The sequence below is a fragment of the Petralouisia sp. genome, from assembly GCF_056822245.1.
This window is the reverse complement of the sequence record NZ_JBQIOP010000010.1, coordinates 57500-102836: the sequence shown is the minus strand read 5'-3', so window position 1 is coordinate 102836 and position 45337 is coordinate 57500. Positions and strand designations below refer to the sequence as shown.

General features: G+C 44.7%; 50 protein-coding genes (1 of these 50 only partly in view). 1 reads left to right on the top strand and 49 read right to left on the bottom strand.

Annotated elements, in window-relative coordinates; genetic code table 11:
* Positions 1–160: 160 nt before the first annotated feature.
* The 49 genes from ACTO17_RS06110 to sigK form a co-directional block, all read right to left on the bottom strand.
* Positions 161–487 carry a hypothetical protein gene (locus ACTO17_RS06110; protein WP_482557271.1) on the bottom strand — a complete coding sequence of 109 codons (327 nt, stop codon included), beginning with the start codon at positions 485–487 and terminating at the stop codon, positions 161–163.
* 321 nt (positions 488–808) lie between these two features.
* Positions 809–985 (bottom strand): hypothetical protein, encoded by a 177-nt coding sequence (locus ACTO17_RS06105; protein ID WP_482557270.1) that lies wholly within the window; start codon positions 983–985, stop codon positions 809–811.
* Positions 986–1283: 298 nt separating this feature from the next.
* The gene (gene tsf / locus ACTO17_RS06100; RefSeq protein WP_482557269.1) at positions 1284–2216 is read right to left on the bottom strand and encodes a translation elongation factor Ts; all 933 of its coding nucleotides are present in this window, start codon (positions 2214–2216) and stop codon (positions 1284–1286) included.
* Between the two features lie 97 nt (positions 2217–2313).
* The gene (gene rpsB / locus ACTO17_RS06095) at positions 2314–3045 is read right to left on the bottom strand and encodes a 30S ribosomal protein S2 (RefSeq protein WP_172535571.1); all 732 of its coding nucleotides are present in this window, start codon (positions 3043–3045) and stop codon (positions 2314–2316) included.
* 137 nt (positions 3046–3182) lie between these two features.
* Complete coding sequence (locus tag ACTO17_RS06090; RefSeq protein ID WP_482557268.1) at positions 3183–3743, bottom strand: hypothetical protein; 561 nt, start codon at positions 3741–3743, stop codon at positions 3183–3185.
* A gap of 3 nt (positions 3744–3746) precedes the next feature.
* Positions 3747–4454, bottom strand: a complete 708-nt coding sequence (locus ACTO17_RS06085) for a DUF6115 domain-containing protein (protein WP_172535569.1) — start codon at positions 4452–4454, stop codon at positions 3747–3749.
* Between the two features lie 12 nt (positions 4455–4466).
* Positions 4467–4781 carry a hypothetical protein gene (locus ACTO17_RS06080; protein WP_172535568.1) on the bottom strand — a complete coding sequence of 105 codons (315 nt, stop codon included), beginning with the start codon at positions 4779–4781 and terminating at the stop codon, positions 4467–4469.
* A 14-nt stretch (positions 4782–4795) separates the two neighbouring features.
* Positions 4796–6397: a flagellar assembly protein A gene (locus tag ACTO17_RS06075; protein ID WP_172535567.1), complete on the bottom strand. Its 1602-nt coding sequence runs from the start codon at positions 6395–6397 to the stop codon at positions 4796–4798.
* 12 nt (positions 6398–6409) lie between these two features.
* The gene (locus ACTO17_RS06070) at positions 6410–7174 is read right to left on the bottom strand and encodes a FliA/WhiG family RNA polymerase sigma factor (protein WP_172535566.1); all 765 of its coding nucleotides are present in this window, start codon (positions 7172–7174) and stop codon (positions 6410–6412) included.
* A 29-nt stretch (positions 7175–7203) separates the two neighbouring features.
* Positions 7204–7524, bottom strand: a complete 321-nt coding sequence (locus ACTO17_RS06065) for a hypothetical protein (RefSeq protein ID WP_172535565.1) — start codon at positions 7522–7524, stop codon at positions 7204–7206.
* Positions 7525–7538: 14 nt separating this feature from the next.
* Positions 7539–8021 carry a chemotaxis protein CheD gene (locus tag ACTO17_RS06060; RefSeq protein ID WP_482557267.1) on the bottom strand — a complete coding sequence of 161 codons (483 nt, stop codon included), beginning with the start codon at positions 8019–8021 and terminating at the stop codon, positions 7539–7541.
* Positions 8022–8036: 15 nt separating this feature from the next.
* A complete protein-coding gene (locus ACTO17_RS06055) occupies positions 8037–8657 on the bottom strand; it encodes a chemotaxis protein CheC (protein WP_172535563.1) in 621 nt (206 codons plus the stop codon).
* 76 nt (positions 8658–8733) lie between these two features.
* On the bottom strand, positions 8734–9198 hold the full coding sequence (locus ACTO17_RS06050; protein ID WP_172535562.1) for a chemotaxis protein CheW: 465 nt from the start codon (positions 9196–9198) through the stop codon (positions 8734–8736).
* Between the two features lie 11 nt (positions 9199–9209).
* Positions 9210–11339 (bottom strand): chemotaxis protein CheA, encoded by a 2130-nt coding sequence (locus tag ACTO17_RS06045; protein ID WP_172535561.1) that lies wholly within the window; start codon positions 11337–11339, stop codon positions 9210–9212.
* 1 nt (position 11340) lies between these two features.
* Complete coding sequence (locus tag ACTO17_RS06040) at positions 11341–12420, bottom strand: protein-glutamate methylesterase/protein-glutamine glutaminase (protein ID WP_172535585.1); 1080 nt, start codon at positions 12418–12420, stop codon at positions 11341–11343.
* Between the two features lie 4 nt (positions 12421–12424).
* On the bottom strand, positions 12425–13165 hold the full coding sequence (locus tag ACTO17_RS06035) for a flagellar brake protein (protein ID WP_172535560.1): 741 nt from the start codon (positions 13163–13165) through the stop codon (positions 12425–12427).
* Between the two features lie 3 nt (positions 13166–13168).
* Complete coding sequence (locus tag ACTO17_RS06030; RefSeq protein ID WP_482557266.1) at positions 13169–14044, bottom strand: MinD/ParA family protein; 876 nt, start codon at positions 14042–14044, stop codon at positions 13169–13171.
* A gap of 2 nt (positions 14045–14046) precedes the next feature.
* Complete coding sequence (gene flhF / locus ACTO17_RS06025; RefSeq protein WP_482557265.1) at positions 14047–15318, bottom strand: flagellar biosynthesis GTPase FlhF; 1272 nt, start codon at positions 15316–15318, stop codon at positions 14047–14049.
* Positions 15315–17351: a flagellar biosynthesis protein FlhA gene (flhA, locus tag ACTO17_RS06020; protein ID WP_482557264.1), complete on the bottom strand. Its 2037-nt coding sequence runs from the start codon at positions 17349–17351 to the stop codon at positions 15315–15317. The genes flhF and flhA overlap by 4 nt, the downstream gene beginning before the upstream one ends.
* Before the next feature lie 34 nt (positions 17352–17385).
* The gene (gene flhB / locus ACTO17_RS06015) at positions 17386–18492 is read right to left on the bottom strand and encodes a flagellar biosynthesis protein FlhB (protein WP_172535556.1); all 1107 of its coding nucleotides are present in this window, start codon (positions 18490–18492) and stop codon (positions 17386–17388) included.
* A 26-nt stretch (positions 18493–18518) separates the two neighbouring features.
* A complete protein-coding gene (gene fliR, locus ACTO17_RS06010; RefSeq protein WP_172535555.1) occupies positions 18519–19301 on the bottom strand; it encodes a flagellar biosynthetic protein FliR in 783 nt (260 codons plus the stop codon).
* Positions 19302–19312: 11 nt separating this feature from the next.
* Positions 19313–19585, bottom strand: a complete 273-nt coding sequence (fliQ, locus tag ACTO17_RS06005; protein ID WP_172535554.1) for a flagellar biosynthesis protein FliQ — start codon at positions 19583–19585, stop codon at positions 19313–19315.
* Positions 19586–19637: 52 nt separating this feature from the next.
* Positions 19638–20522, bottom strand: a complete 885-nt coding sequence (gene fliP, locus ACTO17_RS06000) for a flagellar type III secretion system pore protein FliP (protein ID WP_482557263.1) — start codon at positions 20520–20522, stop codon at positions 19638–19640.
* A gap of 9 nt (positions 20523–20531) precedes the next feature.
* Positions 20532–20912 carry a flagellar biosynthetic protein FliO gene (locus ACTO17_RS05995; protein ID WP_482557262.1) on the bottom strand — a complete coding sequence of 127 codons (381 nt, stop codon included), beginning with the start codon at positions 20910–20912 and terminating at the stop codon, positions 20532–20534.
* A 1-nt stretch (position 20913) separates the two neighbouring features.
* On the bottom strand, positions 20914–21276 hold the full coding sequence (locus ACTO17_RS05990; RefSeq protein WP_172535552.1) for a response regulator: 363 nt from the start codon (positions 21274–21276) through the stop codon (positions 20914–20916).
* A 40-nt stretch (positions 21277–21316) separates the two neighbouring features.
* A complete protein-coding gene (gene fliY / locus ACTO17_RS05985; protein WP_482557272.1) occupies positions 21317–22504 on the bottom strand; it encodes a flagellar motor switch phosphatase FliY in 1188 nt (395 codons plus the stop codon).
* Between the two features lie 13 nt (positions 22505–22517).
* Positions 22518–23498, bottom strand: coding sequence for a flagellar motor switch protein FliM (gene fliM, locus ACTO17_RS05980; protein WP_172537548.1), 981 nt, complete (start codon positions 23496–23498; stop codon positions 22518–22520).
* 55 nt (positions 23499–23553) lie between these two features.
* Positions 23554–24075, bottom strand: a complete 522-nt coding sequence (locus ACTO17_RS05975; RefSeq protein ID WP_482557261.1) for a flagellar basal body-associated FliL family protein — start codon at positions 24073–24075, stop codon at positions 23554–23556.
* A 15-nt stretch (positions 24076–24090) separates the two neighbouring features.
* Positions 24091–24918: an OmpA/MotB family protein gene (locus ACTO17_RS05970; protein WP_172537546.1), complete on the bottom strand. Its 828-nt coding sequence runs from the start codon at positions 24916–24918 to the stop codon at positions 24091–24093.
* Positions 24918–25706, bottom strand: a complete 789-nt coding sequence (locus tag ACTO17_RS05965) for a motility protein A (protein WP_172537549.1) — start codon at positions 25704–25706, stop codon at positions 24918–24920. Before ACTO17_RS05965 ends, ACTO17_RS05970 begins: the two co-directional genes overlap by 1 nt.
* A 75-nt stretch (positions 25707–25781) precedes the next feature.
* On the bottom strand, positions 25782–25991 hold the full coding sequence (locus ACTO17_RS05960; protein ID WP_172537545.1) for a flagellar FlbD family protein: 210 nt from the start codon (positions 25989–25991) through the stop codon (positions 25782–25784).
* Between the two features lie 153 nt (positions 25992–26144).
* Positions 26145–27779, bottom strand: a complete 1635-nt coding sequence (locus ACTO17_RS05955; RefSeq protein ID WP_172537544.1) for a flagellar hook protein FlgE — start codon at positions 27777–27779, stop codon at positions 26145–26147.
* 81 nt (positions 27780–27860) lie between these two features.
* Entirely contained in the window at positions 27861–28259 is a 399-nt protein-coding gene (locus tag ACTO17_RS05950) for a TIGR02530 family flagellar biosynthesis protein (RefSeq protein ID WP_172537543.1), read from the bottom strand.
* 60 nt (positions 28260–28319) lie between these two features.
* On the bottom strand, positions 28320–29093 hold the full coding sequence (locus ACTO17_RS05945) for a flagellar hook capping FlgD N-terminal domain-containing protein (protein WP_482557260.1): 774 nt from the start codon (positions 29091–29093) through the stop codon (positions 28320–28322).
* A 14-nt stretch (positions 29094–29107) separates the two neighbouring features.
* The gene (locus ACTO17_RS05940; RefSeq protein ID WP_482557259.1) at positions 29108–30619 is read right to left on the bottom strand and encodes a flagellar hook-length control protein FliK; all 1512 of its coding nucleotides are present in this window, start codon (positions 30617–30619) and stop codon (positions 29108–29110) included.
* A gap of 71 nt (positions 30620–30690) precedes the next feature.
* Positions 30691–31551, bottom strand: coding sequence for a MotE family protein (locus ACTO17_RS05935; protein WP_482557258.1), 861 nt, complete (start codon positions 31549–31551; stop codon positions 30691–30693).
* 13 nt (positions 31552–31564) lie between these two features.
* Positions 31565–32014: a flagellar export protein FliJ gene (fliJ, locus tag ACTO17_RS05930; RefSeq protein WP_172537539.1), complete on the bottom strand. Its 450-nt coding sequence runs from the start codon at positions 32012–32014 to the stop codon at positions 31565–31567.
* A gap of 3 nt (positions 32015–32017) precedes the next feature.
* Complete coding sequence (fliI, locus tag ACTO17_RS05925; protein ID WP_172537538.1) at positions 32018–33322, bottom strand: flagellar protein export ATPase FliI; 1305 nt, start codon at positions 33320–33322, stop codon at positions 32018–32020.
* Positions 33323–33334: 12 nt separating this feature from the next.
* The gene (locus ACTO17_RS05920) at positions 33335–34159 is read right to left on the bottom strand and encodes a FliH/SctL family protein (protein WP_172537537.1); all 825 of its coding nucleotides are present in this window, start codon (positions 34157–34159) and stop codon (positions 33335–33337) included.
* Positions 34152–35162 carry a flagellar motor switch protein FliG gene (gene fliG, locus ACTO17_RS05915; protein ID WP_135988964.1) on the bottom strand — a complete coding sequence of 337 codons (1011 nt, stop codon included), beginning with the start codon at positions 35160–35162 and terminating at the stop codon, positions 34152–34154. The genes ACTO17_RS05920 and fliG overlap by 8 nt, the downstream gene beginning before the upstream one ends.
* Positions 35163–35166: 4 nt before the next feature.
* Positions 35167–36777 carry a flagellar basal-body MS-ring/collar protein FliF gene (gene fliF / locus ACTO17_RS05910; RefSeq protein ID WP_482557257.1) on the bottom strand — a complete coding sequence of 537 codons (1611 nt, stop codon included), beginning with the start codon at positions 36775–36777 and terminating at the stop codon, positions 35167–35169.
* Positions 36778–36832: 55 nt separating this feature from the next.
* Positions 36833–37144 (bottom strand): flagellar hook-basal body complex protein FliE, encoded by a 312-nt coding sequence (fliE, locus tag ACTO17_RS05905; protein ID WP_482557256.1) that lies wholly within the window; start codon positions 37142–37144, stop codon positions 36833–36835.
* Positions 37145–37237: 93 nt separating this feature from the next.
* Positions 37238–37678 (bottom strand): flagellar basal body rod protein FlgC, encoded by a 441-nt coding sequence (gene flgC, locus ACTO17_RS05900; protein WP_172537534.1) that lies wholly within the window; start codon positions 37676–37678, stop codon positions 37238–37240.
* A 33-nt stretch (positions 37679–37711) separates the two neighbouring features.
* A complete protein-coding gene (gene flgB, locus ACTO17_RS05895) occupies positions 37712–38110 on the bottom strand; it encodes a flagellar basal body rod protein FlgB (RefSeq protein WP_482557255.1) in 399 nt (132 codons plus the stop codon).
* A 447-nt stretch (positions 38111–38557) separates the two neighbouring features.
* Positions 38558–39346, bottom strand: coding sequence for a GTP-sensing pleiotropic transcriptional regulator CodY (codY, locus tag ACTO17_RS05890; protein ID WP_172537532.1), 789 nt, complete (start codon positions 39344–39346; stop codon positions 38558–38560).
* A gap of 141 nt (positions 39347–39487) precedes the next feature.
* The gene (gene topA / locus ACTO17_RS05885) at positions 39488–41569 is read right to left on the bottom strand and encodes a type I DNA topoisomerase (RefSeq protein WP_172537531.1); all 2082 of its coding nucleotides are present in this window, start codon (positions 41567–41569) and stop codon (positions 39488–39490) included.
* A 23-nt stretch (positions 41570–41592) separates the two neighbouring features.
* Positions 41593–42777, bottom strand: coding sequence for a DNA-processing protein DprA (gene dprA / locus ACTO17_RS05880; protein WP_482557254.1), 1185 nt, complete (start codon positions 42775–42777; stop codon positions 41593–41595).
* Entirely contained in the window at positions 42765–44306 is a 1542-nt protein-coding gene (locus tag ACTO17_RS05875; RefSeq protein ID WP_482557253.1) for a YifB family Mg chelatase-like AAA ATPase, read from the bottom strand. The genes dprA and ACTO17_RS05875 overlap by 13 nt, the downstream gene beginning before the upstream one ends.
* Positions 44307–44427: 121 nt before the next feature.
* Positions 44428–45048 (bottom strand): RNA polymerase sporulation sigma factor SigK, encoded by a 621-nt coding sequence (gene sigK / locus ACTO17_RS05870; protein WP_172537525.1) that lies wholly within the window; start codon positions 45046–45048, stop codon positions 44428–44430.
* A gap of 120 nt (positions 45049–45168) precedes the next feature.
* Between sigK and ACTO17_RS05865 the strand changes: the two genes are divergently transcribed.
* On the top strand, positions 45169–45337 hold the 5' portion of the coding sequence (locus tag ACTO17_RS05865) for a DUF4250 domain-containing protein (RefSeq protein ID WP_172537526.1). The gene runs 8 nt beyond the window's last position; 169 of the gene's 177 nt are visible here — the first part of the coding sequence; it begins with the start codon at positions 45169–45171; its stop codon lies off the right edge, out of view.

Below are 45337 nucleotides of genomic sequence, written 5' to 3'. Positions count from 1 at the left end.
ACGATGGACACCCTTGCTCTTGGCTATACACTTCCCACTATCAGGGCGTGTTACGGACTTTCACCGATTAGATTGCGCCCATACTGGGCGCACATAAAAAACGGCATGGATTTTGATTTCCATACCGCTTATGTAGTATTGATTCTGTTTTCATTTTTTCTTACTCGCCGGATTCCGCATCTGGTTGGTCTGCCTGTTTCATCTCCGCCTCCACTTCCTCGATTGCTTTTTCGATGACACTGATGAGAAATTCTTTCTGCTTGCATCCTTTCCATGCTACTGCGTTCTTGAGCCTTGTAAATAACTGCTCGCTTACCTGTACTGCGATTGTTCTTGCTTCCATACGATTCACTCCTTTTTCCATAAAATGTTCTTCGATGACCTGCTGGATAAACTGCTGTGTACTGATTTCCCTCTGCTCAATTTCAGCTCTTACCTTGAGGTGCAGTGCCACGGGAATCTTTCCGCATAGGTTTTTCATTTCCATTGTACCAGCCCCTTTCTTTGTTTTGTTACAACCACAATACCCGAAACATGTAGATATATCCATTCACAATAACCAACAAATATATTTTCCAAACGTATGCAATAGCAATAATGATAAATAGATTTATTTACGTTACTTTCCCACGTTCGCAGGGTAATGCCAAATTGAAATGTAAGTATTCCAGTTTGATTTGTACCTTCCACAACAAACGCTACCACACTCTGTGAGCCAGCTTATTGTAATAAAAAAAGACGGCACTTACTTTTCCACTAAAAATAAGTGCCGTCTGATATCTTTTTTGTCTCTCACCATAGTATTCCATTATCTTCTTTCAAGTATAAATTCACCAGAATCGTTACGTCTCTCCCCCTTCTGTTTTGTCATATACAAAAGACATACCTCATCTCCCTCATGCAGTCCTGTTGCCTCCAGTTCCTTATCTGGTATCTGGATTATCCCATCCTTTCTCAGTTTTGTCTCAATTTCTACTAAATGCATTATTGTCTCCTTTCACGCCTTAAGCGATTTTAATTATATTAGAAAAAGCAGACGCTCATCATCCTGACCAACTTCTGCTTTCCTCTGACCAACTTTTTCTACCATATAAAAATCATGCAAACTTCGCTTCCAAAGTTGGTCAAAAAATTTTGACCAACTCGCCTGACCAACTTTTGACCAACTCTGGTGCAAAAACTTACGATATTTTGCACCAGTTTATGATACCCCCTAAATCGCAAAAAACGCTGGAAACATGCGTGTTCCCAGCGTTTTATAGGGTTCTTTATAATCAGACGATTTATTTCATCTGAGCCGCAACCTCAGCCGCAAAATCTTCCTGTTTCTTCTCCAGACCTTCTCCAGTCTCAAAACGGACAAATCTCTTCACGGACACTTCCGCTCCAACTTCTTTGGAAACAGCTTCCAGGTACTTTCCTACTGTCTGCTTTCCATCCTCTGCTTTAACGTATACCTGATCTACCAGGCAAATTTCTTTCAGCTCTTTGTTAACACGGCCTTCGATCATGCCATTGATTACCTTCTCCGGTTTCTGCGATTCTTTCGGATCATTCATAATCTGAGCCCGAAGGATTTCTTTCTCATGGGCGATATATTCTTCGCTGATTTCGTCTCTGGAAACATATTTAGGAGAAAGAGCCGCAATCTGCATTGCCAGATTGGTTAATGCTTCTTTAACAGTGTCATTAACTGCAGAAGTCTCTGCTTCTACGATAACGCCGATTCTTCCGCCGCCGTGAATATAAGAAACCACGCATCCGTTTTCTGCGGTAACTTTCTCAAATCTGCGGATATTTAAGTTCTCGCCGATTACTGCAATTTTCTCTACCAGCGCGTCTTTTACAGTTTTACTGGAATCTTCATTCCAGGCTTCTGCCATAAAAGCATCCAGGTCTGCAGCATCTGAGTTTACTGCCTGAGCAGCCACTGCTTCCACAAATGTTTTAAATGTGTCGTTCTTTGCAACAAAGTCTGTCTCAGAATTTACTTCAACCACTGCTGCGGTCTTATCATCTTTTACTACAACGGTGCAAAGACCTTCTGCTGCGATTCTTCCTGCTTTCTTCTCTGCCTTTGCCTGTCCATTTTTCCTTAAAAATTCCACAGCGGCATCCATATCGCCGTTTGTCTCATTCAAAGCCTTCTTGCAGTCCATCATGCCTGCACCGGTCATCTCTCTTAACTCTTTTACCATTGCTGCTGTAATAGCCATCTTTATTCCCTCCATTTATCCATAATTGAGGACAGGCAATACTGTCTGTCCTCTCATTGAACGCAACTATTCTCTCAATCCTGAAAAATACTGCTGCTTATTCCTCTACAGCCTCGTCCGGTTCTTCTGCAGCTTCTTCTTCAATGGTTCCCTGATTTGCTTCCACAACGGCGTCTGCCATCTTAGAAACAATCAATTTAACGGCTCTGATGGCGTCATCATTACCTGGAATAACGTAATCCAGTTCTTCCGGATCACAGTTTGTATCACAAATACCAATTAATGGAATGCCTAATGTATGCGCTTCCTGTACACAGATTCTCTCTTTCTTGGGATCTACAATGAAAATTGCATCCGGAATTCTCTTCATGTCTTTAATTCCGCCCAGGTTCTTCTCTAATTTCTCCCATTCCTTCTTCAGCGCAATTACTTCTTTCTTGGGGAGAACATCAAAAGTTCCGTCCTCTGCCATTGTTTCAATTGCTTTCAGTCTTGCAATACGGCTCTGAATGGTCTTGAAGTTCGTCAGCATTCCGCCCAGCCATCTCTCATTCACATAGAACATGCCGCAGCGCTCTGCTTCTGCCTTAATAGCATCCTGCGCCTGCTTCTTGGTACCTACAAAAAGAATGGTACCGCCTTCAGCGGTAATATCAGCCACTGCCTTGTAGGCCTCATCTACTTTGCCTACTGATTTCTGCAGGTCGATGATATAAATGCCATTTCTCTCTGTGTAGATGTAAGGAGCCATCTTAGGGTTCCATCTTCTTGTCTGATGTCCGAAATGAACACCTGCTTCTAATAACTGTTTCATTGAAATAACGCCCATGTTTTTACCTCCATTGGTTAGATTCTTCCACATGCTTCCTCTTCCAAAGCCACCGACAGGGCACCGGCTCTGAAATCCACATATGTGATTTATATTATCTTTGCAATTATATCACAGGAAAATTTTACTTGCAAGTCCTATTGAGGTTTTTCCTGCAAAATTGCAATAATTTCATCTGGCGTAGAACCGGCAGGAATCAAATGAACCCCGATCCGCAGGGAATCGTCCACGCCTTTTTGAGTCATATAGGCATTAAACTCTTCTGCGTCCGGCACCAATCCCGCCTCAAAAAGCTTCCGGCTGACTACATCCGAAAACTCTCCTTCTTTGATTTCCACTTCGATGTCCCCCTGGCTGACGGCAGGCTCCTCAGGAGCTTCAGAACCGTTCTCTTCTGCGTCCGGATTTTCTCCTGCATTCGGATTGCCTGCTTCTGTCCCGTCACTTTTTGTATCTTCTGTTTTGTCACTGTCTGGCTGTTCTTCTCCGGCATCTTGATTTTCAGGCGTTGTTCCATCTTCCGGTTTTTCCTGGTCAGAAGTTTCTTCTTCCATCACCATGCCAAGGAGCCTGGCCCGTTCTATGATTTCTGCATCTGTCAGTGTTTCCTTTTTATTTCCGGACAAAGCAATTCCCATGATAATGGCAGTACATATAATACCAACTCCTAATCCCCGCAAATAATATTTCAGTTTCATAGATTATAATTCTTCCTCTCTGAATAACCCGATTACAAGTTTTACCTCACCTACACCAAGTCCTAATTCTTTTGCAATCTCCACGGCGTCTGTTCCGTTTCGGTACATATCCAGAATCTTCTGATTATGGTTAGATTTTTCTGCCGCCTGCTCCTCAGTAAAGAATTCGGCTTCCGGCATCTGGAGTTTTTCCGGCAGAACCGGTTCTGTTCTGCGGACCGGCTCTGCCGGTTCCTGGCTTCTGCTTAAAATCTCATCGGAATGATCCACCGTATTTTGAATTTGTTCCTGCAGCTCCTCTAAATGAATGGCAAGCTGTGCAAGGTTTCCTGCATACTTTGTAAGTTCAGAATGCTTATCGTTCAGCATACTGTAGAGAAACATAACTTCATTATGGGTCTTATGAATAGATTCCAACACCGTATCAGAATATTCTGTAATTGCCCGCATTTTCTCATTGGTTTCTTTATCTAATGCCCGTTCCACCACTTCCATGGATTTCTCAATAGAATGATCGATCACCTGATCCACCATGTTATCTACCTTTACCTGGGCGTCATTCAGGCTCCGTTCCAGAATACGCTGCATTTCCTCTGTACTCAGTTCGGCAACCTTGTCCAAATCCTGATTTGACAATTTTTCTGCAATGAAAAAACTCGCGACCATCATCACGACGCCAATAATCAATAAAACAATTTCTACTGCTGTCATACTTGTACCTACCTATATTTTCATATCAAAACCGCCTGAGGTTTTAACGCTTACCTTTCCATTATTTTTTTCCCCCGCCTTTTTCTTTTTGTTCCGCCGATCCTCGTATTCATTGCTTCCCTTCTCCCGGGCGTCAAATTTTTTCTTCGGATTATCAGCGTCATTGGCGTGGTTGACCTGTTTCATATGATGTACAGTATCTTTTGCAAACTGCGTCTGCACATTTTGCTGCTGCAGCATGGCTTTATTATCCTCATTCTGCTTTAAAGTGCTGACATCCTGGCTTCTTTGAACCACACCGCTGAATTCCACTGGCCTGATTGACATGCTTTACCCTCCTTTTACAACGTACGGACCACCACTTCGCCATGCTCCTTTAAGAACTTCGAAAATGTCCTTTCGCTCTTGATATTCATGCTCACCTCAGAAATATTTACGGTTACCCCCGGATAAATGCTGCCTTTTACTTTTATTTTGGCATTGTGGGACATTTGAATCTGTTCATGAAGTTCCTTCAGTTCTTTACGCTGGGTATTCAATAACTGCTGTTTTTCTTTAAAAGAGCGGGCCACGGACTGAACCTGCTGAATCCGATCGGCGCTTAAAGCCTCCTTTTTCTGCATTTTTTCATTAAAGTTTACCAGAATGGGCCGTAACTGTTCCAACTCTTTGCTGATTTGAATAATGCTTTTCTGCAGTTCTCCGTAATGCTCCTTCACCATAGGATCTACGCCCACTTCCAATTTGGTAAGAGTTCCCATGGTGGAACCGATGGTCTGCGCCTCAATCAAATTGCCTGCCCGAATCACCCCGCCGTTTACAAAGCCTTTTTTTCCGCTGACACGGATATCTGTGCCAGCCGACACCTGGCTGTGCAGAATAGAGTCTGTCTCAATATAGCCGCCTGAAATTACCGTGGCATTTTCAATAAATTTAGTGATAATATTGTCTTTCGCCTGGACTTTGCCCTTTCCCATGCCGTGAATGCCCCGTTTTACAATAATCTGGCCTCCGGCAGAAAGAAAAGCAGCTTCTACCACGCCTTCTATAACAATATCTCCTTTGGCAGTCACAGAAAATCCGCTCTTTATATTTCCTTTTACGGTCACATTGCCGTCATAGACAATATTTCCTGTCGAAGTGTCCACATCCGCCGGAACCTCAAACACATCCTCCACAAATACCTTGCCGTTTACCAGACTGGCATGGCCGGTGACGCCGGAATAAATCTCCGTCATATCTTCGGAAAGGGTAATATTATTTCCAAATTCCAGTTTCAGGGTTTTGGCCTGCCGTCCCTGAATTTCACCTCCGAAAACGTCTTTTCCGGGTTTTCCAATGACTTCTTTGTGAAGTTTTGCAAGCACCTGCCCTTTTTCCACCCGGCTGATCGTATTTAACTCGTAATAATTTACCGTGCCGTCTTCATTTTTTTTCGGTTTTAGATTATGGTTTGTATTAAAGAAATATTCAATTCTGGCATCTTTTCCATTAATTGGCGGAACGCCTTTTGCCATAATATAATTCGTACAGTAATGGCGATCCTGAAGAAATTTCTGAATTTCATCCTGCTTGAGCCCTACAGTAACCTTACGGAAGGACAGATCCGAAACAATATCTTCTGCTGTCATCAGTTTTCCTTTGTTGGAAGGTGGATAAAACCGGCAGAAAACCAACATTTTATCAATGGAAATGTTTACCTCCATCTGTTCGTTTTCATAAGTTCCGTTCCATGCGCCCACGTAAACTTCCTGAACCCCTCCTGCAGCAGTTAAGGCATAGTTTAACTCCTTTACGTCATACATGCCGTAACCCTTTGCGTCCAGATAAGCTACTACTTCTTTGTACTCTGGCGGTTTTCCTCCCTCTTTCGGCGGATATACCTGAAGGAATACTCCCGCATCTCTTATATCTAGTTTGAAATACCCATTTTTGCTCTCCATAGCATCAACCACCTAATCCGTTAATATATTCATGTAGGGTCCCATTGTTTTTTTCATCTTCATCAAAGCTTTTGTATGAAGCTGTGATATACGGGATTCCGACACCTCCAGTACGTTACTAATTTCTTTTAATGTTAAATCCTCATAATAATACAGAGTAATTACTTTTCGTTCCTTTTCTGTCAGAACCTGAAGGGATTCTCCCAATACCTTCTTTAATTCTTCTTCTGCAACAGCGTCCTCCGGCTGAATAAAGTGTGAATTGCCTCTGGCGTCCATGGTAGGCTCCATTCCCTGTTCCACATATTCATTCAGAGACACCACATTCGTAATCTTAAGCTGAGTCTGCCAGTTCAGCAGTTCATCGCTGCTTACCTCCAGTTCACTGGCAATTTCTTCATCCAATGCAGTCCTTCCGGTTCTTGTCTCTATCTTTTTAATTGCTTCGTCAATTTTTTTCTGTTTCTGGCGTACGGTTCTGGGAATCCAGTCCATCTTCCGTATCTGATCCAGAATGGAACCTCTGATTCTGAGACTGGCATATGTTTCAAACTTTACATCCTTGTTGATATCAAACTTATCAATGGCATCAATTAAACCAAAAATTCCATATCCCACCAGATCGTCGTATTCCACATTATATCCAAGATACATGCTCAGCCGGCCTGCCACAATTCTGACAAGCGGCGCATACTCTACAATAATTCGTTCTCTCAATTCTGCTGTAGGTTTCTTTAAGAAATCTGCCCACAATCGTTCTCTCTCTGCTGCGTTCATCCAAAGCCCCCAAGACTAGCAGGAACTGCCTACCGGCCGCCTGCATTATTTTTTTCTTCTTTTGCGGAGTCATTCTGGTCTTTTGGAAGTTCTGCCTGGCCTTCAGCTTCTTCGGCATTCTCTCCTCCTTCTTCCTCCTCCGCTGCCTCTTCCGTGGCTTCTTCTGGTTCTTCCTTGAAATTTTTATCTAACAACAGTTTCGCAACACATCCCAGGATATAAAATATAATTAAAACGATGACCCATGTTTTTACAAACTGCTTCGTTTCCATACGTGTGAGAAATCCTATAATACAAATTGCCAGTCCTGCAATCAATGTAATAATAATCGGCACCTGTTTTGTTTTCATATCCTGTCACCCTTTTAAATAGATTTAATGGTTTTGCCTACTGCTTTAATCCGAAATTCCCCCGTTGCCGTATACAGTTCCACGGTCCGTCCATAGTTCAGTCCGGTATCCTCCGCCAATAAGGGAATTCCAAGCTGCTTTAATTTTTTCCTGGAAGCCTGCGCGTTGCGTTCTCCTACATTTCCAATGGTGGAAAGCCCGCTGACTTCAAACATTTTCGCTCCTCCGGCAATCTTTGCAACAAGACGTCTTTTATTGGCGCCCGCTGCCAGTACCCTGCGAACTAATTCTTCAATTCCTGTATCTGCAAATTTGGCAATATTCGAATTATTCCTCATCTGTGTACTGTCCGGAAGCATGATGTGCGCCAAACCTCCGATTTTTACGACCGGATCATAAACGGCAATCCCGATACAGGACCCAAGTCCAAGAGTAGTAATCATATCATCGCCTTTGCAGATATTCAAATCTGCCATTCCAACCTTAATTGTAGCCATAACTCCTTGCTCCTCTTATAGTGCAATCCCCAATGAAGTTAAAATCTTATCATAGGAATCTACATCCGGCATTAATATAAAGAATCCCTGTATTTTGACATCATCTCCAAATTCTGTCTGTATCAAAAGCGCGTTATCCCCATATTGTCCAAACTGAATTGCCGGCACACTTAAAATAGCCGCTGCCATGTCAATGGCAAGATACGGCACCGATGCGGTAATCACCATATTTGTCATCGTTGACAATGCAGACAAGTAGGAACCGGAGATAATATTTCCAATCTCCCTGATTGCAGACAAATCCATATCATTAAATTCTTCTGCGTAGTCGTCCGGCCTGCCCATCAGATGATTTACCAGATAATGCGCGGAGTCCATTTTCAGCAAAAACATCATGCTTCCGCTGATATCGCTTTCCACCTCCAGAAAAATCCCGACAATCGTTTCTTCTTCTGCCGATATGGCAGTAGGCAGCTCCTGAAACGTTAGAAATTCTATCTTGGGCACCTCCATATTCACCTTCAGGTTCAGCATATTGGAAATTGCGGTGGTAGCGTTTCCGGCTCCGATGTTGCCAATCTCCTTAAGAACATCGAAATACATTTCATTAACCTGATCCAAACTAAACTTCGCCATGGCTCTTTTCTCCTTAAATTACGAACAAGCTGCTGCCCAAACTCCTATTTTGCTGCAGCAGCCTTTTACACTCTAACTACACAGTTTCCGTTTCATCAATGATACTGTTGGTGTCAAACAGGGAAATCAGCTCGTCACCGTGTTTGCCAACGCCGTTGATAAAGTTGCTTTTACTGTTCTTAGCATCATAAGCCACTTTATCAATTTCATCCGGGCCAAGGGTTACCACCTCTTTCACTTCATCCACAATAAGCCCGAGAACGCCATGCTCTTCCAGCTTCAGTATAATGATCCTGGTAACATCCGTAAAAACGTCCGGTTCCAGATCCATCTTGGTGCGAATGCTCATTACCGGTACAATTTCTCCGCGCAGATTGATGATTCCTTTAAAATAAGACTGTGCTTTCGGCACCCTGGTAATCTTCTGCATCCGGACAATATTATCAACATAACTGATGTCTATTCCGTATTGTTCACTGCCGATTTTTACTACGATGAACTGTTTCTTGCCATTTTCTACCACAGATATATTGTTAGCCATAGTAACACCCCCTAAAATAATGTATTAACATCCAGGATTAATGCCACTTCGCCGTCACCGAGAACGGTGGCTCCGCTGATAATCTTGGTACTGTTGTTAATGTATTTGCCCAGGGATTTGATAACAATTTCCTGCTGGCCGTTCAATTCATCTACAATAAGCCCGGCAAATTTATCGCCCTTGCGGACAATAATTACCGTGAGGCTTTCTTTTTCCTCTTCTTCTGGTTCGCAATCCAGAAGCTGATCCAAACGGATCAGCGGAATTACCATTCCGCGGATATGTATCACTTCTTTTGCCTGGACAAACTTGATTTCGTCTGCCATAATTTCTTCAATTGTCTCAATGGAGCCAAGGGAAATAGCATATTTTTCTCCCCGCACCTCCACCATAAGAGCCTGAATAATTGCCAGTGTCAGAGGCAGGCGAACGGTAAATTTGGAGCCTTCTCCCAGAATGCTTTTTACTTCCACATCTCCGCCTAACGCTTCAATGTTGGATTTCACAACATCCAGTCCCACGCCCCGGCCGGAAACGTCAGAAATCTGTTTTGCCATGGAAAAGCTGGGCATAAACAGGAAATCAATGATTTCTTTCTGACTCAGAGCAGCGCCCTGCTCCGGTGTGATCAGTCCCCGTTCAATGGCTTTATTTTTTACATTTTCCGTATCAATTCCATTACCATCGTCACTTACTTCGATAATAACGTTATTTCCTTCCTGGAATGCATTCAGGTGAATGGAACCTGTCTCCGGTTTGCCCCGTTTCTTACGCAATTCCGTATTTTCCAGACCGTGATCGGCCGAGTTACGCAGTAAATGCTGCAACGGATCTCCAATTTGATCCACCACGGTACGATCCAGTTCTGTATCTTCACCGGTCATATGCAGTTCCATCTTTTTATCCAGCTTCTTGGATAAATCACGGATCATCCGCGGGAATTTCTGAACTACGCTTTCAATGGGAACCATCCGGACTTTCATAACGGATTCATGAAGGCCTGTGGTTATCCGTTCCAGATATTCAATCTGTTCATGGAAGGCTTGGGAATTGGAGCTGCCCACGCCTCCATCTGAGGTGGAGCCGATGGATACCAGAGAGTTCTTGGCAATGATCAGCTCGCTGACCTGATTCATCAATGCGTCCAGTTTCTCAATATCCACACGGACTGTCCGGTTTGTCACCGGCTTGCCGGCGTTCGGTTTTTTCCCGTTCTGCGCCTGGGGCTGTGTCTGCGGCTTTGCCCCGGCAGCCGGAACCGGCGCGGCAGCTTCTTTCTTCTGTTCCTGCTCCCTGGCTGCTGCGGCTGCCTCTTCTTCCTTCTTTGCCGCTGCAGCGGTCAGCTCTTTATATTCAACCTTTTCTCCCACTACTTCTTCAATTTCAGAAACAGCTTTGGAAACTTCCAGAATCTTATCCAGCTCCGTTTCGCTTGCAAAGTAAAAACTGAAATCAAATCCGAACTTCTCATCTTCAATATCCTGAGACGTGGGATTATATACAATGATATTTCCAAAATCTTCTACTGCCTTAAACACAAGGAATGCCCTTGCGGCTTTCAGCAGGCAGTCTTCCTGGATGTAAACTGTCATGCCGTACAGTTTCATACCCTTTTCTTCCGATACCCGAAGTTCTTCTTTTTCTTTTTCAGAAAATTCAATGTCCAGATATTTCTTCTGAAATCTGTCCTCGCCTTCATTTTGGGCCGGTTCTTCTTTCACTGCCGGCTTCTCTTCCTTCGCCGGCGCATTTCCGGTTCCGGCTGCCAGAATATCATTCAATTCCTGAATGATTGCCTCGTTGTCATCTGTGCCTTCTTCTGAGCTTTCTTTTACATTTTCCAAATATGCGTCAATGGCGTCCAGACATTGAAACAATACATCCACAAGACCGCTGGTAACGCTCATATTATTGCTGCGGACTTCCTGGAATACATTTTCCATATCATGAGTCAAACGCTGCATGCGCTTAAATCCCATGGTACCCGCCATTCCTTTCAGGGAATGGGCCGCCCGGAAAATCTCATTGATGGTATCCATATTCTCCGGATCTTTCTCCAGACTCATGATACAATCCGAAAGGTTCTGCAGATGTCCATTGGTTTCATCAATAAAAATCTCAAGGTATTGGCTTACATCCATACTACTGTACCCCCACATTCTTTATTATCGTTTGCGCAACTTCTGTTAAGGGAACTACCTCATCTACAGCGCCGGCTTCGGCAATTGCCTTCGGCATTCCGTATACTACACAGGATTTGGCATCCTGGGCAATTACATGGATTTTCTTTTTCTGCTTCAGGGAAAGGATTCCTCCTGTCCCGTCCGCACCCATTCCGGTAAGAACCACGCATACAATCTCATCATATCCGCTGTTCCGTAAAGATTCATAAGTCACATTGGCACAGGGGCGAAGTCCGCCGATTGCCGGCGCGTCATTTAAATGGACCACATGTCTGCCGTCCGGTTTCTTCTGGATCTCCATGTGCTTTCCGCCAGGGGCGATATAGACGCATCCTTTGCCCAGAACTTCACCTTCTTCTGCCTCTTTAACTGCAATTTTGCTGACTTCATTCAATCGGTCTGCCATGGACTTTGTAAAGCCCACCGGCATATGCTGAACCAGAACCATAGGCGCGTCCATATTCTCCGGCAAATAGGGTATAACGCTCTGCAATGCCTTGGGACCTCCCGTGGAGCATGCAAGGGCAACCAGTCTGCTTCCTGCCTTTCCTGATGTTTTCCGGGGCAATTGGACAGCCTTTACCGCTGCCGGCTTCTCCGCCGTTCTGACATTGGACGAAAGGATATTCTTGGCATTGTCAGATCTGACCACTGCTTTCAGTACACGCAATAAGCTGCCCTTGAAATCGTCTCCCTTTGCTTCAATGATATTGCCGGGTTTTGTGACAAAATCAATCGCTCCCAGTTCCATGGCACGGATTGTAATATCCGCATCCTTCACGGTCAGGGTGCTTACCATAATTATGGTGGCTTTAATTTTCTCCTGCTGTAGTCTTTCCAGTAATTCCAGGCCGTCCATACGAGGCATATTCACATCCAGAATCACTGCGTCATAACTGGTTGTTTTCAGTCTTTCATATGCCTCCAGGCCGTCTCTGCAAACATCTGTTGCTTGAAATGTACTATCTGCGTTGATTATATCACAAAGTAGCCTTCTCATAAGTGCAGAGTCATCAACCACTAAAATATTTTTTTTCATAATATCACCCTTTTTGTCTGCTTCTGCGTTCTTGTTCAAAAATATATTTTATGATCAGTTCCCGCTTCTTTTCATCTTTCATGATAAAATTGACACGATATTCGTACTTCTCTTTGCTTTGCCCGGGTTCTACTTTCTGGCAAATCACAACTTTTCCTATCAGTTCCAGAGGATAATCCATGCTTTCGTTTACCAGGCGAATGGCAATCAGAATAAAACTGCCTTCTTCTGCCGGCAAGTCAGAGACAAAGCGGATGCCTCCTCCGCTGATATCTACTGCAACAGCGCTTTCTACCAGATCCTCCGGATATGTTAATCTATGATGTTCCTTTAATTCTGTGATATCATCTATTCCAACTTCCTCTTCGGTAATAGTCATATACTGGATATCCATCACGCATTCAAACCGATAAAATTCCCGTCTCTGAAATTTTTCCAGAGGACTTTTCAGTTCCATCAGCATCAGATAGACATTTTCTTTCAGGTAGCGATTCTTGATATGGGCGATGCAGCGGTACATTCCCGCCCTTGTATAAATCAAAGCTTCCAGTCTGACGCCGCTGGGAGGAGCGTCAATCTTCCCCTTCACAATGGGAACCAGCAGTTCCAGGGAACCATCCTCCTGTACATGTTCCACCATACTACGATAAGCCGGCGGATATTCCCCCAGCTTTTTTCCTTGTTCTACCTGTTGTAAAATTCTTATTTCAACTCTGTCTCCTGTTTTGACAACATTGGCTCTCATATGCTAACCTCTCCTATAAATAAAGCGGGAAAACAGCTGCATAATTCCTTTTTTTGCATGTAAAGGAACCGTATTCCCATCCAGGAGATTGCCTGTCAATACTTCAAAAGCCCGGCTGGACTTTGCTTCAGGATAAAGAATACTTACCGGCTGCTGCTGACGTACCGCCTTTTCCATTGCCAAATCCTGGGGAATCATTCCAAGGTATTCTAAATTTCCCTTCAGGAATTGTCCCACCACAGCATTAAGCTTCTCATAAATTCCCATTCCTTCTTCTTCTGACACCACACGGTTAGAGATTACTTTAATTTTTGTCTGTGCCTGACGGAATTCCGGATTCCTGTGCAGCGCTTTCAGCAGAGAATATGCATCCGTCAGAGAACTTGGTTCTGAGGTGGCAAGCAGCAGGATTTCAGGACTGGCCATCACAAATTCCAACACATGATCTGAGATTCCGGCGCCGGTATCTATCAGAATAATATCAGCAAGATCATCTAATTCTGATAAGTTATGCACCAGAAATTTTAATTTTTCTTTCGACAAATTGTTAACGCCCGTAATTCCTGAACCGCCGGATATAAATCCAATATCCATAGGTCCCGGGGTAATAATCTCCTGTATGGTCTTTCCGCGGTAAATCAAATCACTTAAATTATATTTCGGAATTGCGCCAAACATGATTTCCACATTTGCAAGCCCTAAATCGGCATCAAAGATAATGACTTTTTTTCCAAGTCTCTGCATATGCACTGCCAGATTTACCACTACATTCGATTTGCCCACACCGCCTTTTCCACTGGTAACAGTAAAAATGCGCGCCTTTGGTGCGGACTGCTGATTTTTCTTCACAATGTTTCTTAACTGTTCTGCCTGGTCCATACTTATTTTCCTCCAAGCAGATGTTTTACAATTTTCTGCGTATTAAAGATTTCAATATCCTCCGGAACGTTCTGGCCATAAGTAGAATAAGACAAGTCTGCCCCGGTATAAAGCTTCATGTTCAGGATATTTCCATAACAACTGGTTTCATCCAGCTTGGTAAATATTAACTTAAACTGGAAGTTCTTTTTGTAAATATCTGCAATATCAATCAGATCCCGGTATTTGGTAGTTGCACTCAAGACCAGATATACTTCTTTCTGATATTCTCCCGGTATCCTGTCAATCAATTCTTTTGTTTCATTTCGCTGTTCCTCATTTTTGTGGGAAAACCCTGCCGTATCAATCAACACCAAATCATATTCTTCTGATTTCTTAATTTCTTCATTTAATTCTTCCGAAGAATACACGATATTTAACGGAGTATCCATGATATTCGCATAAGTCCTAAGCTGTTCTGCCGCCGCAATACGGTAAGTATCTGCGGTAAAAAGCGCAACTTTTTTCCCTTTTTCCATCTTGAACCGCGATGCAATTTTGGCAATTGTTGTGGTTTTGCCCACTCCGGTAGGACCGATAAAAAAGACTACCTTGGGTTTGCGTTCCGACAGTTCCACTGGCTGAGGCTGTCCAAACTTCAAAATCATTTTCTGATAAATACTGGACAGAATCAGGTCTACACTGGCGCCTCCTTTCATTACTTTTTCCACTTCATCCATAATCTGGTTGACATACTTTTCATCTACTTCGTTATCTAACAAAATACTGTAAATCATTTTTATAAACTTAAAATTCTCATCCACAGGAGCCTCCTTCGGCAGTTCCTCCGGCTGCTGGGGCGACAATTTTTCCTCTAACAGCGACTGCAGGCTTTCTAACTTTTCTTCCAGATTATTCTCCACCGCATTTTCTTTTTTCTTCTCTTCCGTATTCGGTATCTGTGGCTGCACTCCCATCGAGGAGGCCCAGGTATTTTCCACCGAAGCAAACATTTCTTTCATCGGTTCCGGCTTTGGGATGGCAATAGGCTCATCCGCCGCTATATTGATATTTCCCGGCGCCGGCGGCAAAGGCGCCGGAATCTTAGCTGCTGAGGGCTGTTCCATTTCCTCAATCGCCGCCGTCACTTCAAAAACAGAAGTTTTAAAAGAACGGAGAAACCCTTTGGGTTTCACTTCCTTCACATTCATAATCACTGTCTGGGGGCCGAATTCTTCTTTTGCCTTTGCAGTGGCTTCTTCTTCTGTTCTTCCCTGAAATTTCTTTATCGTCATGAAAGGCTCACCATCCCTACTGATTGTAATTCTACGTTGGATTCAACTTCATTATAAGAAACAACGATTAAGTCTCTGAAATAATCTTCTGTCAATTTCTTAAAATACATACGCACAATCGGCGATGTGATAATAATCGCATTTTTGCCGAGATTTTCCAGCTTGGCAATTTCTGTTTCCAACGACGCCATAATGGCTTTGGTTTTCTCCGGGTCCAGAGTCAGATATGCGCCCTGTTCCGTCTGTTTGACAGATCCCATAATCTCCTGCTCCAGTTTAGGATCTAAGGTAATTACGCTGGTAACCTCATTTGCCGGAAAATATTTGCTGGAAATCGCCCGCTTCAGACTCTGCCTTGCATATTCTGTCAGCACATCCGTATCCCTGGTGGTGGCTGCATGATCTGCCATAGTTTCAAAAATTGTAAGCAAATCCCGAATGGAAATTCCTTCCCGCAGCAAATTCTGCAGCACTTTCTGAATCTCTCCAATTCCAAGCAGCTTCGGTATCAGCTCATCCACAAGGGTTGGGTTAGTCTCCTTGATATTATTGACAAGATTCTGTACATCCTGACGGGACAGCAGCTCATCAATATGCATCCGGATTACTTCCGTCAAATGGGTTGCAATGATGGACGGCGGATCAACTACCGTATATCCCAGGCTTTCCGCACGTTCCCGCTGACTCTCCGTAATCCAGAGGGCCGGCAGATGGAAGGAAGGCTCAAAGGTCGGGATACCGGAAATCTCTTCTTCCACAAATCCGGGATTCATTGCCATATAGTGGTCAAATAAAATCTCTCCTTCTGTTACCTGAATCCCCTTGATCTTAATGATGTACTGATTGGGGTTCAGCTGTATGTTATCCCTGAGACGGATAATCGGCACCACAGTACCGAGTTCCAACGCAATCTGCCTTCGGATCATAACCACACGATCCAACAGGTCGCCGCCCTGGTTCACATCCGCCAGGGGAATAATACCGTATCCAAATTCCAGCTCAATGGGATCTACCTGCAGCAGAGATACCACATTCTCTGGCCTTCGGATCTCCTCCGCCTGCTCCTCTGCCATATCCACTTCTTCTTCAATGGCTTCAACACCAAGACTGGTTTCCATGCTTCTGCCTGCAATCAGAAATGCAATTCCAAGGGGAACAAAGAGTCGCCAGTCCAAAGGCGTCGCCAGTCCCAGGAAAATTAAAACTGCGCCCACAATATACAATACCTTGGGAATTCCAAACAACTGCCGGATCAGCAAATCGCTGAAATCTGCTTCTTTAGATGCTTTCGTTACCAGAATACCGGTTGCCAGTGAAATCAGCAACGACGGAATCTGGCTGACAAGGCCGTCACCAATGGTAAGAATTCCGTATTGATTCAGGGCGTCTCCGATTTCAAGGCTCTGACGGGTCATTCCCATGGCAATACCGCCTACCAGGTTAATCAATGTGACGACAATACCTACCGTAGCATCTCCCTTTACATACTTGGTAGCACCGTCCATGGCGCCGAAAAAGCTGGATTCCTGCTGAATCTTCTCCCGCCGTTCTCTTGCCTGCTTCTCATTGATGGTTCCTGTATTCAAATCCGCATCAATTGCCATCTGTTTTCCGGGCATGGCGTCTAAGGTAAACCTTGCGGTTACTTCCGATACACGCTCAGAACCTTTGTTGATTACAATTAACTGGATTAAAATCATAACTACGAAAATAATAGCGCCGATAATCAGATCATTTCCGCCTACGAACTGTCCAAAGGTACGCACTACGTTTCCCGGATCTCCTGTATTCAAAATCAAACGTGTGGAAGAAACGTTCAATGAAATTCGGAAAATTGTAGTAAACAAAAGCAAAGTTGGGAAAAATGACATATCCAGTACTTCTTTTACAAACAAGGCATTCATCAATATCACCAACGCAATGGATATGTTAAATGCCAGCATGATATCTAATAGAATAGAAGGAATTGGAACAATAAAGAATATAATTGCCGCCAGTAAATACAGCGCAATTCCCATATCTGCCTTCTTCATGCTGATTTCTCCTTTCGTTGTTTACTCCTGCAATTTATCTATTTTCTCTCAGGCTGTATACAAAAGCAAGCACTTCCGCCACTGCCTGATACAATTCCGGCGGCACTTCTTCCCCAACATCTACGTTGGCATAAAGCATTCGCGCCAGAGGCTTATTTTCTACAATTTCTATCTGATGCTCTTTTGCCGCTTCCTTAATCTTCATGGCAAGATAATCTTCTCCCTTTGCAACTACAACAGGAGCGGAATACTGGCTGGCATCGTATTTGATTGCCACTGCATAATGGGTAGGGTTGGTAATTACCACATCTGCACTGGGAAGGCTCTGCATCATGCGCCGCTGAGAGGCTTCTCTCATTCTGGAACGCTGACGTCCCTTAATCTCGGGATTTCCTTCTGTATTCTTATATTCATCTTTTACTTCCTGCTTGGTCATCTTCATGTCTTCTTTGAACTTGTGCTTCTGATAAAACCAGTCTGCAATTGCCACCAGCAGATATACCAGGCTGATTTTCAGCCCTGCATCAATTGCGATGGAGCCTACCAGTAAAATCACCTGCAGCAGAGGAATATCATAGACCAGAAACAGTTCATTCTGATGATCTCTGATGGCCGTATACGCCACATAAATAATCAAGCTTATTTTAGCAATAGATTTCAGCAATTCAAACAGGGAATCCTTGGAAAAAATTCTTTTAAAGCCGCTTAAAGGATTCAGTTTGCTGAACTTGGGCTTCATGGGCTTGGCCGTCACCTTCCATCCAACCTGGACAATATTCGTCAGCAATGCAACAGAATACCCAATTAAAAATACCGGCAGCAAAATCTTCACAATGGTTCCAAGGGTATTATTTATCACTGTCACCGCCAGTTTCACTGACATGCCTCCGATGCTTTCATCTATTACATCCGGAATTTTGCGGTACAATGCCGGAAAACTTTGAAGCAAACTTTCCCCAATATAGGAAATAAACAGTTTCAAAGTTACAAATAACGCAATCAGGCTCAAAGCGCTGTTTAATTCCTGGCTTTTGGCTACCTGTCCTTCATTTCTGGCATCCTGCAGCTTCTTGGATGTGGCAGGTTCTGTCTTTTCTCCGCCGTTTCCTTCTTTCGCAAACCACTGCAGATTATATTCCATATAAAAACAAGACTTTTCTCTCAATTTCAATACATTCCTTCAATAACAGAAACAATCATTCTCTTCATTTCCCTGAATATAAAATTCGAAATATCCGGGAGCAGCACAATCGTTATAAACATAATGGAAAAACCAATCAGAATCTTAAGCTGCATTCCCACTGCAAACATATTCATCTGGGGAGCCACTTTTGCCATAATTCCCAGAATACAGTTCAGTATCATACTGGTTGCAAAAATGGGAAGTACAATACGAAATCCAATTACCATCAAATCTGACACATACATGGTCATGGTTCCCATCAGATGGTTCCAGTCAAACACCGTCTCATTTACCGGAATAATCTGGTAAGTATCAACAAGCGCCCGTAAAATATAATGATGCATATCCGTTGCAATCAGAAGCATCATTATAAAATAATTATACATGGTTCCGGTAAGTCCTGACTGAGAATGGGTAGTAGGATCGTAAATGTTCGCCATGGCAAGCCCGATTTCCATATCGATCACTTTGCCTGAAAACACAATAATGGAATTACAAATATTTGCCGCAAAACCAATGAGCAGACCTGTAATTCCTTCTTTCAGAACGATGATGGCAAATTCAATTACTCCGGAATATTCCAAAACTTCTTTGGGTAAAATAATCTGGTACAAAATCAGCGCAAGAAATGCTGATACTCCAATCTTTACCCGAGCCGGGGTATTATTCATTCCAAAAAACGGAGCAATAAAGACAAATGACGCAACCCTTACCAATATCATCAAAAAATATTCAAATGTATATAATGTAAACTCATAGTTTATCATACTGTCTCAACCTAACGCAGATACAGGCCAAAATTACTCCACAATTCAGTCATAAAGCCTGTCAGATTTTCCAAAATCCATCCGCCTAACAGCATCATACCCAAAAAGACCACAAGAATCTTGGGCACAAACGTAAGCGTCTGTTCCTGAATGGAAGTAACTGTCTGAAAAATACTGATAATCAGACCTATAATCAATGAAATCAATAGCAAAGGCGTGGATACCTTGATAATCAAAAACAATGCTTCTCTCGCAATATCCAATACCTGTCCTTCTGTAATCATCTGTTCTTACCTCTACACTCTGCAACCACTTGTTTCCACAAGTGGTTGTTACTCAATGAAATGTTTTAACCAGACTGCCGATCAAAAGATCCCATCCATCTGCCAACACAAAAAGCAGGATTTTAAAAGGCATGGAAATTGTCGTAGGCGGCAGCATCATCATACCCATAGACATCAATACGGACGCAACCACCATATCAATCACAATAAATGGAATATAAATCAGGAAACCAATAATAAAAGCCGTCCGCAGTTCACTGATAATAAAAGCCGGAATTACCACATTCATGGGAATCGGCTCTAACGTCTCCGGTTCACTTAAATCCATTCCCGTCATATCAATCTCTGCAATATCGCAAAACAGCTTTAAATCCTTTCGCTGCATTTCCTTATACATAAATCTCCGGATTGGAGCTTCAACCCTCTCCAGCGCTTCTTCCTGATTAATCTCATTGGCTTCCAAAGGCTGAATCACAGTTTCGTTAATTTCAGAAAATACCGGATTCATAATAAACATTGTTAAAAACAACGCAAGCCCCACCATCACCTGATTCGGCGGTACCGTCTGGGTTCCAACAGCAGTCCTTACAAAATGCAAGACAATAATAATTCTTGTGAAGGACGTGAGCATAACCAGAATAGACGGCGCCAGTGAAATTACAGTCAGCACCAGCAGAATCCGAATATTAGCAGACAAATTGCCTTCTTCATTATTCCAACTGAAAGTAAGGCCGTTCGTTGTGCCCCGCTGCGCCGGCTGCGTATTCGGCGGATTCAGTTCGCCTATCTCCCGTCGTGTCTCGTCTGTCTCATCCTGGTTGGTATTCGTCCCAGTTGCATATGCACTTTGACCGAACATCAGAAACAGGGCAATTATCAACGTCATTGTTCCAAAGGCAAAGGAAGTCCTGCAGTATATTTTTTTCAGTTTTTTCATTGCGCTTTCCTACTTCCTGGGAATTTTTTTCTTCAAGTTCTCTAATATCTCCTGAAAACTCTCATTCAAATTAACTTCTTTCCGATCTTCTGCAGAAGGAAAGTACGTCAATTGCTCTTCCGTTAATTCCGTTAAGACATTTATTGTATCTTTGCACACGGAAATAACCAGATATTTTTTTCCAACCTGAATAATCTGAATAAACTTATTATTGTTTACCCGAAATGTCTCAATGACCTGTATATTTTTTTGAAAGGTGATCCCCTGCTGGTAGCCTGCAATCCATTTTGTAGCCAGATACGTAAGCACCAGCACAAACAGGAAAATCAACAATGTACCAATCAGTTGGAAAAAACTCTCCCATCCTGAGGAAATTTCCAGTAAAACCATATTATCCAACTACTTTTTTTACAGCCTCTAACACACGTTCTGCCTGGAAAGGCTTCACGATAAAGTCTTTTGCTCCGGACTGAATTGCTTCAATTACCATTGCCTGCTGTCCCATTGCAGAACACATAATCACACATGCAGAAGGGTCGGTAGATTTAATCTGCTTTAACGCCTGAATTCCATCCATTTCCGGCATGGTAATATCCATCAATACCAGATCCGGTTTTGTTTCATTGTACTTCTCTACTGCTTTCAGTCCGTTCTCAGCTTCTCCTGCAATATTGTAGCCATTCTTGGTAAGAATGTCCTTGATCATCATTCTCATAAAAGCTGCATCATCACAAATTAAAATATTCTTTGCCATGTCTTCTTCTCCTTGATATCACTTTAAATTATTTGTTTTCTTAGTTATTTATTATTTCGGTAATACGCACACCAAAGCTTTCTTCCAGTACTACGACTTCGCCTTTGGCTACATATTTACCATTAACCAACACGTCAATGGGCTCCCCGGCAATCTTGTTTAACTCAATGATTGTGCCTGGAGCAAATTCCAGAATATCATGAATTGATTTACTGGTTCTTCCAAGTTCCACTGTAACATCAAGCGGAACATCCATAATTAACCCAATATTTTCCTGCTGCGTAATGGGATTAAAATCTCCTGCAAATGCCTGGAATTGGGCCGGCTGCACATTTACAGGCTGTTGGGCATACATTTGAGACATATCACTCATGGGCATTCCCATCATTGGCTGACCCATCATCGGCTGCTGCATCATCGGCTGACCGCCCATCTGCGGCTGCTGCATCATCGGCTGACCGCCCATCTGCGGCGCAGGCGCAGGCTGAGACATCGGTGCAGGCTGAGGAGCCGGCGCTGTATCTGCCGGTGTAGCGGAAACGTCCGCTTCCATATTAGTTGCCACGCTGGAACACATTTCCTTGGCAAAGGAAAACGGATACAGCTGCATAATTTCACTGTTCACCAAATCTCCGATTTCCATTTTAAATGAAATCTTGACAAAACGGCCGCTCAAAAATTCATCAATTTCTTCCCCGCTTATGGTATCTTTTAAATCCACCAGCTCCGCAGAAGGAGGGCTGATGTCAATCATCTTATTTAACATCGATGACAGAGAAGTGGCCGCGCTTCCCATCATCTGGTTCATTGCTTCACTGATTGCGCTTAAGTGAAGTTCTCCCAGTTCTCCCTCCAGATTTGTGCCGTCTCCGCCCATCATCAAATCTGTGATAATCTTAACATCCTGCTCTTTCAAAACCAAAAGATTGCTTCCGTCCAAGCCTACGGTGTAGGCAATTCTGATAAACACGCAGGGTCTTTCATAGGATTCGACAATATCGTCCCAATTAGCAAATGTTACCACTGGTGTGGAAATATCCACTTTCCGGTTAACCAGTGAAAACAGCGTTGTGGCTGCCGTTCCCATACTGATATTGGAAATCTCGCCTATCGCGTCAATTTCATCCGGCGTCAGGTCATCCAAGCCATCGGCTCCGTTGATTGCGTCCATTCCGGAATCATCATTCAACAGAGCGCTAATCTCTTCCTGTGATAAAACTCCATCCATTCCATCCATAACGTCACTGCTCCTCTCTGATTACTGATGTAACTCTTACTGCATACAGATCGCCAGATGCACCAGGCAAAGCAGTAAACTTTTTGATATTTCCAATATATACATCCAGTTCATCTTCTACTTTTCTATCTAAACGAATGATATCTCCAACCTGAAGATTTATAAAATCATTGACAGAAATTACGCTTTTGCCTAACACTGCCTTAATCGGCATAGGAGCTTTGGAAATAACTGATTCAATAATTTCCGTATATTCCTGTTCTCCCCGTGCCTGCATGGTAGAAAACCAGTATTTCGTATTTAATTTGTCCATGACATCTTCCAATGTCATATACGGCAGACAAATATTCATCATACCTTCCACATCACCGATTTTCATATTGATTGTAATAATAGCAATCATCTCACCGGGAGAAATAAACTGTGCAAACTGAGAATTCGTCTCAATCCGCTCCAGCCTCGGATGAATCTCAGTTACATTCTCCCAGGGTTCTCTGAGCAGATTGATACATACATTCATAATACGTTCAATAATCAGCAGTTCAATTTCTGAAAAATCACGGCTCCGCTCCAGAGGAACGCCTTCACCGCCCAACATACGATCCACCATGGCATAACCCAGATTCGATGCCAGGTCTATAATGATGCTGCCCGGCATCGGCGCAAAGTTTACGATTCCCAGAAGCACCGGATTTGTCAGGGAATTAGAAAATTCCGAATATGTAACTGCCTCCGAATTCATTACTTCGATTTGTATGTTCTTTCTCAGATACGCCGGAAGATTCGTTGACAAAAGCCGTCCATAATGTTCAAATATAATCTCCATCGTTCTGAGATGTTCTTTGGAAAACTTCGCAGGCCGCGCAAAATCATAATCCTTTACCTGTTTCTCTCCCGTGTCCTTAATCTCATCCGCATCCAGTTCGCCATTACTTAAGGCACTCAGCAGACTGTCTATCTCATTTTGCGATAAGACCTCGCCCATCCTCTCTCACCACCTGACATTTATCTTGTAATTCTCTGATTTGTATAAGCTGTTTTTATTCATAAGTATAAGTAGGAAATGCTACACTTACAATAAAATCAGAATCAAACATCCGGCGAAGACGGCCTAATATCTCATCCTGCACATCTGACTGGCTCTCTCTCATTTCTTCAATGGTATGGCTTCCCACAATCTTATTAACTTCATCTTGAATCAAATCGGCCTTGGCGGAAATTCCATCCGGCCCGTAAGTTTTATATCCGTCGCTTTTATTATCCAACGCAAGAGACACGGAAATCACTGCATGATGCTCTTCTCCGTCATCTCCTGTTTTTAAATTAATGGTCATAGTCTGACCTTCGTTAAGACTGACCGTTTCTATCCGCTCCATAGGAATATTCAAAGCAGAATTATCTTTGCCGCCTTCTAATTCCAGGTCAATGGCGGAACATACTTTTGTAATCAGTTCATTTGCTTTCTTTGTCTGAGGCACAACGGAAATCATCAGGATCGCCGTTAAAACCAGATTCGCAAGTACCAGTGCCAAAATTAAAACACTCATTAGATTTTTTTTCATTGCTGTCTTTCCTTTCTAATTTGAATTATACGAATTGTATATTTTAATTTCCACCCTCCGGTTCCTTGCCCGTCCCTCAGGCGTTCCATTATCTGCCACAGGATTATATTCGCCGCATCCGGTTGCATTGATTTTCCCCGCTTCCAGAGCAGTCTTTTCTAAAACATAATTCTTCACCGCAAATGCGCGGTAAGCAGATAATACATCATTATTTTCATACTGTTCGTTGCTTATGGGCACATTATCGGTATGCCCCTCTATATCAATCAGACTGCTGTCATAATTTTCCAAAATTAATGATAATTTATCCACAAGCGGAAGCGCATCTTCCCGTATCTTTGACTGGCCGGAATCAAACAGCAGCGCACCATTCAAGGTGACACGCACAAACTGAGCGTTGGAATCTATTTCCACCTGATCGCCAATTCTCTGCTCTTCCAACATCTTCTCAATCTGCTCCGCCATTTCTTCCGATTCTTTCAAACCGGCTTCTGCCATTTCCTGTTTCAATGCCTCTTCCGGATTCTGTTCTTCTGACTCGTTGTCCTCTCCCTCTTCTTCGCTTTTGGAGTTGGCAGCTTCCAGATAATACTGATCCAACAACTGGAGCTGATTCACGCCGGCCGCCACCATTTGTCCGTCTCCAATGGAAGAACCTCCCTGGGGCAGAATGCTGAAGCTGTGTTCCAGAGACTGGACCAACGCTTCGAATTTATCTGCATCCACAGAAGACATGGAGAACAGAAGCACGAAAAAGCAAAGCAGGAGATTCATCAAGTCCGCGAAGGTATTCATCCAGTTGGCTGCTCCGCCGCCGGAATCCTTTTTCTTCTTCTTTGCCACTATTCTTCACCTCCGCCCTGATCCGTCATGCCTTCACGCATCTTCGGAGACAGGAAAGATTTTAACTTTTCTTCGATTACACGGGGGTTCTCGCCTGCCTGAATCGACAGCAGCCCTTCCACGGTAATTTCCTTGATTCTGATTTCTTCGTCATTATTCACCTTCAGCTTCGCCGCTGTAGGGTTACAGAGCCAGTTCGCAATCAGAGAACCATATAATGTGGTAATCAATGCAACTGACATGGACGGTCCTACGGTTGAAGGGTCATCCAACTTTGCCAACATGTTAATCAAACCAACCAGCGTTCCGATCATACCCCAGGCAGGGCCTAAACCTTCCCAGGCTTTCCAGAACCCGATATTCACATTGTGGCGTTCCTCCACACTGATTAAATCAGCTTCCATAATCCCCCGGACTAATTCCGGGTCTGTGCCGTCAACGACAAGCATAACGCCTTTTTTCAGGAATTCATCCTCAATGCCGTTGGCCGCTTCTTCCAATGCCAGAAGGCCTTCCTTCCTCGCAATATTTGACAAATCAATAATATTCTTAATTACTTCGCTTACATCTGACTTGGCATCTTTAAACGTCAGCGTAATGGATTTCAAACCATTAATAAAATCCGAAAGTTTGTGGGATGCAAGCACACCAGCCAGAGAACCTCCGATGGTAATGACAACGGAAGGCACATCCCAGAAGTCTCTAAGGAGGTCACCTCCACCAACGATTACTCCATACACAAACAACACAATTCCAAGTATAATTCCCAATATAGACGCTATATCCACTTTAGCCACCTGCCCTTTTCATCCATGAAATATATTCTATCCGTAATTCATGCTTATGGAATAAGATTTCATAAGCTATTCTTTCTCCAACCAGGGAAGACCGGTCGTTACAAATTCTCTCTTGTATAATATTACTAAATTTTTTATCTCTTGTCTACTTTCTTTTACAATTAATTTCTTCCCAGTTACAAAAGAAAGGACAGTATCCGGTGTTTCCTCCACGCTTTCAATTAATTCCGCATTGACAAGCACCGTTGAACCATTTAGTTTTGTAACTTCTATCATGGAGCTTCACCTCACAGTAGATTGGGGAACTATATAATACAGTCCCCCAATATTATTTTATGCCGCATCGTCCCCGGCGTCTCAATTCTGACCGCCGTTTTCTATATTCGGCATCTTAATTCTGATGACTGCTCATTCAGTCTGCAGATTCAATTACCGTTTCAGGTTTACCAGTTCTTCCAACAGAGTATCGGAAGTTGTGATAATTCTGGAATTTGCCTGGAATCCCCTCTGAGTGGTAATCATCTCTGTAAATTCTGTAGAAAGGTCTACATTGGACATTTCCAGAACACCGCTGTCCATCTTACCGCCGTCTGCGGTGATATCCTGACCGATTCCATCGAACTCACCGGAGTTCAGTGTGGTACGGTAGCAGTTGTCTCCCAGTTTCTCCAAACCGGAAGGATTGGCAAACACTGCCACTGCAATCTGTCCCAGCAATACGGTGTTGCCGTTGTCATAGCTTCCGAAGATCTGTCCGTCCTGACGTACCTCCAGTCCGGTCAGGTCTCCCAGCTTCTTACCGGTGCCGGTAGTCTTATCGGTTGCTCCCTTTAACAGATCCATGGTACAGCTTCCTGCATTATCGTAACATGTTGTCTGGCTAAAATCAACATTGATATTCTGGAATTGTGTGCCAAGAGCGCCCATATTAAAGGATACGCTGTTGTTTCCCTGTGAGCCGATATAGTTGAAGGTACCGGCATTGGTTCCGCCCGGATTAAAAGCTAACTGATATCCTACAATGTTTTCTGTATAGGTATATTCTGCAGAAGTACCTACCTGTTGGATATTTGCAGGATTAAAATTGTCCAGCTGACTGCCGGTAAGCCCAAATACATCTGTAACAGAATAGCTGATGGCGCCGCCATTGGTATAGGTGCCGGTAGCAGCATCATAGTTTAATTCAACGTTATCTTTATCCCGAATTACGCCGTTCTCATAGGTAAATCCCGGCTGCAACTTAAAGGTTCTGGTCACCGCCGTACCTGTTCCGCCTGCGGCTGCATCTCCAAAAAGATTTGCTTTTGCCGTGTTTAAATCCAGATTATTCCGCGCAGCATATTCATTCAGTATAGAACGGTTGGTGGAATCCACAATATCCGACAATTCAACAGAATATGTCTTTGCATCCGGATCAATCGTTTTTACAGCAAATTTAGCTGTATAGTTATATCCCAAAGCATCATAGAAATTCAGGGACAATACATATCCGCCGTCAGAATTAGCCTGCTTATTGGTGGAATCCAGAACGCCGCTGCAGGTTGCCTCTGTAGTTGCCTCAGGCGGAGAAGTCATATTCTCTTCTGTCATAATCTTCAATGCGGATACGGTATCCTTACGGATGGTTCCAGTCGCTGGATCTACCTGCCATCCCATTACTGTATATCCTGTCGCTTTGGTGGCAAGGTTGCCTGCTCCGTCAATGTAGAACGCCCCTGCCTTGGTAAAGAGGTTCTCAGAACCGTTATTTACAATAAAGAAACTGTCTCCGGTGATTTTCAGGTCCCAGCCGTCTCCGGTTGTCTGAGTTGCTCCGGGAGAACTGATATTGATAGATGTGGAACCTGTGGTAACGCCAAGACCGATCTGCTTGGCATTGACGCCGCCTTTGGTAGCGGTTGCGCCGGACGCACCGGACATATTCTGATACATAATCTCACTGAATGTTGTACTGGATGATTTAAAAGCAACGGTATTTACGTTTGCAATATTATTACCAATTACATCCATCTTCTGCTGATGTGTCTTTAATCCTGACACACCAGAATACAATGCTCTCATCATAACGAAATGACCTCCTGATTCTTGACTGCCGCGAGACCCCTTCTGTCATTCCAGGGCCTTCTGCCTCCTGCTTCGGTCCGGCTAGATAATTACGGCTCCGTCGATATTTGTATATACATTGTCTTCAGACTCTGTCTGATCCATTGCTGTAACTACTGTCTTATTGGGCACATTCACAATAAAAGAATAGGAATCTACAATCACAAGGGATTCCCGCATTCCCTTAGCTTCTGCTTTTTCTGCCCCTGTCTCTAAGCGTTCCTTCTGTTCTGTGGAAAGCTCTATGTTCCTGCTCTGCAAGCGCATGGAAGCATGCTTGGAAAATTTCAGCGCAGAACTGCCGCTCACCGATTGCTTTTGTTTTAATATATCACCAAAGGACAATTCTCCTTCCGGAGCCGTCAATCCCTGACTGCTTTTTTTCAGGTACTGTTCTGTAACCTGTTCAATGGAAGAGAATTGATTTGAAATTTTATTCATGGTATCTCTCCGTTCTTAAGCTTCCCTGCCGTCCTTCGTGCTACCTGAACTGCTGACTGATTATTTTGTGCTGCCGCCTTCTGTGCCCTCGGTGCTGCCACCTTCGGTACCGCCGCCTTCTGTGCCTCCGGTTCCCTCGGTAGTGGTATCATCCTTGTCTTCGGAGCCGTCTGGTTTGTCTGTTGCTGGCGGACTCAGTTCGTTCATTTTCTTTACCAGACTCTCAAATTTCGCATAGGCATCTTTGCAATATCGTTTAATATGCGCCTGCTGATACGCAGTAAGACTGTTATATGCCGCCGTAATCGCTGCCAGCTTTTCTTTATCTGAAATAAGCAGCTTACTGGGATCTGGCATCTTGCCGATTTCTTCTGCAAAATCTTCTGCAATCAGAGTTGCCTCCAGATATTCATCATCTACTACCGTGTCCAAATCATCAATGTTGTACCAGGAATCATCAATGGACAGATAGATTTTACTTCCTTCTTTCCTTACCTGATCTACTCTTCCTGATATATATTGTGTCTGGCCGCTGACGTCAATTGCCATAATTACGGTTTTACCCACCAGACTGGTTGCCTGATTTGCCTCCAGAGAAGCGCGCATATTCTGCATTTCCTCTAAGGATGAAAACGTAGCAAGCTGGGAAATATACTCTGTATTGGAAGTTGGCTCCAGAGGGTCCTGATACTTCATCTGCGCCACCAAAAGTTGCAGAAATGCCTCTTTGCCCAATGCGCCGCCGCTTCGCTCTTTCTTGGCTTCCTCTGCTTCTTTCGCAGGGTCATAGCCATTTACAACTTCACCATTTTGTACTGGTACTGTAACTGCCATAGAAATCTCCTTTCTTAAGCTGTCAAATCCATACTGTTGCCCTGTTCTGCCATAATCTTTGCCGCAAGATTTTCTTCTTCTGAGAATCCGCCTTCTAATTCTTCCTGACTGTTAAGGTTGATATTTCTTCGGGAAGATTTCCGGGAATCTGATTCCTGCTGCTCTCCCGGCATATTCTGCTGATTCTGCTCCAGGTTGCGTTCAAACTCATGGCTTGCAATGGTTACCTCAATGGCCTCCACCTTCATGCCCTGCTGATTCATGTTTTCTTTTAACATAACAACCTGGCTTTCCAGAGCTTCTTTTACTGCTTCATTCTGGGCAGCGATCTGAGCTGTAATTACTCCCTCTCTGGAAATTACCTGCAAATAAACTTTTCCCAGATTGGCCGGATTCAGCTGCATCTCAATGGAAGATTCTGCCTGGCTTACCATCACCCGCGTCATATGACTGACCTGACGCATAATATCTTCCACGTCTATTCTGGTCTGGACAACGGTCTGGGTTACTTCCAATGCCTGTCCCTGATTCACCGTCTGAGTGGTGGTCTGGTAAGTGACATGATGTTGGGGACTGTCTGACTTTTCTGTTGTTTTTGCTCCCTGTCCGGTATCTGACAAGGACTTCTCAGAGGAGTCTTTCTGGCTGTAGGATTCAGAATCCGTCTGATTTTGCACTTCTGATTTCTGAATCTGCTGGTCCTGCTCCGGTTCTTCTGCGGTATCAGCTTCTGCTCCATGTTCCTGGCCATTCATCTCTTTCACTTTCTGATCTGAACCTGCAGCTTCGGCAGATATGTTCTGCAATACCTCCCCGCTGTTTTCCATTGTTTTTTCAGCAGTCTCTGCTATCTGCGCTTCCTGTTCCGGCTGAAGAGGCTGATTCTGCAATTCTTCCGGCAGTTCCTCAGAATCTGCGGTAAGCATGGTCTCTAACTGTTCCATTACCTGGGGCAGTTCCTCCGGCGCAAGCTCCAACTGTGCTGCCAGTTCCTGGGTCAAATCCCTGATCTCTCCGAAAATCTGCTGAAAATCTTCACTTAACAGCAAAGAGCCGATATCTTCGCTTCCAGTCAGTTCCATAACCAGATTTGCCAGTTTGGAAGGATCGGTCAAATCCAGTACTGTCATTCCCATGGCTTCCATGGCTTCTCTGACTTCCTCTTCTGTCACACCCAGTTCTTCCGCTACCGTTTCTGTAACCTTATCTTCAAAAGCCTCCAGCTTCTCCTGGGTATCCTCCGGCAATTTGTTCTGGACGTCTCCGGCATGATTCTGAGCAATGGTATTTTCCTTAAAGCTGTTCCCGGTTGTCTCCTTTACAAAAGCCTCCTGATTGTTCCATCCTGCCTTCGGCGGCTGAATGATGCTCCCATTCCAGGCATTTGCATCCTTCTTCCCGCCGGAAGTCTGATTCAGCAGGCTTCCGAATACAGGGCTGTTTTCCTGCTTGGGATTCTTCTGGGCCCCTGTCAGTTCTGAAGCCCGCATCAATGCCGCCATCTGGGATATTTTGCTGCTTGTCATTCCTTTTCCTCCTTTCTTCAGATTATTTATTATATGATTCCTGCTGGAACCCTATAACCACAGTTATGAGCCTACGGCTCCATCATCTTGGTAATCCTTGCAGCGACTTCCGCATTCATGGCTGCAAGAATATCGCTTCTGGCGTCTGTTTTCATATTCTCAAGAATCTTTACTACCAGTTTCAGGTTATCCTGCATCGCTTCCATAATTGCCGCCGCCTGTTTGGGCTTCATCTCAGAGTAAGTCTTGGCATATTCTTCGATTTCAGCATCCGCCTCCTGCTGCTGTACCACCTGTTTGTACAGCACTTCCGCATTGGCCGGATCAATACTCTCATAATATGCTTTATATTCAGATATATCGGGTGCATTTTCGTTGAACACAACCTCTTTATAAAATTTCGTTTTTTCCTCTTCAAAGGCGGACTGTTCATTTTCAAATTCCCGCAGTCTGGCCACTTCTGCTTCCAATTGGGACACATAATCAGAATTGCCCTTGGACTGGGACTGGGTATCAGATAATTCCACTTCCAGTTCTTTAATCCGCGCAATTGCTTCGTCCAATGTAGTGTATGGATACTGTGCGTCCACCACCGGCTCTTTCTCTGTCTCCGGCAAAATCTTGTTGATGACAGGGACGTCTTTTAAAATCGGATGGAGCACTGTGGAGCCGAATCCGCCGATATCCATCTTAATGATAAGGGCAAGTATTGCCAGCCAGATAGCGATGAACACAATTGTGGCAAGAATCACTGCGAGCTTGCTTCCGCCGCTTTCCTCTTCTTCCTGTGATTCCTCTTCCTGCATCTGTTTCTTTTCTGCTTTTCTCTGCTTCTTTTCTTCTTTCTTCCTGGCTCTCTCCGCTTTCTTCTGGGCTTTTTTGTCTAAAGCTCCGCCCTCTTCACCTGCCTGGTCTAAGATATCTTCTGCCATACTGTCCACCACCTTATTTTTCCTCGGCATGATTGTGGGTAAAACTTACCAGTTCATCCACTGCCTTGCTTTCTTCTTTTTCCAGTTCCTTTTTAAATTCCTCAAAGGCTTTGTCTTTCAGAATCTCATGGGTTTTCCGCTCAGTCATTACATTCTGCAGCTTCTTTCTCGCGCTTTCCAAGTTACGCTCCGCCACATGGACTGCCACCACCTGATTCTGGATGTTTCCTTTTACCGTCTCAATGGCAATGCGGTTCAGCTTGATTTCCTGAAAATCCAACCGCTCAGATACAAGCTCTCTGGCATGGGCCTCATAAGCGCTTCTGCGCTGCCGCAGCAGTTCCAGTTTTTCTTCTTCCTGATTCAGCCTGGAAGCTGCCAGGGAAAAAGAAGTCTTAGCCTGTGTCTCCAGCTTGTATTTCACATTCAGAATATTCTGCATCTTATATGTAAACTTCGCCATAGCTTAGAACAATCCTTCCATCATACTCATAATCTCTTCAAAAGAAAACTTATCATGGGTTTCCTGAAGCAGAAATTCATTTACTGCATCAATCTTTTCTATGGCATAGTCAATATTCTTATTTGAACCGGATTTATAGGCTCCGATATTAATCAAATCCTCTGCTTCCTGATAAGTTGCCATTACATTTTTCAATTTCCCGGCTGTCTCTTTGTGTTTGCTGTCCGCAATGGCGCTCATGACACGGGAAATGCTCTGTAATACATCAATAGCCGGATAATGGTTCTTATGGGCCAGTTTCCGGTCTAACATAATATGTCCGTCCAGGATACTTCTTGCAGTATCCGTAATCGGTTCGTTAAAGTCGTCTCCGTCTACCAGAACGGTATACAATCCGGTAATGGAGCCTCTGTCTGAATTGCCGGCCCTCTCTAAGAGTTTGGGCATCTCAGAATACACACTGGGCGGATATCCTCTGGTGACCGGCGGTTCTCCGGAAGCCAGGCCGATTTCCCGCTGCGCCATGGAAAAACGTGTCAGTGAATCCATCATCAGCAGTACGTCCTTGCCCTGATCCCTGAAATATTCCGCAATGGCAGTGGCAGTCTTTGCCGCGTTTCTCCGAAGCAGCGCAGGCCGGTCGGAAGTGGCTACAATCACAACGGATCTGCGCATTCCTTCTTCTCCCATATCCCGCTCAATAAATTCCCGGACTTCCCTGCCCCGCTCTCCAATCAGCGCAATTACATTGATATCCGCTTTCGTATTTCTTGCAAACATTCCCAGCAGTGTACTTTTTCCTACGCCGGAACCGGCGAAGATCCCGATTCTCTGGCCTTTACCCACCGTAATCAGGCCGTCCACCGCTTTCACTCCCAAAGGGAGCACTTCACTGATAATCACACGGTCCATAGGGTCCGGAGGAGGGGCGTCCACCGGATATTCTTCCCGCAGGCTCAGCTCTTCAATATCTGTCGGCCGTCCCATACCGTCTAAGGTATGGCCCAGCATTTCATCTCCTACACAAACAGACAAAGGATGTCCCGTATTCTCTACGATACATCCCACGCCTAATCCCTCTACACTTTCATAAGGCATTAGAAGCAGTCTTTTATCCCGGAAACCAACTACTTCTGCCATAATTGAAATATTCCTGTTCTTATCAATAATGATTCTGCACAAGTCATTCAGTTTGGCATTCGGTCCCACAGACTCAATCGTAAGTCCTACAATTTTAACCACTTTCCCCAGATGTCTGTAATAATTTCTGTCGGCTAATTGATAGTATTTATCCAAATTATATGTCACAATATTTCTTCCTCACAAACTTAATGACCGCAGCGCTTTGATCAGATGCTCAAGCTGGACGTCTGAACCGCAGTCAAAGATACCGGAATCTGTTTCAATCATGCATTGTCTCTCTTTCAGGCTTGCGTCCGCCATCACCTCTACATTTACAGCGCCGCCCACCTGTTCTGTAATCTCATTTTTATGAGTTTCCACATATTCATAATCTTTCAGACTCACCCTTATCTGGAAGTCTTTTGTTCCTTCTGTGCTTAAAATTGTCTGCTGGATCAGATAAATCAAAATCTCCTTTTTATCGTCAAACTGTACATGGAATACTTTCTCAAATACATCTGCAACAATATCTACAAGATAAGGCTCTAATTCCTCAATCTTCTGCCGGTACTCTTCCTCCATCCGGCGCTGTTCTTCTTCCATCCGGCTTCTCTGAACAGCCAGCTCAGCGGCAGCCTTCTCGTTCCCCTCCTGAATACCGCTGTTATAACCGGTTTCATAACCGTTCTCTTCCGCCTGTTTCCGAATGGAGACTGCCTGTTCATTGGCCTGGGCGAGCACTGCTTCAGCCCGGCTGCGGGCTTCTGCAAGAATCTCCTCAGCCTCCTGCCTGGCATTCTCCAACAGCTCCTCCGGACTAATCTCCTCTTCCTTGGGAACTGCGTCCACCAGCTCCATAGACAGCCCTTCCACAAAGCCGTCGGCAGACTGGCCGCCGGCCAGCTTCTGAACCATTTCCCGCCTCAATTCCTGCATCCGCTCTTCTACACGGTCATTGGAATTGATAATTCTTGTATTGCTGTTATTGGCAACGACATACCGCTGCTTATACAAATTAGACAACGATCTCGTCACCTCCGCCTCTGGAGATTACAATTTCTGCAGAATCCTCCAGTTTACGTATAATACCTACAATCTTCTGCTGCGCTTCTTCTACATCCTTCATACGCACCGGTCCCATAAACTCCATATCTTCCTTAATCATGGTTGCCAGACGTTTGGACATATTCTTAAAGATAACATTCTGTACATCTTCATTTGCCGCTTTCAGGGCAATACCCAAATCATTATTGTCCACATCCCGAAGCACACGCTGAATTGCACGGTCGTCCAGAAGAAGAATATCCTCGAATACGAACATCTTCTTACGGATTTCATCTGCCAATTCTGGTTCTTCGATTTCAAGTGTTTCCATAATATGCTTTTCGGTAGAACGGTCTACGGTGTTCAAAATGGAAACAATCGCATCCACACCGCCTACAATTGTATAATCCTGATTTACTAATGTAGAAAGTTTTCGTTCCAACACACGCTCCACTTCCTTAATAACATCTGGTGAAGTCCGATCCATCAAAGCGATACGCTTTGCAACATCCGCCTGTTTCTCCGGAACCAGTGAGCCGATGATCATGGCTGACTGCCCTGCAGACAAGTATGACAAAATCATAGCGATTGTCTGAGGATGTTCATCCTGGATAAAGTTCAATAACTGAGCCGGATCTGTCTTTCGCACAAACTCAAAAGGACGTACCTGAAGAGAAGCAGTAAGCTTGGAGATAACTCCCTGCGCCTTTTCTTCTCCCAGCGCCTTTTCCAACAATTCCTTGGCATAGCCGATACCGCCTTCTGCGATATACTGCTGGGCCAGACAAACCTGATAAAATTCATTTAATACATCTTCTTTTGTCTGGGGAGATATGCTTCTGGTATTGGCAATTTCCAGAGTCAGTTCTTCAATTTCTTCTTCTTTCAAATGTTTGAATATAGAAGCTGATTTTTCCGGCCCCAGTGCAATCAGCAGTATTGCCGCTTTCTGGACGCCATTATATTCTTCTGAATTTGCCATAACTCTATTCCCACTCCTCGTTCAGCCAGTTACGCAGCAAAGAAGCCACTGCTTCTGGGTTTTCATCAACAAATTTCTCTATCAGGATACGCGTCTCTGATTTATCAGAGAATCCGATATCCTCCAGAGATTCCTCTTCTGCTTCTTTGGTAGATGCCAGAAGGGATTCCACGGAAAGCTCCGGCTCCACTTCAGCAACCTGCTGTTCCCTTCTGGTACTGCGGAACACCACATATCCCAACATTGCCATAATAATCAGCGCAATTGCCACCGGCAGATAATCCATCACGCCCCGGCCGCTGTTATCTGAATATTCAAAAAACGGCACTTCATACCCTACTACCATGACATTTTCTTCCGGAAATCCGGTGGCCCTTGCCACCATCTGCACAAAATCTTCATCCAGATCCATCCGTACCCGTTCCCGGTTTGCCGCTACAAATTCGTCAAAGGTCATATCATCCAACTGACCGCTGGCCTTAAGGGCATCTTCATTGTAGTTACGGTACTGGCTTGCCACCACGGTAATAGAAGAATTCTCATAATTTACTTCCCCGACGCCGCCGGTACTCTCCCGAATCAGCTCATTGGTATTGTAATTCTCATTTAATTCTTCTGTGGTCTGACTGGAGGTTGCTCCGTCTTCTAACATATATCCGGTATCATCATCATTAGTATCCGTTCCTGGAACGCCTTCCACGCCGCCGGTTGTTTCTGAAGTATACGTCCTTCTGCTTGATACCGGGCCGTGATCCTGTCCTTCCGGCGTAGAATACTCATGGCTGGTCTCTTTCGTCTCTGTAAAACTTACATCCAGATTTAATCCAACGGAAACATTGTTAAAAACATTCGTTCCCATCATAATATCCTTGACCTGGCTCTTTACTGCGCTCTCGGCCTTGCTCTTATAGGAAAGCTGCGTATTGGCTGCCCCCATGGCCGTTGCGGAATCCCCGCCGGAAAACAGCATATTCCCGGAACTGTCCAAAATGGAAATATCGTCCGTTCCCTTGTTGCCAATTGCCGTTGCAATCCATCTGGCCAGTCCTGCCGCTGTATCTTCGTCCATCTCTCCGGACAAAGTCAGGGTAACTGCCGCATAGGAATCTTCCTGCAACGCCAGTACCGTGCCGTCGTCCACCGGCATACTCAAATTAACGGTTGCAGAATTCACACCGTCTAACTGCTGCAAATCCTCTTCTAACTGTTTCTCCAAATAAAGCTGATAACGCTTGGATTTGTCTGACTCTGTCGTACTGAAACCGCCTTCAAATACGTTATTCAAATCGTATGAAGAAGCCGGTATTCCATTCTCTCCCAGCAAAATGGAAGCATTCGCCCTGTCCTCTGTCTTAACCTGAAAATCAAGTCCGTCCTCCGAGACTTCATAATATATCTCTTCTCCATCCAACAGTTCCTTGACCTGAGCCGCTTCCTTCGTATCCACGCAGCTTCTGATCGGCACCATCGTAGGCGTTGTCAATATCTTGGTGACAATGATCAAGCCTACAATCACCGCAACTGCGATACTTGCAATCAAAGTTTTCTGTTTGACAGAAAACTTATTCCACCATTCGAGGACCCTTTGGGGCACCTCTCTCACTCTTTCCTGCATGTGACTCTCCACCCATCCCGTTCATATGTAATATTCATCTGTTTACACCAAAATGTTAAATCTGCATATTCATAATCTCTTTGTAGGCTTCAAGCATTCTATCTCTGACCGCTACGGTATAATTCAAAGTAATGTCTGCCTTTTCCTGTATTGCCATCAGTTCATGGGTGTTGGTCGCATACCCCAGCATAAACTGCATCTCTGCCTCTTCTGCCTTATTCTGCGCATCATTCGCTTCATTGATCATACCCATGGCTGACTGAAGCATGCTTTCAAATCCTTTGTCCGTTACGGTAATCTGTTCATTCTCCAATGCAGCGTTCTTTATGTACTCTGAACCCACGCTGCTTAACACTGATATGTCCATAATTAAAAAGCCTCCCTGACCCTGTGTTTCTCATCTTTCGGCATCACCTGTCATCTGCATCCTCTGCCAGGCGGCAGAATAGGCAGGATTAAGTTATTTGCCCAACTCCAAACCCTTTAATGCAATTGCCTTGCTGGTCTCAAACGCCGTTAAATTCGCCTCGTAAGACCTGCTTGCGTCTATCATATTTGTCATCTCTGTTATAATATTTACATTTGGATAAGATACATATCCATTCTCATCTGCATCCGGATGGGACGGGTCGTATTTCATCACGTATTCGCTTTCCGTATCCTCAGAAACCTTGGACACCTTCACCCCGTTGCCCAGATATGCCGCCTGAGTGTTGCTTAAAACCTTACTGAAGGGCGTCACCTGCTTCTCCCGGAAGGTTACAATCTTGCGGGTATACGGCGTTCCGTCTTCTGTTCTTGTGGTTGTAACATTCGCAACGTTCTCAGAAATCACATCCATACGGAACCGCTGCGCAGTCAATGCTGACGTATTAATATCAAATGACTGAAATAATGACATGTTCATTCCTCCCAGCTTTTTTATTTTTCACCGCTACTTTATCACACTCTTAATTCTCTGAAATTCTCTGGTCATGCTGTCAATCAGCGCATTATACTGAATTCTTGTGGATGCAAGCTCTGCGTATTCCTGCTCCGGATCAACGCTGTTGCCGTCTAAGCGGTAGGAATAATTCTCAATATCCGTATAAATCTCCGCATCCAGGTGATCCATATGGCCTTTGTTGATCTCGCTGACTTTCTCGTCCAGGGAAACATACTTCATCTTTCCAAGTTCCCGCTGAAGCAGCCCTTCAAAATTCACATCCTGACGCTTATACCCGGGCGTATCCCCATTGGCAATATTCTGGCTGATGGCAGTGTCCCGCAGCCAGGCAGCGTCCGCCGCTTTATTCATTATATCAATGTAATCATACATTCCGCTGGCTATCATTCCAAATTGCTCCTTTCTTCAGATTATTTCCCTAATTCCCCGTACTGCAATAAAATTCTATTCTTCTATATTATAAATTATCCTACTAATAATGCAAGCTTTTTTTGCAGTTTTTTTGTGATTTTTAGACTATAATGTGCTATCCCGTCGATGGTTTCGCCGCTGCTGCCGGTTTTCGGCGGCTGTCTCTGGTATCTCCTGGTATTTTTTACCAGCTTTATTTTGGCAGATTTTTTCTTCTTATTAAATGGATATACTGCACACAGATGTACTGCTAAATTTCTTTTTGGTCTTTTTTCGCAAAATGCTTCTGTTTCTTCGCATTTTGCTGCCATGTTTAAATTCCAATCCCTTCTTTCTTACACACAAAAGCGGGACTTATCACTACAGATTTCACTTACCGCTGCAGTCCACAAATCCCTTTTGTAATAAAATAACCAAATCCGTTTAGTTATGTTTCGTATTCTCTTTTTTGATTTTATCCAGTTCGTCAAACACCACGTCGTTCAACACTTTTATGTATGTGCCCTTCATCCCTGAAGAGCGGGATTCAATTACCCCTGCGCTTTCAAACTTCCTTAAAGCATTGACAATCACGCTTCTGGTAATTCCTACCCTGTCGGCAATCTTGCTTGCCACCAGGATTCCTTCCTTGCCTTCCATTTCGTCAAAAATATGGGTAATCGCTTCCAGTTCAGAAAACGAAAGCGTACCGATGGCAGATTTTACAATCTGAACCTTCCGGTTCTCCTCGGCGCTCTCCTCATTCACAGAGCGCATCATCTCCAGTCCCACCACGGTTGTTCCATACTCGCTTAAAATAATATCATCAATATCATACTGCTGCTCCAGACGGTATACAAACAAAGTTCCAAGCCTCTCCCCTGCAATGTCTATGGGAGTAATAATTGCCCGGTATCTGCACACATCCTCTAACACAAATCCCAGCGTCTCAAGATTGACGTTCTCCTTGGTGGATAAAATGCCCAACAAACGTTCATTCAACAGTGGATCAATAAATCCTCCTACCTGATCTGCAATTAATTCTTTGATTTCCTCTGTTCCTTCACTGCGGCTGGTTCCAAGCACCTTGCCTTTCTTACTGATCACAAGAATATTTGAATCCAAAATCTCTGTTAAAACTTCACAAATATCGCTGAATACTACCTTTGAGGAATTATTGTTATGAAGTAATTTATTGATTTTTCTCGTCTTATCTAACAACTGGACACCCATAAAACTCCTCCCACGTTAAACTCTAAACATCTGTTGTATTATTTTGAATTCTACCATGCTTTCCGACAAATTTCAATAACTTTCTGACTTTTTTCATATTTTCTTTGGCAGAAATTTATATTTTCTAACTATTCCCTGCTGTTATTTCTGTTCATCTTTCTGCTTTTCCCTGACAAAACCGCACTGTTTTTCTGCGCAGACCAGTTTATTTCCCTTTTCCACCATGTAACCGCCGCATTCCGGACATTTCTCAGAAGAAGGCTTCTGCCAGCTCATAAACTCGCATTCCGGATTGTCCTCGCATCCATAGTATTTTCTGCCTTTTTTCGTTTTTTTCAGAACGACTTCTTTTCCGCACATGGGACAGGCCACTCCGATTTTTTCCAGATACGGCTTGGTATTGCGGCACTCCGGAAATCCGGGGCACGCCAGAAATTTTCCATGGGGGCCGTATTTTACCACCATATTCCGGCCGCACAAATCGCAGATCACGTCTGTGACCTCGTCTTCAATCTGAATCTTCTCCAGTTCCTGCTCTGCGGCCTGCACCGCCTCTTCCAGATCCGGATAGAAATTGCTGACAACCGCTTTCCATCCAATGTTCCCCTCTGCCACTTTATCCAGCAGAGATTCCATATTCGCCGTAAAATTCTCATCTACAATGGTGGGAAACGCTTCCATCATAATGGAATTCACCGCTTCTCCCAGTTCTGTAATATACAGATTCTTATTTTCTTTCACCACATACCTTCTGCCTAACAGCGTCGTGATGGTGGGCGCATAGGTACTGGGCCTGCCGATGCCCTGCTCTTCCAGCGCTTTCACCAGGGAGGCTTCTGTAAAATGAGCCGGCGGCTGGGTAAAATGCTGCTTCTCCTCCAGTTCTTTTAATTTCAGCTCCGTGTCCTTGTCCAGTGATTTCAGCAGGACATTATTCTCCCCTTTTTCATCCTCTTCACTGGTATAAACGGACATAAAGCCTTCAAATGCAATTCTGGAAGCAGACACATGGAACCGGAATTCCCCGGCGCCGATCTGGATGGAAGTAGTCTCATAGACCGCGCTGCTCATGCGGCTTGCTGTAAAGCGTTTCCAAATCAGCTGATACAGGCGGAACTGATCCCGGCTTAAGGATTCCTTAATCATAACCGGCGTCCTGGTAATGTCGGAGGGACGGATTGCCTCATGGGCATCCTGAATCTTACCTGCGCCCTTCCGTTCCTGACCGCCCTTTGCCACGTAATTCTCACCGTAAGACGACTGAATGTATTCCCTGGCCGCCCGATCCGCTTCTTCGGAAACCCGGACGGAGTCTGTTCTCAGATAGGTAATAACGCCCACGGTTCCCTGCCCCTTAATGTCTACGCCTTCATAGAGCTGCTGCGCCAGGCGCATGGTTTTCTGAGTGGAAAAGTTCAATGTTTTGGCCGCTTCCTGCTGCAGCGTGCTTGTGGTAAAGGGCAGGGGCGCTTTCCTGGTCCGCTCTCCTTTTTTTACATCCAGCACCTGATAGGTTTCTTTTTCCAGTTTCTTTAAAACTTTATCCATCTCTTCTCTGGAACCTATGGTGAGTTTTCCATTTTCGTTTCCGTAAAATTTGGCTGAAAGGGCCTTTTTCTCTCCGGGCACCGAAAGCTGCGCATCCAGCGTCCAGTATTCTTCCGGAATAAAGGCATTGATTTCCTCTTCTCTGTCGCAGATAATCCGAAGCGCCACAGACTGAACCCGTCCTGCGCTTAAGCCGCGTTTTACCTTCGCCCACAGCAGGGGGCTGATCCGGTATCCCACCATACGGTCAAGCATACGCCTTGCCTGCTGGGCGTCCACCAGGTTCATGTCAATTTCCCTGGCCTGTTTTAATGAAGTTTTCACTGCATTTTTGGTAATCTCATTGAAGCTGATCCGGTATACATGCTTATCTTCTAATTTCAGGGCTTTGGACAGGTGCCAGGAGATGGCCTCCCCCTCCCGGTCAGGGTCCGTTGCCAGATATACTTTCTCTGCTTTTTTCACTTCCTTCCGGAGATTGGCAAGAATGTCTCCTTTTCCCCGTATGGTAATATATTTGGGTTCATAATCATGTTCTACGTCAATTCCAAGCTGGCTTTTGGGTAAATCCCTCACATGTCCGTTGGAGGCCGCCACTTCATAATTCTTTCCAAGAAATTTTTTGATTGTTTTCACCTTCGCCGGTGATTCCACGATTACAAGATACTTTGCCATGTGCCTGCTCCTTTAATTGTCCTTTATGGGAAGTCAGAAAATTCTGACCTGATATAATAATTATGATATACTTCCAGTATACATCCTTTCTCCCTCAGAGATTCCAGAATTTCCATAAGCTCCGGAAGAGAAAACATGGATTCCGCCAAAAGCATGTCCAGATTTTTTGGACTTAAATCCAGACAACTATACACCAACCTTTCTGATTTTTCAAGTGATAATTTAGGTTTTTTATCAGAAGCTTTCAGAAAAGCCGTAAAAATATCCATTTCTTCCAGAAAGTCCTCCGCCGACAAAAAAATTCCCGCGCCCTGACGAATCAGGCGGTTTGCGCCCTGGCTCAGCGGATCTGAAATCCTTCCGGGCACCGCATAGACTTCTCTTCCCTGCTCTAAGGCAAAATCCGCCGTGATCAATGCGCCGCTTTTTTCTCTGGCCTCCACGACAATCACACCGTCGGAAAAGCCGCTGATCAGCCGGTTCCTCTGGGGAAAAAACATGGCCCGGGGCCTGGTATTGGGCGGATATTCTGAGATGATGCCGCCCTGCTTTACCAATTCTTCATATAATTCTCTGTGGGCCGCCGGATAACAGACATCGGCGCCGCAGCCTAAAATACCGTAAGTTCTTCCTGCTTCCTGCAGTACGGTTTTCTGGGATTTCAACGCCCAAAGCGCACCTGAATGTCCTGCGCCGTCAATGCCCAGGGCCATTCCGCTGATTACGGAAATTCCCCGCCTGGCCAGTTCAAAGCCGATTTGCTCTGCCGCCTTCTTCCCGTAAACAGAGCAGTTCCGGGCACCCACCACCGCTATGGAAGGCGCAGACACTTTCGGCAGCCCGCCTCTGAAATACAGGCTATAGGGCGGATTGCCGATCTGCTTCAGCCGGTCAGGATATTCCCTGTCCCCAAAGCAGATCAGCCTGATTCCCTTTTGGATGCAGCAGCCTTTGGTTTCGTCCAGTTCATGCTCCGTTATGGTCTGTCCCAAAGCCAGAGCTTCTTTCTCCTTCTCCGTCAATCCGCATCTTTTCTGCAGTTCTTCCGGATTCGTCCGGTAAATCTCTTCTGCGTCCGGAAAGATTTGCTTTATGCGGATTTTCTTTTTTCCGGAAAGGGCAGACAGAGCGGAAAACCAGAATTCGTACCGGGACGCGTCAGTGCATTGGGCTTCTTTTCTTTTATATTCCCCTGTCACATCTCCCACAGCTTTCTGTCCAGTCCCCGGTAAATCAGGCTTTCCACAATATGCGTCCGGCGGATTGGCTTTGAATGCTCCAGGTCTGCAATGGTGCGCGCCACACGGACAGTCCGGTAGTATCCCCGGACGCTCAGTTCCAGCCGCTCAAAGGCATCCTGCAGCGTTTTTTCAGCTTCCGGCTCCAGGGAGCAGAATTCCCCCATACAGGAGGCTGGTATCTGGCTGTTATACAGGATTCCGCTGCCCATAAACCTCCGGTTCTGCACTTTTTGCGCCTGCTGCACCCGTTCCCGTATCACCTTTGAGCTCTCCTCCGGTTCCCGGGAGAGAATCTCTGCCAGAGGCAGCCGTTTCACCTCTACGGTGAGATCGATGCGGTCTAACAGGGGACGGCTCAGCTTGTTCAAATGACGGTCAATCACTGCCGCAGAGCAGCTGCACCGGGTTCGGTCCGGATAATAGCCGCAGCTGCAGGGATTCATGGCGCCAATCAGCATAATGTCTGCCGGGTAACGGTAGACGCCGCTGCTTCTCACAAGCCGGATCATCTTCTCTTCCAAAGGCTGACGCAGCGTTTCCAGCGCTTCTCTCTTAAATTCCGTCAGCTCGTCCAGAAATAAGATGCCTTTATGGGCCAGGCTCAGTTCCCCTGGCTTTGGCACCGCACCGCCTCCGGCAAGACCTGCTGCGGTGATGGTATGATGGGGGCTGCGAAAGGGCCTTGTCCTGAAATTGTTCTCCCGCTGCCCGAATCTGCCGCTGACGCTGTAAATCCTGGCCAGTTCCAGAGCTTCCTCCTCTGTCATGGGCGGCAGAATGGTTGCCGCAGCCCGGGCCGCCATGGTCTTTCCCGCTCCCGGAGCTCCGGCCATCAGCATATTGTGCCTGCCTGCCGCAGCGATTTCACAGGCCCGTTTCAGTACCTTCTGTCCGTGAATTCCTGCAAAATCCGAGTCTGAACAGGGAACATCCTGCCCTGTTTCTTCTATACTATTGCTTCTTTGAAACCGTTCCGGAAATCTGGCAAACTCTTCTGTCACGGCAATGACCTGATTCAGATTGTCTGCCGGAAGAATGGTCATTCCTTTTACAAGCTCCGCTTCTTTTACATTTCCTCTGGGAACGCAGACGGTACGTTTCCCTTCTTCTTTGGCGGCCAGAACCATAGGGAGAATTCCGCCGGCAGCGCGGATTTCTCCGTTCAGGCTGATTTCCCCGGCAAATAAAATGCCTTCCAGACGCTCCGGGGGAATTCTGCCGTGGGCCGCTAACACGGCAAGGGCAATGGGCAGGTCAAAGCCGGTTCCTGTCTTGCGGATATCTGCTGGGTAAAGGTTGATTGTAACCTTCTTAGGCGCCAGACGAATTCCGCTGTTTCTCACTGCAGCCTTCACCCGTTCTCTGGCTTCTTTTACCTCAGAGGACAATACGCCCACCATTTCAAACGCGGGCATTCCATCACACACGTCTGCCTCCACCTGAATCAGTACGCTCTGAATTCCGCAGACGATGGCTGTCGATACGATACTATACAAAATACCTCCCTTTGTGCTGGTTGGGAATCCGGGCAGATACGCCCTTTGAAAAAAGATAAGCCTATGATAACACGTTTCTTTTGATTCTGCAAGTTCTGCTGCTGCTTTTTGCTTATTTCTTTTATTCAAAGCACGATTTTAATTTTTCCAGGGCCCGTTTTTCTATCCGGCTCACATAAGAACGCGATATCCCTAATTTATCCGCAATTTCCCGCTGTGTCACCGGTTTGCGGTTATACAGTCCGTACCGCCATTCAATAATCTCCCGCTCTCTGCCGTTTAACACCTTCGGAATCATTTCATATACTTTTCTGGTATTTCCTTTCAGCTCAATCACTTCAAAAATATCCCGGTCCATACTCTCCACCACATCCAGCAAATTAATCTGATTGCCTTCTTTGTCTGTTCCGATGGGCTCATACAGGGACACTTCCCTGGAAGTTTTTTTCTTTCCCCGGAAATACATCAAAAGCTCATTGTCAATGCAGCGGGCGGCATAGGTGGCAAGCCGGTTGCCCCGCTCGTAATTAAAGGTGGAAATGGCTTTGATCAGTCCGATGGTTCCGATGGAAATCAAATCCTCCATATCCTCATCCCCGTTTTGGTATTTTCTGGATATATGCGCCACCAGTCTTAAATTTCGTTCGATCAGGGTATTTCTAGCTTCAAGGCTGCCCTCTTTCATTTTTTCCAGATAATATTTTTCTTCCTCGGCATTCAGCGGCATTAAAAATGTTTTCAAAAAAAGCACCTCTAAGCTGATTTATTACATTCTATGAAAAATCAAGCTTTGAAGTGCCTTTCCAATCGGAAAATAGTATGATAAGATAATAGTATTCATTTATTTCAGGAGGTGAACATCATGAATCTGCCGAAAGATCCGGTTCTTTTACTGAGTTTTGTCAATACAAAGCTTCGGGATCAGTATCCTTCCTTAGAAGAATTCTGCAAAAGCTGCGATATTTCTCCAGAAGAGCTGACGGCCTCTCTTGCCGCCATTGACTATCATTACCGGCCGGAACACAATCAGT

Bases quoted from the DNA above. Each gene is read 5' to 3' on its own strand.
- ACTO17_RS06110 (WP_482557271.1), bottom strand. From the start codon at position 487: ATGGAAATGAAAAACCTATGCGGAAAGATTCCCGTGGCACTGCACCTC.
- ACTO17_RS06105 (WP_482557270.1), bottom strand. From the start codon at position 985: ATGCATTTAGTAGAAATTGAGACAAAACTGAGAAAGGATGGGATAATC.
- tsf (WP_482557269.1), bottom strand. From the start codon at position 2,216: ATGGCTATTACAGCAGCAATGGTAAAAGAGTTAAGAGAGATGACCGGT.
- rpsB (WP_172535571.1), bottom strand. From the start codon at position 3,045: ATGGGCGTTATTTCAATGAAACAGTTATTAGAAGCAGGTGTTCATTTC.
- ACTO17_RS06090 (WP_482557268.1), bottom strand. From the start codon at position 3,743: ATGAAACTGAAATATTATTTGCGGGGATTAGGAGTTGGTATTATATGT.
- ACTO17_RS06085 (WP_172535569.1), bottom strand. From the start codon at position 4,454: ATGACAGCAGTAGAAATTGTTTTATTGATTATTGGCGTCGTGATGATG.
- ACTO17_RS06080 (WP_172535568.1), bottom strand. From the start codon at position 4,781: ATGTCAATCAGGCCAGTGGAATTCAGCGGTGTGGTTCAAAGAAGCCAG.
- ACTO17_RS06075 (WP_172535567.1), bottom strand. From the start codon at position 6,397: ATGGAGAGCAAAAATGGGTATTTCAAACTAGATATAAGAGATGCGGGA.
- ACTO17_RS06070 (WP_172535566.1), bottom strand. From the start codon at position 7,174: ATGAACGCAGCAGAGAGAGAACGATTGTGGGCAGATTTCTTAAAGAAA.
- ACTO17_RS06065 (WP_172535565.1), bottom strand. From the start codon at position 7,524: ATGAAAACAAAACAGGTGCCGATTATTATTACATTGATTGCAGGACTG.
- ACTO17_RS06060 (WP_482557267.1), bottom strand. From the start codon at position 8,021: ATGGCTACAATTAAGGTTGGAATGGCAGATTTGAATATCTGCAAAGGC.
- ACTO17_RS06055 (WP_172535563.1), bottom strand. From the start codon at position 8,657: ATGGCGAAGTTTAGTTTGGATCAGGTTAATGAAATGTATTTCGATGTT.
- ACTO17_RS06050 (WP_172535562.1), bottom strand. From the start codon at position 9,198: ATGGCTAACAATATATCTGTGGTAGAAAATGGCAAGAAACAGTTCATC.
- ACTO17_RS06045 (WP_172535561.1), bottom strand. From the start codon at position 11,339: ATGGATGTAAGCCAATACCTTGAGATTTTTATTGATGAAACCAATGGA.
- ACTO17_RS06040 (WP_172535585.1), bottom strand. From the start codon at position 12,420: ATGAAAAAAAATATTTTAGTGGTTGATGACTCTGCACTTATGAGAAGG.
- ACTO17_RS06035 (WP_172535560.1), bottom strand. From the start codon at position 13,165: ATGAGAGCCAATGTTGTCAAAACAGGAGACAGAGTTGAAATAAGAATT.
- ACTO17_RS06030 (WP_482557266.1), bottom strand. From the start codon at position 14,044: ATGGACCAGGCAGAACAGTTAAGAAACATTGTGAAGAAAAATCAGCAG.
- flhF (WP_482557265.1), bottom strand. From the start codon at position 15,318: ATGACGATAAAGAAATTTCAGGGAAGAACAGAAGAAGAAGCCACTGCA.
- flhA (WP_482557264.1), bottom strand. From the start codon at position 17,351: ATGAAGAAGGCAGATATGGGAATTGCGCTGTATTTACTGGCGGCAATT.
- flhB (WP_172535556.1), bottom strand. From the start codon at position 18,492: ATGGAATATAATCTGCAGTGGTTTGCGAAAGAAGGAAACGGCGGAGAA.
- fliR (WP_172535555.1), bottom strand. From the start codon at position 19,301: ATGATAAACTATGAGTTTACATTATATACATTTGAATATTTTTTGATG.
- fliQ (WP_172535554.1), bottom strand. From the start codon at position 19,585: ATGATTACAGAAGGACAGGTATTGGATATTGCGAGAGAAGCATTGTTT.
- fliP (WP_482557263.1), bottom strand. From the start codon at position 20,522: ATGAAAAAACTGAAAAAAATATACTGCAGGACTTCCTTTGCCTTTGGA.
- ACTO17_RS05995 (WP_482557262.1), bottom strand. From the start codon at position 20,912: ATGGTTTTACTGGAAATTTCCTCAGGATGGGAGAGTTTTTTCCAACTG.
- ACTO17_RS05990 (WP_172535552.1), bottom strand. From the start codon at position 21,276: ATGGCAAAGAATATTTTAATTTGTGATGATGCAGCTTTTATGAGAATG.
- fliY (WP_482557272.1), bottom strand. From the start codon at position 22,504: ATGGATGGAGTTTTATCACAGGAAGAGATTAGCGCTCTGTTGAATGAT.
- fliM (WP_172537548.1), bottom strand. From the start codon at position 23,498: ATGGGCGAGGTCTTATCGCAAAATGAGATAGACAGTCTGCTGAGTGCC.
- ACTO17_RS05975 (WP_482557261.1), bottom strand. From the start codon at position 24,075: ATGAAAAAAAATCTAATGAGTGTTTTAATTTTGGCACTGGTACTTGCG.
- ACTO17_RS05960 (WP_172537545.1), bottom strand. From the start codon at position 25,991: ATGATAGAAGTTACAAAACTAAATGGTTCAACGGTGCTTGTCAATGCG.
- ACTO17_RS05955 (WP_172537544.1), bottom strand. From the start codon at position 27,779: ATGATGAGAGCATTGTATTCTGGTGTGTCAGGATTAAAGACACATCAG.
- ACTO17_RS05950 (WP_172537543.1), bottom strand. From the start codon at position 28,259: ATGAATAAAATTTCAAATCAATTCTCTTCCATTGAACAGGTTACAGAA.
- ACTO17_RS05945 (WP_482557260.1), bottom strand. From the start codon at position 29,093: ATGGCAGTTACAGTACCAGTACAAAATGGTGAAGTTGTAAATGGCTAT.
- ACTO17_RS05940 (WP_482557259.1), bottom strand. From the start codon at position 30,619: ATGACAAGCAGCAAAATATCCCAGATGGCGGCATTGATGCGGGCTTCA.
- ACTO17_RS05935 (WP_482557258.1), bottom strand. From the start codon at position 31,551: ATGGCAGAAGATATCTTAGACCAGGCAGGTGAAGAGGGCGGAGCTTTA.
- fliJ (WP_172537539.1), bottom strand. From the start codon at position 32,014: ATGGCGAAGTTTACATATAAGATGCAGAATATTCTGAATGTGAAATAC.
- fliG (WP_135988964.1), bottom strand. From the start codon at position 35,162: ATGGCAAATTCAGAAGAATATAATGGCGTCCAGAAAGCGGCAATACTG.
- fliF (WP_482557257.1), bottom strand. From the start codon at position 36,777: ATGCAGGAAAGAGTGAGAGAGGTGCCCCAAAGGGTCCTCGAATGGTGG.
- fliE (WP_482557256.1), bottom strand. From the start codon at position 37,144: ATGGACATATCAGTGTTAAGCAGCGTGGGTTCAGAGTACATAAAGAAC.
- flgC (WP_172537534.1), bottom strand. From the start codon at position 37,678: ATGTCATTATTTCAGTCATTTGATATTAATACGTCAGCATTGACTGCG.
- flgB (WP_482557255.1), bottom strand. From the start codon at position 38,110: ATGATAGCCAGCGGAATGTATGATTACATTGATATAATGAATAAAGCG.
- codY (WP_172537532.1), bottom strand. From the start codon at position 39,346: ATGGGTGTCCAGTTGTTAGATAAGACGAGAAAAATCAATAAATTACTT.
- topA (WP_172537531.1), bottom strand. From the start codon at position 41,569: ATGGCAAAGTATCTTGTAATCGTGGAATCACCGGCGAAGGTGAAAACA.